We start from the raw sequence: 55,062 nt of genomic DNA, 5'->3' as shown, positions 1-55,062 counted from the left end.
AGTCGAGCGACCACTACACGGCGCTGCTCACGGGCCTGGCGTTTGGCACGCCCATCGGCGCCATGGCGGTGGACGTGACTCACGCACAGACCGAGCTGGCTGCCGGGACGGCCAAAGGGCAGAGCATGCGTGTGTCCTATAGCAAGAATGTACTCAGTACCGGCAGCAACTTCTCGGTGGCGGCTTACCGTTTTTCTACCGGTGACTACCTGGATTTCAGCAATGCCGTGCAACTGGTGGATGCCGAGAAAAATGGTTGGGACACCCGTATGTTCGGACGCCCGCGCAGCCGCCTGTCCATCACCGCAGACCAGACGTTGGGGCCTTGGGGCCAAGTGACTCTTAGCGGCTATGCGCAGAATTACTGGAACCAGCCGGGCAGTGATGTGCAGTACCAGTTCAGCTACAGCAAGCAATTCAATCGCGTGAGTTTCAGCGTGAACGCCAATCGCAGCCGCATGGGCCTGGGCGATATGGAGAACAGCTTCCTGCTGACCATGAGCATGCCCCTGGAGTTTGGTGGGTCTGGTTATGGCCCACAGGTGACGGCGCAGGTTGGCCGTGACACGCGCGGCAACTACAGCGAGCAGGCCGGCATCAGCGGCACCGCGGGCGACGATCGCCAGTACGGCTACGGCGCATCCTTCGGGCATGACGGTGGCAGCAATACCAAGAGTGTGGCGTTTAATGGGCAGTACACCGGCGCCCGGTCGATGCTCAGTGCCGCACTGGGGCGTGGCGACGGCTACACCAGTGCTTCCGTGGGGGCCAGCGGCACGCTGGTGGCCCATGCCAACGGTGTGACCATGACGCCTTATCGTGGCGAGACCATGGCGGTGATCAGCGCGCCGGGTGCGCAGGGTGCCAAGGTGTCGGGCTATCCAGGTCTGAGGCTTGATGCAAGCGGTAACGCCGTGGTGCCGTATTTGCGCCCCTATGAATTGAACGAGGTCGCCATCGACCCGATCGGCAGTTCCCTGGACGTTGAATTCAACGAAACCAGCCAGCAGGTCGCGCCGCGTGCCGGCGCCGTAGTGCACCTCAAATACACCACCAACCAGGGGCGGGCAGTACTGCTCAATGTGCGCCTGGACGATGGCAACAGTTTGCCGTTCGGTGCCGGCGTAACGGACGGCGAAGGCGCCACGGTGGGCGTGGTCGGGCAGGGCGGTCAGCTCTACGCACGCATCAAGCCTGATACCCGGCAGTTGCTGATCAATTGGGGCAGCAAAGCGCACCAGCAGTGTGCGTTGGTCATTCCACCGGGCCCGGGCGAGGGCCAGCAGTTGCAGCAGCTGGACGCCGTGTGTGCGGCAGGCAAACAGGTCGCTGACCGCGTGCGGCCCAACACTATGCAAAAGGTACCGTTATGAACATCAGGGCTTTGATCAACTCGGGATTGGCAGTCATCGCACTGTGGGTAGCGGCCGACACGGCCATGGCGGTCACGTGCACCTACATGAATGGCATCCAGCCAGCGAATGGCTCCATGCCGTTGCAAATATCGGCGATCACCGTCGGGCGCGATGTGCCGGTAGGCGCCGAAGTTTATCGACAGAAGTTCAGCATGGCAGCGGGCCAGGCGGTAAAGTTGGAGTGCCTGTATGCCCCATATGAACAGTCGACCGAGTTTACGGTTGATTCGGGCTATGGCCTGGCCAATGTGACCAGCGGGGTGTATGCCAACAAAGTCTACAGAACCAGCATTCAAGGACTAGGGGTCGCCTTCACTAGCACGGGCGGCCCTCTGCCAAGGGCAACGAGCAAAATTTGGACCTCGTGTACGCCGGGCTGGCGGTGCCTGGTCCCGTTTGACGGACCTTCCAATTTTGAATTGGTATTAATCAAACTGGGCGATGTGGAACCGGGCGTGTTGGTGGGCAATACGTTGCCGACCGTGAGCCTATTTGGCAATTTTGGCGACGCCAGAATGCTGGGCTTCAAAATGGGTATCTCCGGCACTATCCAGATTGTTTCGCGCACCTGCAGCACGCCGGATGTGAACGTCCCTATGGGTACACATCAGACCAAGACATTTACCGGAGTCAACACTGCCAGCGCCTGGGTCGATTTTGCCATTCGATTAAATGATTGCCCGGCGTTTACGGGGACCTTCAGGACCACAGGTCCCGGTTGGATTTCCCAGAGCGGCAATTCACCCTCCGGCAGCAGCACGCCTGGCACCGTGGTCAATAACACCCTGCAATATCGCGTCGACCCGGCGCGGACTGCGATCAACGGCGGCAATGGCGTGCTGAGCCTCGACCCTACAACGGGCGGCAGTGCACCTGCCGCCACAGGCGTAGGTGTGCAGGTCGCAACCCCTAACGGAATCGGCTTGCCTTTAACGATGAATCAAAACAGTGGCCTGGCCCTGCGAGCGACCGAGGGCAGCTATTCAATCCCGTTGCGCGCCCGTTATCTGCAAACCCAGTCCAAGGTCACGCCGGGGCCGGCCAACGCGTCGGCAACGTTTACGATTATTTATCAGTGATGGAGTACGTAAGACTAATCGCGAGGATGCGAAAGATGCCAAATAAAGCACTCAGGATTCTGATCGCAGATGACCAGCATTTCTCCCGGTTGAGGATCGAGCGTGCCCTGAACCATCTGGGTTACTACCGGATTGCGCCGATGCACCGGCTGGAGGAGGTATTAAGCGCGCTGGAGTATGACTGCGAACCCTTGGACCTGCTGATCATCAACGCTTCACTGGTGAAAGGCGTGAAATTTGATCTGTTTTCGTTCTGCATGGACAACCCGTACGTGCGTTACGCAATGATCTACGATGAAAGGCAATCGGGTATCCCCGCGTTTCTGGTGTGCCGTCAGGACAAGGTATTGATCAGTGCATTGCCGTTGCCGGACCTCGACACGCTCACCCAGCTCATGGCCAGGGTTGATCCCAGCCTTGTGGCCACTGCACGCAACAGAGAAGTGGGGGTGTAGCTTCACGGTGGCTCACCGGTTGTTGCGAATGCCATCGCCCATGCGCGATGATCTGGCACTGTCAGCGCCTGGAGTACAGTGATGCAATCGCTACCCATACCGCCCTCCATCAAGGGTGTGTTACTTGAGCTGCGCCCGCTGGAAACCGGGGATTTCGAGGCCCTGTATGGCGTCGCCTGCGACCCGTTGATCTGGGCCCAGCACCCCAGCCCCACGCGCTACCAGGAACCGGTGTTTCGCGAATGGTTCGAGCAGGCGCTGGCATCCCCCAGCGTACTGGTGGTAATCGACCTTGAGAGCAACAGGGTGGTGGGCAGCTCTCGTTACTACGACTTCAGTGAACCGCAACGTGAGGTGGCCATCGGTTACACGTTTCTGGCCCGTGAAAAATGGGGCGGCGGGGCCAATGGCGAGCTTAAGCAACTGATGCTCAAGCACGCCTTTCAGTGGGTCGATACCGTATGGTTCCACGTCGGCGCCGACAACATTCGCTCGCAACGGGCAATGGAGAAAATCGGCGGGCAGCTTTCGCATACTTCGGTAAAAACGTTCGCTGGGCGTTCGCAAGAGAATCGTTTTTATAAAGTTGAGCGTGCTGCATTTGAGCGAGCCGAAACAGGCAGCTGAAACCAAAACCTGACGCCAGCCTAAATGGCAGGGCCTTTGAGCTCGATCCGATTATCATCCGGGTCATTGAAATAGATCGACCAGCCTGTCCCGTCTGCGCCATAGCGCTTCTGCGCCTTTTCCGCAAACACACCCGCCTCAGCCAAGTGGTTGAGAATCGCGGATTCATCAAAAGGCTCAACCCTGAGGCAGACGTGATCGACATTATGCCTTTGCTTGCCCGCCGGCTCCCCACCCTCACGGCCGATCGACCCGTTCACATCGACCAGGTCAATCAGGGACGTCCCGGCACTCAGGTGGATCATGCCGAGGTCGTCACGGCGCTTTTTGACCTCACAGCCCAGTACCGAGGTGTAAAACGCCAGGCTGCGGGTGATGTCTTTCACGCGTAAAACAACATGATCTATATGTTGGATTGAAAAGGTGCGCATTGCGATCATTCCTGTTTGATCATTGGTTTTGGTGTCGCCAAAGTCTTCAACTTAGCTGATTCTGGAAAACGAGTGCTGCATTTAACCCGTGGCATCGGCCCAGGACAGTCAGCCAACCCGCTTGGTGCAACGCCAGGTTGGCTGCGTAGATCACTGATCTGACAAGGTTTTTCAGCTCAGGATGAGCACGATAAAGGTGCGCCTCGACCTTGCATCCAAGCGCCGGGGTCTATATATTCCCAACCCTGCAACACCGCGCTACCGCCCGAATGGCGAAACTGGTAGACGCATGGGACTTAAAATCCCCCGCTCGTAAGGGCGTCCCGGTTCGATTCCGGGTTCGGGCACCATAGATATCAAGGGCTTGCATGATTTTCATGCGAGCCCTTTTTCGTTTGTGCTCCCCAAAATTAGAAAACTCCACCGCTCGTTTTGTCGGCATGACCTGTTTGCCGATCCTTTTGCGTGTGTAGCCATCCTGACATTCCCCTGATCCTTCGCGACCTTTGCTTCTACTCAGAGCAAAGCGGCAACGCGTTGATTCTTTGTTCGGTTTTTGTAACAGATTGTTTGCGGCAGGCGCAGAAACCTATAAAGTTAACCTTTCGGTCAGCTTTGCACTGTCAACTCCAGCCTTTTGTTTCCAGCGAAAGCGCTCCTGCAAGGATCGAGACCCCCAGAACATAACTAAAAGGGCGGACCCATAACCGCCCAGAGGATGATCCATGTCCAACCGTGATATCTCCCGGCGCTCGTTCCTTCAGGGCGGGCTGGTGGCGGGTGTGAGCGTGACGCTTACGCCGCTCAGCACCCAGGCGCTGGCTGCCTTGATGGAAAACAGCGTGACCGTGCCGTCCGAGCAATGGCTGGGCAACAACGGCAAGGCGCGCTCGCGTAACGACGCCTTGTCCAAGGTCTGCGGCAGCAAAGTCTTTGCCCGCGACATCCGCGCCAAGGACATGCCGGGCTGGCCGCAGCAGCAGGGCCACGCCATGTTGCTGAAAACAACCAAGGCCGATCGCATCTACGCCGGCTACGATCTGTCGTGGCTCGGTGCCGACTTGCAGCCTGACCGCATTGTGACCGCCGCCGACCTGGACAAGGACGGTATCGTCTTCCCGGAAGAACACGCGCCGGATCCGCTGCTGCCGGAAGGCAAGGTGCCGATGTTCATTGGTCACCCTGTGGCGATCCTGATCTGGAACGACTTCGAGCGTTTCCGTCAGGCCAAGGCCAAACTCAAATTCAATGACAAAGCCATCCGTTACGGCGCCCAGGTGCCGTACTACGAACGTGACCCATACGGCAGCTTCCGCTACGTGCGCGTCGGCGGTGCGACCTCGGCGGACGAGGATGAATTCGCCAGCCTCAAGGATTCGATCCTGTTCCCGATGCTGAAAAACCGTCGCCCGGTGTGGAATTCCCAGCCGGACCTGCACGGCAACCTGACCGAGCGCGGGCTGTTTTACGCCGACCGGATGCAGCAGCAAATCGACGCGCCGCCCGACAACTGGCTGGTGTTCGACGAGCGCTACAAAACCCCGTCGATTGAACCGGCGGCGATGGAACCGGACAACGGCAACGGCTGGTACGACCCGGCCACCAAAACCTTGCACTTTGTCGTCGCGACCCAATGCCCGCTGGAAGCCGCCACCGAAACCGCAAAAATGATCGCGCCATCGCGCTTCGGCCTGGCGAACCTGAACATGCACCCGGGCTACACCGTTGGTTACGGTTCCAAGGATCACAACATTTTTGTCTACTACGCAGCCCTCGCCGCGTTGTATGGCGCCGGTGTCCCGGTGCGCCTGGCCAACGACCGCTATGAGCAGTTCCAGAGTGGCATCAAGCGTCACCCGTTCGACATCCGTTACCAATTGGCGGTGGACAAGAACGATCACAGTTTCCAGATTTTTCGCGCCGAGATGAACGTCGATGGCGGCGGGCGGATCAACTACAGCCCTTCGGTGGCGGCGGTTGGCGCCACGGCAGCGCAGTCGATCTACTACATGCCGCAGAACGATTTGCAGGTCACGGCCTACCATTCCCGCGCGGTTGAAGCGGGTTCGATGCGCGGTTACGGCACCCTGCAGAGCATGGCCTCGACCGAAATGATGGTCGACGAAATCGCCGGGCGTCTGGGCATCGACGCCATCGACCTGCGCAAGAAAAACGCCATGCTCTCGGGCATGAAAAACACCCAGGGCGCGGTGCCGGCCGGGGCATTGCGCTTACACGAGATTCTCGACAAAGCGGCTGCCCACGACGTCTGGAAAAACCGCGACCAAATCAAAAAGACGCGCGAAGCCGCTGACCCGGATAACTGGTATGGCGTGGGTTTTGCCATCTGCCAGAAAGACTTCGGCACCGGTTCCGAGGCGCCGATGGCCAGCATCGAATTCACCGCCGAAGGCCACGTGACGTTGCGCCATATCGGCATTGAAATCGGCACCGGCATGTCCACCTCGCAAGCGTTGGTGGTGGCGGATTTCATCGGCATTCCGGCCACGCAAGTGAAGACCGGCGAAACCGAATGGCAAGAGTTGCAACTGATCACGGGCGGCAACCCTTACGTCATGAGCCAGGCCGAGCAGGATGGTTTTTTGCGCAACCCACGTTGGGTCGGCAAACTGGCGTCGGCCTCGTCGGCGACCAATTCTGCGTATTACTTCAGCCACGCCACCCGTGAAGCCTCTCGGGTGCTGTTCAACCACGGCCTGTGGCCGGCGGCGTTGCAGATCTGGGGCCAAGGCCCTTACGGCGGCCAGGCCAACCCATACGTGGTGCGCCGCGAAGACGCACATTGGGTGGACGGCAAACTCACCGCCAACGGCATGCAGCCGCTGAGCTTTGAGCAATTGGCCAAACATGCCCATGAAAAAGGCCTGGTGACCGGCGCTACCGTGCACGGCTTCAACCGCTGGAGCTGGGCCGAGGCCGATTACAGCATCGACGGCGTGCGTGAACGCCTGCCGCTCGACGGTCTGGCCGTGAAGTACGGCGACGGCGCGCCGAAGGCGAAACTGGCGCAAATGACCAGCAACGGTTTCCACCTGCTGGATCGCCAGAACGTCCACTACCCGGACACCCAGTTGAACAACGCGGCGGTGACTTACTACAGCCCGGTCGCGACGCTGGTGGAATTGAAAGTGAACAAGGGCTCCGCCGACGTGCAAGTGCTCAACCATCACTCGTGGGTCGAGTGCGGTCGGGTGCTGGTGGAAGAGCTGGTCAAGGGTCAGCTCGAAGGCGGGATCGCCATGGGCATTGGCCATGCGTTGATGGAAGAGATGCCGCTGTACGAAGGCGGGCCGGGGGAGGGTGACTGGAATTTCAACCGTTACCGTTTGCCGATGGCCCGCCACGTTGCGGTGTGGAACCAGACGGCCGAAATCCTGCCGCCGCTGTCGCCGAGCGACCCGTCCAAGGGCATTGCCGAAGTGGTGATGATCCCGATTGTCGGCGCCATCGGTAACGCCGTGGCCCACGCCATCGGCAAACGTGTCCGCGACCTGCCCATCACTTCTGCGCGCATCAAGGAGGCCCTCAATGGCTAACCGTCCGTTTCAACTGACCCTCAACGGTCAATCCGTCGGCCCGGTGGACATCCCTGATGACCTGCCGATGATCGATTACCTGCACGAATACAAAAACCTCACCGGCTCGCGCCTCGGCTGCGGCCAGGGCATTTGCCACGCCTGTGTGGTGATCGTCGACAACCCGGACGGCACCAGCGAAGAAGTGCGCACCTGCATCACGGGGGCACACTATTTCGAAGGCAAAAAAGTCCGCACCATCGAAGGCCACGCAACCCGCGACGATCAGGGTAAAGTCACTGAGCTGAACCCGATCCAGCAGCGTTTTGTCGATGAATTCGCCTTCCAGTGCAGCTACTGCGCGCCGGGGTTCGTCAATGCCGCGACCGTGCTGGTCGAGAAGCTGCAGCGTCAGCCCATCGTCAAAAGCCAGCTGGAAAAAGTCATTGAGGACAGCCTCGGCCACCACATCTGCCGCTGCACCGGCTACGTGCGTTACTACAACGCGACCCGCAACGTGCTGACCGATCTCGGCCTGGTCAAGGAGGGTTAAGCATGAAACAACTACTTTCCCGTCTTGCGCTGGCGGTTGGCCTGGCCGCGCCGGTGGTGTTGGCGCACGCGGACGATCAAGTCAAACGCGGCGAATACCTCGCCCGCGCCGCTGACTGCATGGCCTGCCACACCGCACCGGGTGGCGCACCGTTTGCAGGCGGTCTGCCGATCATTTCGCCGTTCGGCACCATCTATGGCACCAACATCACCCCGAGCAAAGAGCACGGCATTGGCCTGTACACCGATGACGAATTCTTCGCCGCGCTCACCGAAGGCAAACGCCGGGACGGCGCGAATCTGTACCCGGCGATGCCGTACACCTCGTACCACTTGATGCCCCGTGCAGATTCGGACGCGATCCATGCGTACCTGAAAACCATCGAGCCTATCGAGCGTGCGGCGCCGGTTACGCGCCTGAGCTTTCCATTCAACGTTCGTCTGGGCCTGATGGGCTGGAACATGCTCTACGGCAAGGATGTGAAACTTGCCCCGACCGAGGGCAAAAGTGAAGCATTCCAGCGTGGCCAATACATGGTCGAGGTGCTCGGCCACTGCGGCGAATGCCACACGCCTCGGGGCTTGCCCGGCGCAATGCAGCAGGATAAACGCCTGACCGGCGGCCTGCTCAATGGCTATCTGGCACCCAGCCTGTTGGCCAATGACCTGGCCGCTCGCGGCTGGAATCATCAGGACCTGAGCACGTTCCTCAAGCACGGCATGAGTGCCCAGGGCACGATGTTCAATGAGATGTTCCCGGTGTTCCACAACAGCACCCAGGGCCTGAGCGATCCGGACCTGGCCGCCATGGCGACTTTCCTGCTGGGCGATCAACCGCCGGTGGCCAAGGTGCTGAGCGAGACGTCGCTGGACGCCATGAGCCCAAGCGCCCAACGCGGCCGCCAGGACTATCTGAACGTCTGCGCCGGTTGCCACGCGCCGAACGGCGAGGGCAAGCCGCACATCGCGGTGGCCATGCGCGGCAACACCACGCTGCGCCTGGAAGACCCGCGCAACCTGCTGCGGGTGATCGAGGACGGCATCGGCGAGCAGCAATTCACCGGGTTCGAGCGCATGCAACCGATGCCGGGCTTTGCCGACAAGCTCAATCACCAACAGCTGACCGACCTGCTCAACTATCTGCGCCAGGGTTGGGGTGGCCAGTCGAGTGAGCTGGCGGTCAGCGACGTGCAGAAGTTGCAGGCCGATGCACCGCCAGCCGAGCACAAGGCGCACTGACACCTAGCATCTGCTGCAGGATCCCGATGGGAACCGGGTTAATCTGTTTTCAACGCCTGAACAGCTCAGACAAATGGCTGCCCACTGAAACCGCGTGGCAGGCGCTGCAGCCCAGGCAAGTCGGTGAGGCGTTGCGTCCAGGCACTGCGCCAGTCAACGGCAGTATGGGTTTTGGCTTTGCGCGCGGAGCGGCGGGCAGCGTTGCGCTGGGTGCGGCGCGCTTCTTTGTAGGCGTCGGTATTGCGGCAGGTGCGGCATTTGACTCGGTTCAGCTCGGTGCTGGACGTGAGGTTGGTGCCGTGATGGCCGCAAGCCAGATGCCCGGCGACCTTGAAGTGAGTGACCATGTAAGCGTCTCCTTCTTATGGGGGTACGCGCGGCCATAAAGCAGCGGCGGCGCGTGGGCAGGGCGCGGGCAAACAACCCCGCACCCTCAGGGTTGTGACCTCACAGGCGGCGCGGCGTTCGGTTTTATTCCGGGGGCAGTTCACGCTACCCTGCGGTGCCAACAATCATGAAAAGGAGTGAGTGATGAGCGTTGAAACCTTGCCGTTGGAAGGCAGTTGTCGTTGTAACCGGGTGCGTTTCAGTGTGAGTTTGCCGCCGGTAATCACCATGGCGTGCCATTGCAACGGCTGCCAGAAGATGACCGCCAGTGCGTTTTCCCTTAGCGCGTTGATTCCGGCCGCAGGCTTCACCGTGACCCAGGGTTGCCCGGTGATAGGTGGCTTGCACGGCGTGGACCGCCATTATTGCTGCCCGCACTGCATGAGCTGGCTGTTTACGCGCCCCCATGGCATCGATGAGTTCGTCAATGTGCGCGCAACCTTGCTGGATAACGCCCGCGATTACGTGCCGTTCATGGAAACCTGGACCAGCGAAAAACTGCCTTGGGCCGCGACGCCGGCGCTCGAAAGCTTCGCGCAACTGCCCGAGCCGCAGGACTTCCCGCGCTTGATGCAGGCTTACGCCACCTTCAGTGCCGGCTGAGTTCAATCAATCAAGGCCAGCAAGTCGGTATCACCGACGTCCACGCCCGCCTGGGTCAGCAACGTGGTTGCCTGGCCTCGGTGGTGGGTCTGGTGGTTGAAAAAATGCACCAGCAGCGCGAAGAACGGCTTGTGGTTCGCCACGCCGCGCATGTTGTGGTACTGCAAGCGCTGGTCCAGATCGGGCTCGCGCAGGCTGTTGGCCCAGTCGATGATCAGTTGGTCAAGCCAGGTGCGGCGGGCCGCCAGCTCGCGCAGGTTGGCGAAAGCCAGTTGCTTCAAGTCAGAGGGCGTGGCAATCGACGTTAATGGCGCCAGCCGGGCAAAGCCTGCCGGATGCTCGGCGAATCGCTTGAGCCACACCGTGTCCCCCAGCGTCAGGTGATTGAGTGTGCCGAGGATCGAGCCGAAGAATGCCTGCCGGTCCGTGGTCAGCTCTGCGTCGGTAAGCTGGCTGGCGGCGGCATAGACTTTGCGGTTCATCCACTGGTTGTAGTCAGCCATCAACACTATGTGCTCAAGACGGTTCACAAGGTTTCTCCTTCAACGTGGTGAGGCCATCATAAGGCGTGCCCGCTCGGCGGTCTTGGTGTTCCTGCGCAGGCGGGCTATGGTTGTTGAACGCCAATATTACGCTGCGGGAGAGTGACACCATGAATACCGGCAATTTACTGGAACAACTGCTGCGTGCCAGCCAGCAAGGCGGCGGCTCAGGCGGTGCGCAGGGCGGTGGGCTCGGCGGCCTGGGTGGTTTACTGGGCGGCCTGTTGAACAGCTCCGGCAGCGGCAGCGCTTCGGCAGGCGGTGGGCTGGGTGGTTTATTAGGTGGCCTGGGCGGATTGTTGGGCGGTGCACCTGCAGGTGGCACCACCCAAACGCGCTCCGGTGGGATGAACTACGCAGCATTGGCCTCCTTGGGCATGGCGGCTTTCCAGGCGTACCAGGCCTGGCAACGCCAGCAGGCCAGCGCACCGCAGCAAGCCATCCAGACGGTTGACCAGCTTGATGGTCAGGAAGCTGAAGCTCATAGCCATGCGGTGTTACGCGCTCTGATCGCGGCAGCGAAGGCCGACGGCAGTATCGATGACAACGAGAAGCAAATGATCTCAGCCGAGATAGGCCGCCATACCGACGACCCTCAGTTGCAGCAGTGGCTCGACGAAGAAGTCGCCAAGCCGCTGAACGCCGCCGACTTTGCCGAATATGCCGCTGACCCGGCGCTGGCGACCGAGGTCTACCTGGCCAGCGTGATGCTGGTCAATGACCAGGCGCCGAAGGAGCGCAGCTATCTAGACGAACTGGCGGCGCAGTTGCGACTCGAACCAGAGTTGCAACTACACCTGGAGCAGCAAGCTAAAAAACCTTAAAAACGCACGGTCGCGCCGGTGGTCAACCATTGGTTGTGATCACCGGTGAGGCTCTGCCCGACCACTACATCCACATCCACCAGCTTGCCCACATGGAACCGCGGCCCGGCCTGCCAAGCCTGGTCACCGCCTTCCTGGCCGTAGCGCTCACCGATCAGCGTGAGCGCGTCTGCCAACTGGTACTCAAAGCCTGCGCCCCACGTCAGGCGGTGGTTTTGTTCTCCGCCGTTGTAGGCATGGGTCCAGCCGCCATTGAGGCTCAGGCGCAATGCCTGCACCGGTTGCCAGGTCAACGGTACATTAAAGTCCGCGCCGTCGAATGCATGCTGGCGGTCCAGGGCAAAGTGGCTGGTGGCAGACACCGCGATTTGCAGCCCCAACGCCTCCTGCGACCACACTTGGGCCTTTACCTGCGGGCTGATTTGCGTCTCGGCTTCCCCCGCATTGCTGGCGCGCGACAGTGCTGCACTCCATTCCACGGCAGGTAGCGCGCTGAAGGTACACGCCGGGTTAAGCGTCTGGTTATGAATGTTGCCTTGATGCCGGTTGGCGGTGTACCAGGCGTCGACGCTGCACTCGCCCGGATCGTTGATCCCGCCGTCGTCGACCACATAGGAGCCGCCGGCCGCCTGGGCTTTGGAAAACAGCGCGATCAGTAAAATAAGGCCCAGTGTGGTGCCGATAAAGATCAGGTTACGTTGCAGCGCGCGGCGCTTGGCCGGTGGCAGCAACAGCAGGGTGTGGCGAGCGCCGCGATAATGGCGCGCGCGATATTTGGCAAACCCGTCGTGACGTTCAGGGCTGTGTTTTTTGTGCATGATGCACCTCGCTTGAATTCAGCTTTCTACGGTCAGCACCGAAATGCCGCTGGCTTTGGCCTGGCAGACCAGCTCCGAGGTGTCGTCACCACCCGGCAGGGCGATGATCACGTCGGGGCGGCTGTCGGCGAGCATGAAATGGTTGCGCTGGCGTTCCGCCTGCTTGCCGTGGCGTTGCCAATTGGGCGGGTAGCGCACCACGTCGATGCTCATTTCCCGCGCCCATTCCTCGATGTCGCTGCCCAGGAACTGGTTGCCGCCGTGTATCAATACCTGCACCGGGCGCAAGCGGTGGTAGGCGTCCAGCACTTGGCGGGTCTTTTTGGTGTCGGCGTAATGACGACCTGCACAGATCAGGATGCGCATAGTCAGGGTCCTTGTGATGCACGGTGGCGATCGGGCGACCGCCACCGTTTAAACGGCGGGGGTGATCAGTACCACTGCTTGAAGCGGCGGATGTAGATCGTTTTCATCAGTTGGGCCACGCAGCAGTAGGCGAGCAGGGTACCGACCAGCCATGGGAAGTACGCCAGCGGTAGCGGCTCCAGGCCCACCAGGGTGCCCAGCGGCGAGAACGGCACGTAGATCCCCAGGCAGATGACGATGGTGGTCATCATCAACACCGGCCAGGCAGCTGTGCTCTGGAAGAACGGGATCTTGCGGGTGCGCAACATATGCACCACCAGGGTTTGCGAGAGCAGGCCCTCGATAAACCAGCCGGACTGGAAAAGCGTCTGCATTTCCACGCTGTTGGCGCTGAACACGTACCACATCAGCGCAAAGGTGGTGATGTCGAAGATCGACGAGGTTGGCCCGATCCAGATCATGAAGCGGCCGATGTTTTTCGCATCCCACTTGCGCGGTTTGGCCAGGTATTCCTTGTCCATCTTGTCCCATGGCAAGGCCAGCTGGGAGATGTCGTACATCAGGTTTTGCAGCAGCAGGTGAATCGCCAGCATCGGCATGAACGGGATGAACGCACTGGCCACCAGCACCGAGAACACGTTGCCGAAGTTGGAGCTGGCGGTCATGTTCAGGTACTTCATGATGTTGCCGAAGGTTTCGCGGCCCTTGAGCACGCCTTCTTCCAGCACCATCAGGCTCTTTTCCAGCAGGATGATATCGGCCGATTCCTTGGCGATATCGGTGCCGCTGTCCACCGAGATACCCACGTCGGCATCACGCAGCGCCGGGGCATCGTTGATGCCGTCGCCGAGGAAGCCCACGGTGTGGCCGTTGGCTTGCAAGGCTTTGAGTACGCGGGACTTCTGCAGTGGCGTGAGCTTGGCAAACACTGTGCGTTCTTCGACGCGACGCAGCAGCGTGGCATCGTCCATCGCTTCGATTTCCACACCCAGCAGCGGCTGGCCGGGCTCCAGGCCGACCTGGCGGCAGATCTTGCTGGTGACCACAGCGTTGTCACCGGTCAACACTTTTACCGCTACGCCGATTTGTTGCAGCGCGGCAATCGCCGGGCCTGCGGTTTCCTTCGGTGGATCAAGGAAGGTCAGGAAGCCCTGGATCACCAGGTTGCGCTCATCGGCCGTGGTGTACTGCTGGCGCGCCATGGATTTAGGGATATTGCGGGTCGCCACCACCAAGACGCGGAAGCCGTCTTCGTTGTAGTCGTTGGCCAATGCCAACAGTTCTTCACGGCGTTGATCATCCAGCGGCACGGCGGTGCCACCTTCGAGCATGTGCGTGGAGATGCTCAACATCTCTTCCACGGCGCCCTTGCACACCAGCAACTGGTCGCCGGCCGTGTCGCGCACCACAATCGACAAGCGACGGCGTACGAAGTCGAACGGCAGTTCATCGACCTTGCTGTAGGCCAGTGGTAGCTGGAACTTGGGGTTCTGCTCCGAGAACTGCACCACGGCCTGGTCCATCAGGTTCTTCATGCCGCTCTGGTGGAAGCTGTTGAGCCAGGCCAGGGACAGCACCGCGTCATCACGCTGGCCGAAGGCGTTGACGTGATGCTCGAGGATGATCTTGTCCTGGGTCAGCGTGCCGGTCTTGTCGGTGCACAACACGTCCATCGAACCGAAGTTCTGGATCGCATTGAGGCGCTTGACCACCACTTTGCGCTTGGCCATGGCGGTAGCCCCCTTGGCCAGGTTGGCGCTGACGATCATCGGCAGCATTTCCGGGGTCAGGCCCACGGCCACCGCCAGGGCAAACAGGAACGCATCGCCCCAGTCACCCTTGGAGAAGCCATTGAGGAAGAACACGATCGGCACCATCACCAGCATGAAGCGGATCAACAGCCAGCTGACGCTGTTCACCCCACGGTCGAAGGCGGTTTGCACGCGGGAGCCGACAATTGCCTTGGCCAGGGAGCCGAAGTAAGTGCGCGGCCCGGTAGCGACCACCACGGCCTTGGCGCGGCCGCTGACCACGTTGGTGCCCATGAAGCAGATGTTCGGCAGGTCCAGCAGGTTGCCTTGGTCGGCCGCCAGTGTAGAGGCGGATTTTTGCGTGACATCGCCCAGGGTGTCGTACTTCTCTACCGGCAAGGCTTCGCCGGTCAGCACGGCCTGGCTGATAAACAGGTCGCGGGATTCGATCAGGCGGATATCGGCCGGAATCATGTCGCCGGCAGACAGCTGCACGATGTCACCGGCGACCAGGTCGCGCATCGGCACTTCGCGCAGGATCGGCTGGCTGCCGACTTGCTCGCGGCGCAATACGGTGGCGGTGGTGCGCACCATGGCTTTGAGGGCTTCGGCGGATTTGGCCGAGCGGTGCTCCTGCCAGAAACGCAGCAGGCTGCTGAGCAGCACCATGGTCATGATGATGATGACCTTGGTCAAATCCACTTCTTCACCGGCCTGCAATGGTAACCAGTAGTCAGTGACAAAGCTGATCCCGGCGAGCGTCAGCAGTACATAGATGAACGGGTTGTTCAGTGCCTGCAGGAACTGGACGATGGCGTGAGGCGGCTTGTCGTGGGCCACTTCGTTGTAGCCTTCGCGTTGCAGACGTGCCGAGGCGTCCAGTTCGGTCAGGCCGTCCTGGGTGGCACGCACATTGGCGAGGGTGGCCGACAGGCCGTTCTGGGCTTCACGGGCGGCACGCATCGACAGTTTGGTGTCGGTGTCGGTGCCATTCTTTTTGTGCAGAGGCGTGTTTTTTACGGCGCTCATTGTCTGTACTCCTGTCGCCAATTCTCGACAAAACATACCCGGTACTTACCTGAATACAGGCGAGCGAAAGCATGCCGAGCCGCGGACTTCGCGATCGGTTTAAATAGGGTGTTCACATAACTTCTACAGCGCCCGCCAAGTGCGCGTTAGTTAACTGGCGCGCAGCGGGCTACTACTGGATGTGTTCATAACGAACTCCAGAATAATTATCAGGAAGTTGCTGTTTCCAGCTGGTTTAAGCGGCGCGATTGCTCAGGTAAAAACCGAGCAACAGGCTGGCTTGAGCCAGGGTGGAAACCTGAGGTCTCTGCGGGTCTTGAGGGTCAGCGTGGTCCCAGTGCTGCAGCAATTGGCCGCTGGCAGGGCAGACACGCCAGTGCGCCAGCGGGGGAGCTGGGCGCAGCTGATCTTTACTGGCTAGGGGAGAGGGTGCAGCAAAGGCCGAGCGGGTAGGTGAAAAGCCAGCGGGCTCGCGGCACAGCTTGGCGCGCAGGGCTGCGGCTAGCGTGCGAATGTCAAGCAAAACAATCAGTTGAAAGGTCATAACACACCTCGGGACCGGACGGGCGACCGGTGAGGCAGTTACGGTGGAGCATCAAGCTCTAGCGCAGCTTACCGGACCTGGAAGGCGAGTCCTGTCATATTCTGGGTTTGGCGCCCGATGCCCGCGTGAACGGTGCTCGGACAGCGACTAGATACTGTGTCCATTGGCTTCTTTTGTGAGGTTTAAAAAAGGCCCCAGTTGTGGGCAGGGGCAATCTACTTAGCTGGTTGCAAAATGTCAACGCAGGATGAGTTAAATTACCCTGTGTTCAGAGTTCATTCAGATAAGAGGCGCAGACAAGTTTCACCTTATATAACTTCATATGCCTTGCGCGGCCAGAACTGCCAGATAAATCAATACCACACCACAGGCGCCATAACTGATGCGTTGCCATAACGCTGAGGCGTTCTTGCGCAGCAGGTTGACCAACGCTGCAATCAGAAAGCAGGACAACACCGAGGCCAGCATAAAGCCTGCAAAAAACATCAGTGTTTGCCCATGGCTGGGCGCAGCCCCGACGATGCCGGACAAGGCGCTGCCCAGCGCGCCCCAATAGACGATGTTTTTCGGGTTAGCCAGTGAAATCGCCGCGCCCACCGCCAGCGCATTTTGCCCGGAGCTGGCGGGCGCGTCGCTCGCCTCGGGCAAGCGCCAGGCATCAATCAAGCTGCGGATACCCAGCCAGGCCAGGTACAGCGCGCAGACCACCGTCAGGGGTACACGCACCGCGTCATGCTGGATCAGCAAGGCGATGCCGGTAAGGCCGATCACCGCCCATACCGCATCGCCTACCAATGAGCCGATCTGCACCAGCAAGGCCGGGGTAAAACCGTGCAGCAAGCCACGGCGCAACGTTTCCGCCAGCACGGCACCGGGCGAGAGGCAAAACACAAAACCGAATACCAGCGCATAAAAGAAGATCGTCAACATGCCCGCGTTCCTTCAAGAAAGTCCAGGCAGTGTGGCGATGGGGAAAGCGTTCGTCTTGAACCAGATTGCGCTGTTCAGCGCTTCAACACGCTTTGATAGCGGCCGGGCGTGATGCCATAGGCGGCGCGAAAATGGCGGTTGAGGTGGCTTTGGTCAGCAAAGCCCAAGTCATGGGCGACTTCGCCGGCCGCCACCCCGTTGCGCAACAGGCCTTTGGCGCGGCGGGTGCGCAGTTGCATCGCCCACTGGCGCGGGCTGAGTCCGGTTTCCTTCTGGAAAGCGCGCAGCAGATGGAATTTGGACAATCCCAGCTCATCGCCGAGGTGGCCTAGAGGCAACCCTTGATGCAAGTGTGCAGCGAGCAATTCCTGGGCGCGGTTGATCATGCTTTTGCCCGTTGCCATGCTGCCAGGCACACGTACACCACTGACGCCGACCACTTCACCCAGTAGCAACACCAACGCCTCTTCATTGAGATCGCGGACCAATGCATCGGTACTCAAGGCGCCTTTCACCGCTACCGCCAGGCGCTGCGCCAGATCAGGTTGGAAGCACAACGAGCGATCGAACTCCAGCTGCGCCAACCCAAGGTCAGCCGCCAGCTGATCGGCTGTGGCATACAGGCTGACAAAGTGCCAAGGCGCGCCTTGCGCCGCGCCGCCGCCCTGAATCTGACCGGGGTTATACAGGGTAATGCTGCCCGGCCCGGCCTCGAATTCGCGGCGGTCCAGCCAGACCTTTTCCTCACCGACCAGGTTGACGCCGATTACACACTCATCATGGCTGTGTCTGGCAAAGGTCAGGCCCGTGCAGGCTGTACTGCTGACTTCGTAGTTGCCCAGCAAGGCGTGGTGCAGAGTGCTCATGATTCAGCTCAGGATGCGGTTGGCGCGAGCATACGCCAGCAGGGCTGCTCAAATCGACCGTTGGTTGACACGCTGCGACAGCTCATCGGCGCTTTCCTTACGCTCTGAATAGCGGTCCACCAGCTCCGGGCGATCACGCAGCAAAACGGTGAACTTCACCAACTCTTCCATCACATCCACCACGCGATCGTAAAGCGCCGATGGTTTCATGCGGTCCTGGTCATCGAACTCCATGAACGCCTTGGGCACCGAGGATTGGTTGGGGATCGTGAACATGCGCATCCAGCGCCCCAGCACGCGCAGTTGGTTGACGGTGTTGAACGATTGCGAGCCGCCGGACACCTGCATCACCGCCAGCGTTTTGCCCTGGGTCGGGCGAACGGCGCCGAGGGCCAGCGGCACCCAGTCGAGCTGGGCCTTGAACACTGCCGACATCGAACCGTGGCGCTCGGGCGAGCACCACACCTGGCCTTCGGACCATTGCATCAGGTCCAGCAGCTCCTGGACTTTAGGGTGATCGATGGGCGCATCGTCGGGCAACGGCAGGCCCGAAGGGTTGAAAATCCGCGTGTCGGCTCCGAAGTGGCGCAACAGCCGCGCGGCTTCTTCCACCAGCAAGCGGCTGAATGAGCGCGGGCGTGTGGAGCCGTAAAGCAGCAGGATGCGCGGCGGGTGGCCTGGCCCGACAGGCAGCGGGCCTGCGAGGGTGCTGTTGAGATTGGGCAGGGTGGTCATTGTGTTCTCCGGTTAAAGCGCTGCGATGCGGGCCAGTTCTGCCTTCAACTCGGCAGGGCTGAGTTGGGCGAAGGGCAAGGCCAGGAACGCCTTGCAACGCCTTTCGATGGTGCTGAGCGTGGCCTCGAAGGCGGCGTCTACACGGGCCTCGTCACCCTGAACATCCGACGGGTCTTCCAACCCCCAGTGCGCCTTCACCGCCGGCCCGAAATACACCGGGCACGCTTCGCCCGCAGCTTTGTCGCACACTGTAATCACCACATCCGGCGGGCTGCCCTCAAAGGCCTCATTGCCCTTGCTGTACAAACCTTCGGTACTGATGCCCGCTGCCTGCAACGTGCTGAGGCTGCGCGGCAGCACCTGGCCCTTGGGGAAACTGCCGGAGCTGATCGCCTCGAAACCTGCCGGCGCCAGGTGGTTGAACATCGCCTCGGACAAGATGCTGCGGCAGCTGTTGGCGGTACACATGAACAGGACTTTCATAGCGGTATTTCCTTCAGAGACTCAGGCGCAAGGCGAGGGCGGCGAGGGTGATCAACAGCACCGGCAAGGTCAGCACGATGCCGACCTTGAAGTAATAACCCCAAGTGATGGTGATGCCTTTGCGCGCCAGGATATGCAGCCACAGCAAGGTGGCCAGGCTGCCGATCGGAGTGATTTTGGGGCCCAGGTCGCTGCCGATCACGTTGGCGTAGATCATCGCGTCCTTGACCACGCCCACGGCATGGCTGGACTCGATCGACAGCGCGCCGATCAGCACCGTCGGCAGGTTGTTCATCGCCGACGACAACAGCGCCGTCAGCACGCCGGTGCCCATGGCCGCGCCCCACACGCCGTAGGTGGCAAAAGTGTCGAGCCAGGTCGCGAGGTAGGTGGTCAGGCCGGCGTTACGCAGGCCGTAGACCACCAGGTACATGCCCAGGGAAAAGATCACGATCTGCCACGGCGCTTCTCTCAATACTTTGCGCGTAGAGATCTTGTGGCCCTTGGCGGCGATCACCAGCAGCAATACGGCGCACACGGCAGAAATCGCACTGATGGGAATGCCCAGCGGCTCTAGCGCGAAACAGCCCACCAGCAAGATACCCAGCACCCACCAGCCCGCGCGGAAGGTCGCACGATCATGGATGGCGCTGGCGGGGTCTTCCAGGTCGGCCGGGTCGTAGGCTTGGGGAATGTCGCGGCGAAAGAACCACAGCAGCACCGCAAGGGTGGCGGCGACACTGACGAAGTTCACCGGCACCATTACTGCTGCGTACTCGTTGAAGCCGATCTTGAAGTAATCCGCCGAGACGATATTCACCAGGTTCGACACCACCAGCGGCAAGCTCGCGGTATCCGCGATAAACCCAGCGCCCATGACAAACGCCAGGGTGGCCGCCGGGGAAAAGCGCAAGGCCAGCAGCATCGACATGACGATGGGCGTGAGGATCAACGCGGCGCCGTCGTTGGCAAACAGCGCCGAGACCAGCGCGCCCAGCAACACCATATAGGCAAACAGCCGCCGGCCACGCCCACGGCCCCAGCGCGCCACGTGCAGGGCGGTCCAGGCAAAGAAGCCGGCTTCGTCGAGCAGCAGGCTGATGATGATCAGCGCAACAAAGGTGCCGGTGGCGTTCCAGATGATGTGCCACACCACCGGAATATCCGCCAGGCTGATCACCCCGCAGGCCAGGGCCAGAATGGCGCCCATGCTTGCACTCCAGCCGACCCCGAGGCCTTTGGGCTGCCAGATGACCAGAACGATGGTGAAGATAAAAATGCCAATTGCGACAAGCATGAATAAACGCTCCGATGGCTCAGCAGCAGGTGCTGGCCCGTTGTGGTCGGTCACCCATGGCATCAAGACGCTGCGCGTCGTGGTGCAACCAGGGTTGGTTGGCTTGCAAGGTAGTGTCCAGCACTTGCGTGACCCAGGCGGGCAGTGCCGGGTTGATGCGGTAGTAGATCCATTGGCCCTGACGACGATCCAGCAGCAGCCCGCAACTGCGCAGTTGCGCCAGGTGCCGCGAGATCTTTGGCTGGCTGTCGTCCAGAGCATGGATCAGTTCGCACACGCAAAGTTCGCCTTCGCGCAGGATCAATAACGTCAAGCGGGCGCGAGTCGCGTCAGCCAGGCATTTGAACAGGGTGGGCGGTGAGAAGGGGGCCGACATGATCAGGGTCTTCTTTGTATATGGTTATCCGAATATACGAATATCCATATGTGTAGGTCAATTCCTGAATTCGATTGATGTGGATCAAACCCCGCTCAATCCACCACAAGTGACTGAAATTAAAATGAAACACGAATGTCCTAAAGTGCCTGCCCATTGCTGATGAAGGATGAACCCGCGTGACCCGTGCCACTCGCAACCTGCGCAAGACCCTCGATTCCGTCGCGGACAATAACGAAACCGCGGCGTTTGACCTGATGCGCGCCGTCGAAAAGCTCGGCGATGAAGTGCTGCGCCAACGCCTGCTCAACACCATTCACCGGCTCAATCAGGACGCCCATGAATTGCGTGAGGCGCGCGACTCGGTGGAGCAGGTATCGGTCAAGCTCGCCTGAGTGAGCAAGATCGTTCAAGACAACCCGCTTTAAACGCTGGCATGCTTGTCGACTGTCTGTCGATGAGCCGTCTCCATGCCCACTGCCTTACCGCATTACGCCTTCGCCCGCGGCGCTATCGCCGTTATCCCGTTATCCCTGGCCTGTGCGCCGTGGGGGCTGCTCGCCGGCTCCATGGCCATTGATGCGCAATTTACCCCGCTGCAGGCCCAGGGCTTGTCCGCCATCGTGTTTGCCGGTGCCGCGCAGCTGGTGGCCATCGGCATGGTCAAGAGCGGCGCCAGCCTGATCTCGATCGTGCTGACCACGCTGCTGCTGACTTCCCAACATTTGCTCTACGGCATGCACATGCGCCCGACACTCTCGTCACTCAACGCCCGCTGGCGCATGAGCCTGGGCTTTCTGCTGACCGATGAGTTCTTCGCGCTGGTCAACCACTATGACCGCGAGACGTTCAATCGCTGGTATGCGCTGGGGGTGGGCCTGACGTTCTACATCGCCTGGAACCTCTTCACCCTGGCTGGCATCGTGCTTGGCAAAAGCATTCCCGGGCTTGACCAGTTGGGGTTGGAGTTTTCGATTGCCGCCACCTTTATCGCGTTGATCACACCCGTGGTGCGTGATGTGCCGACGGTTGTGTGCGTGGCGGTGTCGTTGCTGTTTTCGGTGTGGTTGAGCTTTTTGCACTGGGAGTCGGCGGTGGTGGTGTCCGGGGTGTTGGGCATGAGTGCGGGGTTTGCCTGCAAGCGGCTGGGGGTAGGGCAGAAGTGATCTACATCATGATTGTGGCCATGGGGCTGGTGGTTTTCCTTAACCGATACCTGTTTATCGAGCCGCGCCTGCCGGTACGGCTTAATCGGGGGGCGCGGGAGTTCCTGGGGTTTGCGGTGCCGGGCATGCTGACGGCGATCTGCGGGCCGATTATTTTTCTCGCTGATCACACGCTGAATTTGAGCCCGACGAATCCTTACTTGCTGGCGGGAGTCTGCGCGGTGGCCTTGATGTTTTGGACACGTAGCGTGTTGATTACGGTGCTGTTGAGCATGGGATTGTTTTATTTGTTTCGGTGGTGCTTTTGAGAGGGGCTATGGGTGTATATCCGTTGCTGCGGTGACGGATATGTACACCAAAAGACCGCCATCGCAGGCAGGCCCGCTCCCACAGGATGAGCCGGTTGCTACAGTGGAATCGGCGTTACACCACGCAGCACCAAGTCACTGATAAACCCCAGCCAATCCTGCTGATGCTCCTTATCCCCCAAGTCTTCACCCAGGAACGAACTGAGCGTGTGGCGGTTGGAGTTGTAGAAGTAGCAGAGCGAGGCAATCATCAAATACACGTGCTTGAGGTCGATGTCCTGGCGAAACACACCTTGGGCCTGGCCGGCTTCGATGATCGGGCGCAAGACGCCAACCGCTTCGCCCGACAACCTGCGCATCTCGCCGGACTGCTGGGCATGCTTGCCCTGGTGCAGATTCTCGATGCTCAGGATCGCTACGAACTCGGGGTGCTTGACGTAGTAGCTCCAGATAAATGCCACCCGTTCACGCAAGGCTTGCACGGGGTCTCCCAGGTCCAGCTTGAGTTTGCTTTCGGCCTTATTGAACTGTTCATAGACATGTTCCAGCACACAGACGAACAGGTGTTCCTTGCTGCCGAAATAGTAATAAAGCATGCGGTCGTTGGAGTCGGCGGCCTTGGAAATAGTGTCGACGCGCCCACCGGAATAGCCGTCGCGAGTGAACACCTTGACTGCCGCCTGCAAGATACGCGCACGTGTCTGGTCGGCCTGTTGCGCTCGAATTCCGGTCTTCTTGATCGCCATCACAAAGCGCCTTGCCGCCAGTCTGGGCGCGAAATATAGCATGGGCTTTTTCGTGCCCGTTCTATGACCGACAAGTTCTGTAATAAAAACGCCATTGCGCTGGGGATTGGATCCTAGTCGGGCTATTTTGGTGCACCTCAATAAATAGAGTAGCCATGGATGAAATACCAACCCTTCAGCCTTACCCTGATTGCCACTGCGCTGGTGTTGACGGTCAACGGCGTGCAAGCCGCCTCACAAGCCCCGGTGGCCGGTGAAAACGGCATGGTGGTGACCGCCCAGCATTTGGCCACTCATGTTGGCGTGGATGTACTCAAGGCCGGCGGCAACGCGGTGGATGCGGCGGTTGCCGTGGGCTATGCGCTGGCCGTGGTGTACCCGGCAGCGGGCAACCTCGGTGGCGGTGGCTTTATGACCGTGCAGCTGGCAGATGGGCGCAAGACCTTCCTGGACTTCCGTGAAAAAGCCCCGCTGGCGGCCACTGCCGACATGTACCTGGACAAAGACGGCAAGGTGATCGACGGCCTCAGCGCCAAGGGCCACTTGGCCGTCGGCGTACCCGGCACCGTGTCCGGCATGGAAACCGCGCTGAACAAATACGGCACCCTCAAGCGCGCCCAGGTGATTGCCCCGGCGATCAAACTGGCCGAAAACGGCTTTGAACTGGAGCAGGGCGATATCGACCTGCTGCACACCGCCACCGGCGAGTTCGAAAAAGACAAAGACCTGCGCGGGATCTTCCTGCACAACGGCCAACCGATGCAGGTCGGCCAGAAACTGGTGCAGAAAGACCTGGCCAAGACCCTCAAGGAAATCTCCGCCAAGGGCACCGACGGCTTTTATAAAGGCTGGGTGGCCAAGGCGCTGGTGGATTCCAGCCAGGCCGGCAAGGGCATCATCACCCAGGCCGACCTCGACAAATACAAGACCCGCGAACTGGCGCCCATCGAGTGCGATTACCGTGGCTACCACGTGGTCTCGGCACCGCCGCCAAGCTCCGGCGGTGTGGTGATCTGCCAGATCATGAACATCCTCGAAGGTTACCCGATGGCCGACCTCGGCTATCACTCGGCCCAAGGCCTGCACTACCAGATCGAAGCGATGCGTCACGCTTACGTGGACCGTAACAGCTACCTGGGTGACCCGGATTTCGTCAAGAACCCTATCGCGCACCTGTTGGACAAGGACTACGCCGCCAAGCTGCGTGCCGCCATTGAGCCGCAGAAGGCGGGTGATTCCCAGGCGATCAAGCCGGGTGTGTCGCCCCATGAAGGCAACAACACCACGCACTATTCGATCGTCGACAAGTGGGGTAACGCGGTGTCCGTGACCTACACCCTCAACGACTGGTTCGGTGCCGGCGTGATGGCGAGCAAGACCGGGGTGATCCTCAACGATGAAATGGACGACTTCACCGTCAAGGTCGGTGTGCCGAACATGTACGGGCTGGTGCAGGGCGAAGCCAACGCCATCGCACCGGGCAAGGCGCCGCTGTCGTCGATGAGCCCGACCATCGTCACCAAGGATGGCAAGGCGGTGATGGTGGTCGGTACACCGGGCGGCAGCCGGATCATCACCGCTACCTTGTTGACCATCCTCAATGTCATCGACTACAAGATGAACATCCAGGAAGCGGTAGACGCGCCGCGTTTCCACCAGCAGTGGATGCCGGAGACCACCAACCTGGAAACCTTCGCGGTCAGCCCGGACACCCAGAAGATTCTCGAAAGCTGGGGCCACAAGTTTGCCGGCCCCCAGGATGCCAACCACTTGGCGGCGATCCTGGTGGGTGCGCCTTCGCTGGGTGGCAAGCCGGTGGGCAACAACCGTTTCTACGGGGCTAACGACCCACGCCGCAATACCGGGTTGTCGCTCGGTTACTGAGGTGTGAGGTGTTGATTCAGGAAGGCCAGGGACAGCGCCAGGCTGTCGTGGGATAACTGGATGGCGGCGCCCTCGGCGCTGCCCTGGGCTGCCGGTATCACCCGTTCGAACATGTGGTTTTCATACGCCTGCACTGCGGCTGAGCAGTCAGGCGTGTGGAGCAACTGCTGGGCCAGTTCGGCCGCATCGAGCATCGCGGCATTCACGCCTTCGCCGCCAAACGGCGACATCAGGTGCGCCGCATCCCCAATCAACGTCAACCCCTGGCGGTGGACCCAGCGATGGCCCACCGGCAGGGCGTGGATGTGCCTGGCCAGGACGCTTTCATTTGCCGCTTCAAACAGCGCCAGAATGTCCGGGTGCCAGCCTGCAAACTGAGCCTTGAGTGCAGGCAGGCTGAGGTGGTCGGCTGCCCACTCGGTGGGCACGCGAAAAATCGCATACCCGCGCAGATGCGCATGGGCGTTGCGCTGCACGATGATCGCCTTGGCGCCGCCTTGCACTTGCAGGCTGCCGCGCCCCACCAGCGTGGCAATGTGCGGGTGTTGGCGGTCGACATCATCGATGCCGAATTCGATAAACGTCAGCCCGCTGTACTGCGGCAGGTAGGGCGAGAGCAATGGGCGCAGTTTGGACCAGGCGCCATCGGCACCGACCACCAGGTCGAAGGGGCCGTGGGTGATCTCGCCTTGATGCAGTGTCCAGCGTGCAACACCGGCCGGGCGGATGTCATTGATGCTCACACCCCATTGCACACAGCCTTCAGGCAGCGAATCCAGCAGGATCTGGCGCAACTGGGTGCGGTCGACTTCCGGGCGCTCGCCGTCATCGGGGTTGGGGGCTTCGAACAGCAGATGGCCGTGCTGATCCATCAGGCGCGCGCCTTGGTCTTCATAGCGCGCGATACGCCGGAAGGCGTCTTCCAGCCCGGCCTGCTGCAGCGCCAGTTGGCCGGATTCGACATGCAGATCCAGGGTGCCGCCCTGGGGGCGTTCCAGCGGCCCGCGTTCGCGTTCGAATACGCAGGCGGCCACGCCGTGGCGGTGGAGGATACGCGCCAAGGTCAAACCGCCGGGGCCGGCGCCGACAATGGCGATACGCAGTGAGGTATTCATATGGGTTGTCCTCGGCACGGCTAGGCAAGCAGTTGCTCCACCGCCTCAAAGGCTATGGCGCGGCGTGCTTCCCAGTCGCCACGAATCACCAGGGCGGGTTGCTGATGCTGTTCGATCCAGTCCAGGCTGCCCTGGAAAAACACCCGGCGATCCGCCAGTTCCGGCTGGCAGCGCTGGCCGTCGGCGCTCCATTCCACGTCCTCGGGGGACAGCAACAGGTGCAGGTCGTAATGGCGGGCCAGCAACTCATCATCCAGCCACGCCGGGTAATCACCGAACAGGGTCTGGCTCCAGAGTTTGTTGGTCAGCAGGTGGGTGTCGAGGATCAGCAGGCGAGGCTGCTCGGCGCGCGCAGCGTCTTCCCAGGCCAGTTGGCCACGGGCGATGGCCGGGATGTCCGCCAGGGTGGTGTCGCGCTGGTAATGGTCGATGAAGTAGCGCACGTATTCACCCACCATCAGCCCACCGAAACGGGCGTGCAGTTGCGCGGCCAGCCAGCTTTTGCCGCTGGATTCGGGGCCGGCCAATACCACCACTTTCATGCGTGCAACGCCGGGTCGGCGCGCCATTCACGCCAGCCCTGCACGGCGATCACGGTGAACAGTGCATACAGCGCGGCGGTGAGGTACAGGCCTTTGTAGAGGAACAGGCCGACGAAGATCACGTCCACGGCGATCCACAGCGGCCAGCATTGCACGCGTTTTTGCGCCATCCACATTTGCGCCACCAGGCTGAAACCGGTGAGTGCGGCGTCGAGCCAGGGTTGCGCGGCATCGGTCCAGTGGGCCATGGCGGCGCCGAGCAGGCCACTGAACACGGCACCGACGGTGAGGCTGACCATGATCGCGGACCAGCCCAGGCTGGTGACCTGGCGACCCTGCGCGACCTCACCGGCGCGGGTCCACTGCCACCAGCCGTAGAGTTGCAGGGCGGCGTAGACCACTTGCAGGAGCATGTCGGAATAGAGTTTTACGTCGAAGAACACCCAGGTGTAGAGCAGCACCATCACCAGGCCGATGGGCCAGCACCAGGGGTTTTGCTTGACCGTCAGCCAGACAGCGATCACCCCCAGGGCGGCGGCGAACAATTCAAGCCCGGACATGGCGGTTCCTTGGGAGAGTGGGTGAGGGCGGTGATTGTAACCAGAGGTGAGGCATCTTCACACTGTGGGAGCTGGCTTGTCGAATCGTCGCACCGCTGCGATAGCATCACCTCGGTGTGGCTGATTTACCGAGGTGATGCTATCGCAGGCAAGCCAGCTCCCACAGGGGCTCGCCTCAGATCTTGAACTGGCGCAACAACCCTCCAAGCTGCTCACTCAACCCACGCAAATGCGCGCTCGCCACACTGGACTGCTCCGCCGCCAGCGCCGTGCTGTGGGACAAACCCGCCGCCTGGGTGACGTTCTGGTTGATATCCTCCACCACGTGCGCCTGTTGCAAGGTCGCGCTGGCGATCGAGGCATTCAGCCCATTGAGGTTGCGCAACGCCTGGCCAATGGCGGTGAGGCTCGCACCTGCCTGGCCAGCTTGTTCAATGGTCAGTTGCGAGGCACTGTGGCTGTCGCTGATCACTTTGACCGCTGCTTCCGAATGCCCTTGCAGGCGCTCAATCATCACCTGGATTTCGGCGGTGGATTTCTGCGTGCGCTGGGCCAACAGCCGCACTTCATCGGCGACCACGGCAAACCCGCGACCCTGTTCACCGGCACGCGCCGCCTCGATGGCGGCGTTGAGGGCCAACAAGTTGGTCTGGTCGGCAATCGAACGGATCACTTCCAGCACACCACCAATCTGTGTACTTTCGCTGGACAGCGTGCGGATCACCTCCACGGCCTGGCTGATGGTGCTGGAGAGCTGGTCGATCTGTTGCAGGCTGCCGTCGATATTCACTTGGCCCTGCTGCGCCTGGGCCTGGGCGTCGCGCATTTCGCTGGCGGCATGCTCGGCATTTTTTGCCACGTCCTGCACGCCATAGGTCACTTCGTTGATCGCGGTAGCCACCAGCTCCATCTGCTGGGATTGTTGCTGGCTACGGTCGTGGGCCTGGCTGGCATTGGTGCCCAGTTCCGTGGAAGATTGGCCCAGCGCGTTGGCACACTCCTGTAATTGGCCGACCACCTGGCGCAGCTTGGCGGTAAAGCTATTGAAGTGCTGCGACAATTGAGTGACCTCGTCGCGCCCGTGGGTGTCGAGGGTGCGGGTCAGGTCGCTTTCGCCGCTGGCAATATTGCCCATGGCATTCACTGCCGTCTGCAATGGATGCACAATGCTGCGCGCGATCAGGATCACCAACAGCGCCATCAGCAGCGCAATGCCCAGGCCGATCAATGAGGCTTTCCACACCTGGCCGGTGAATTCGGCCTGCACATCGTCCACGTACACGCCCGAGCCGATAATCCAGCCCCACGGCTCGAACAGTTGGATATACGAGGTCTTCTCCACCGGCGCGTCGGCGCCCGGTTTGGGCCAGCGATAGTTGACGATGCCGGCGCCCTTGGCCTTGGCCAGGATCACAAATTCATTGAACACCGCAAAACCGTCCGGGTCGCGGATTGCCGAGAGGTTCTGGCCGTCGAGCTTGGGGTTGGCCGCGTGCATGATCATCACGGGCGTCAGGTCGTTGATCCAGAAGTAATCATCGTGGTCGTAGCGCAAGCCACGGACTGCGCTGAGGGCTTGCTGTTGCGCGGCCTCGCGGGTGAGAACGCCGGTTTTTTCAAGGTTCTGGTAGTAAGCCAGCACGCCGCTGGCGGTTTGCACCACGTGCTGGGTCTGCTGGCGTTTGGCCTGGTAGAGGTCGCCATGGATCTGCTTTAGCATCAACAGCCCCAAGGTTAGCAGCATCAACACGGCGACTATCAGGATCAGCCAAAGACGGCGGCTGATCGACATGCTGCGCAAACTGTTCATCGTCCTGTCACTCCGTGCTTTTTATAATTGTGTGCTGCATCGACAATTCCAGCTTGTCTGATAGGCTTTCGGCCTGTAATCGAAAAACCTGAGTACTCCCTGATTTTTCACGAAATTTTTGCGCACGGCTGGTGAAAATCCGCAGCGCATCACGATTGCACGTGGTCAGTGAACATTAAAAAGACAGACAAGGCATGCCGCAGCGCATGACCTTTGGGGGATACATGGATTTTTGGACCGCCATACAGGCATTGATTCTTGGCGTGGTGGAGGGGCTGACCGAGTTCCTGCCGATCTCCAGCACCGGGCACCAGATTATCGTCGCCGACTTGATCGGCTTCGGCGGAGAACGCTTTGAAGCGTTCAACATCATTATTCAACTGGGCGCGATCCTCGCGGTGGTCTGGGAGTTTCGGCGCAAGATCCTCGACGTGGTGATCGGCTTGCCGACCCAGCGCAACGCCCAGCGCTTTACCGTCAACCTGATCATCGCAGTGCTGCCGGCGGTGGTGTTGGGGGTGATTTTTGCCGACCTGATCAAGCATTACCTGTTTAACCCGATCACGGTGGCCACCGCGCTGGTGGTGGGCGGGGTGATCATGCTGTGGGCCGAGCGCCGCCAACATGCAGTGCACGCTGAAACGGTGGATGAGATCACCTGGAAAGACGCGCTCAAGGTCGGTGTGGCCCAGTGCCTGGCAATGATTCCAGGCACTTCGCGCTCCGGCGCGACCATTATCGGCGGCCTGTTGTTCGGCCTGTCGCGCAAGACCGCCACCGAGTTCTCGTTCTTCCTGGCCATGCCGACCATGGTCGGCGCTGCCGTGTATTCGGGCTACAAGTACCGTCACCTGTTCCAGCCCGATGACTTGCCGGTGTTTGCCATCGGCTTTGTCACCTCGTTCATCTTCGCGATGATTGCGGTCAAGGCGTTGCTCAAGTTTATCGCCAGCCACAGTTACGCGGCGTTTGCCTGGTATCGGATTGCGTTTGGCCTGGTGATCCTGGCGACCTGGCAGTTTGGCTGGATCGACTGGACGGCGGTCAAGCCATGAGCATTCAACACCCGCGCTTGAAGGTGTTCATCTTTGTTTTGTTGTGCGCCGCGCCGCTGACTGGCGCGGCACTGTTGTGGTATCGCGGCGAGACGCTGATCCCGCTGGCCGCCTATGGCGTGGTCAGCGTGGTGGCGTTTTTCCTGTACTGGGGCGACAAACGCAAGGCCCAAGCCGAAGGCCCGCGCGTGCGCGAAAATATCCTGCATGCCGTGGAGCTGGCGGGCGGTTGGCCGGGGGCGCTGATTGCCCAGCAGGTGTTTCGCCACAAGACGCGCAAGGTGTCGTATCAGGTGCTGTTCTGGGTGATTGTGTTGCTGCACCAAGTGTTCTGGCTGGACCAGCTGTTCCTGGGCGGCACGCTGCTCTCGGTTTTATAGTGTTGATGCGTCTGGGATATTTCCTACGCGATTGCGGGAGGCAGCTTACCCAGACGGCCCTGTAAACCAGCAACAGGCTCGCGTTATGCTTCGGGCACTTGAGCGCACGGGGCCCACACGAATGTCTTTTTCAGATTCATTGCTTCATCATTCGGCAACTGAGCTTGCAGCGCTGATTCAACAACGCAAGTTTACTTCCACCGCCATCGTCAGTTTTTACCTTGCGCGTATCGAGGCGCTCAACCCCTCGGTCAACGCGCTGGTGCAGGTCTGTGCCGATACGGCGTTGGCCGATGCCTGGGCGGTTGATCGTGCTATTGCCCAAGGCGAGTATGGCGGCGTGTTGCAGGGCGTTCCCTTCACGGTCAAAGATGTTTTCGATACCCGTGGGGTGGTGTCGGCAGCGGGTCTGGTTGATCGGGCTCATTATTGTCCTCAGCACGATGCTGTTGCAGTGACGCGCATGAAAGCGGCCGGCGCCATTCTTTTGGGTAAAAGCAACTGCCCGCCGGGCGGTGGCGGTGGAGTGACCGATAACCCGGTCTACGGCGCTACCCGTAACCCCCATGCGCTGTCCCATGGCCCCGGCGGCAGCAGCGGTGGCGAAGCTGCTGCGGTGGCTGCCGGCCTTTCGCCGCTGGGGCTGGGCAGCGATTCGGGTGGCAGCCTGCGCATACCGGCGCATTTTTGCGGAGTCAGTACCTTGAAGCCCACCACGGGCCGGGTGCCCAACACCGGGGTTTTCGATCACCCGGGTGGGTTGAGTGATAGCCGCAGCCAGATCGGCCCGATGGCCCGGCATGTCGAAGACCTGGACCTGGTGTTCCGGGTGATCGCCGGTGAGGATGGGCACGATTGTGGGGTGATTCCAATGCCGCTGCCGGATATGCCTCCACAGGCACTGAATGGTTTGCGCGTCGCCTGGTACAGCGAGGGCGGCATCGAACCGATAGACACGTGTACCCAGGTCACGCTGCAGGTGGCTGCCGACTTGCTGGCAGGTGCGGGCGTCGTGGTCCGTCAGGCGTTCCCTTCGGCATTGCGTAATGCTCGCGATATTACCGAGCGCTACTGGGCAATGGGCAAAGGCTCCGGGGCACAGGCGATACAGTTGCTCTCGGATTGGGATCAGTTTCGCAGTGCCATGCTGGGGTTCATGGCGGACTACGACATTATCCTGTGCCCGGTTGACGCGGCCCCGGCGCCGCTGCTGGGCACCGCCCGGCCAGGGTTGTTCAGCCATACGCTGCCATACAGCCTGGCCGGCTGGCCCTGTGTGGTGGTGCGCGCCGGTACTGCTGACTCGGGTTTGCCGGTGGGTGTACAGATCGTTGCACGGCCCTGGCACGAGCATTTGGCGCTGGCGGCGGCGAGGGCCATTGAGCGCGCACTGCCGTTTGCGCGTTGAACCATCAATCCAGCTTCAGTCCCACCTGCGCGCGCTTGGGCAATTTGCTTACCACCAACTGGTGCGAGCGCTGCAACAGGCCACGCAGTTCCTCGGCGCCCAGCGGGTAGGGCGTGTTCATGATCACCCACTGCGCCCGCGCCAGGTACGGCGCGGGGTGGATGCCAGGGCGGTCCACATGGCCGAGGAACAGCTCCTTGTCGACCTTGAACGCCAGCGAGTCACCGCGCAGGTTCTGCAGGGCGAACATCTTGTTGCCGGCAATCGAGAACACGCGCACGCCGCCCCACTTGTAGTCTTCCCGCGCGCCGGGCAGGCCCAGGCAGAATGCCGCGACTTGTGCTTCGCTCATCTTCATAGCAAACGGTCTCCGCAACCCTTGAAGGCTTCTTCCAGATAGTCGATCCAGGCCCGAATCGCCGGTAACACGCCACGGCGGTGCGGGTAGACCGCCTGCAACCAGCCGCCCGGCGAAGACCATTGCGGCAGCAACTGCACCAATTGGCCGCTGGCCAGCTCCTCTTCGCAATACATCATTGGCAGCAGGGTAAAGCCCAGGCCCTGCAAGGCGCAGGCTTTGCGCACGATAAAGTCGTCGATGCCCAGGCGCGCTTCCATGGATAGGTTTTCGGTATTGCCCTGCGGGTCGATCAACCGCAAGTGCACCAGGCGATCGGCCTCAAGCGCAGCGAGTACCGGCAATTGCTTGAGATCGTCCGGGGTGTTGATTTGGCGGCCTTGCAGGAACTGCGGGCTGGCCACCAAGACTGTCTGGGCCTGGCGCAGGCGCTTGGTCACCAGCAACGGGTCTTCATCGCCCAACTCGCGCACGCGCAGGGCCACATCGATACCTTCGGCCACCAGGTCGACGCGTCGGTTGACCAGGGTCATTTCCAGCTGCACCAGTGGGTGAGCGGCGAGAAAGCCGGCAACGATGCCTGGCAACATGTGCTGCGCCATGCCCACCGGACAACTCACGCGCAGGCGCCCGCGGGGTTCGCTGGACATGCTGGCCACGGCCTCGTCGGCCATTTCCGCTTCCAGCAGCATCGCCTGGCAATGGCGCAGGTAGCGCTCGCCGACGGCAGTGAGGGTCAATTGCCGCGTGGTGCGTTGCAACAGGCGGGCGCCAAGGCGTTCTTCCAGTTCGGCGATGCGCCGCGACAGCCGTGACTTGGGAATCCCCAGCAGCCGGCCGGCCGCCGCAAAGCCGCCGGCTTCGACGACTTTGGCGAAGTAGTAGAGGTCGTTGAGGTCTTGCATGGTCAACCTATTGTCCTGTCAGTGGGACGAACTATCCGCGTGTGGCGTGCGCAAATCCAGCCTAAAAAAAAGCCAGCACCTTGCAGGCACTGGCTTTTGGAGGGTGAGAGGGCTTAGAACTGCGCCCCCGCCATCAACACATACTTCACGTGCACGTACTCCTCGATCCCGTAATAGCTGCCTTCACGCCCATAGCCGGACTGCTTGATGCCACCAAACGGGACCGACGCCGTGCCCACAGAACCCGAGTTTAGGATCACCATGCCGGCCTCCAGTTGACGTGACAGGCGCAACGACCGGCCCAGCGCGCTGGTGTAGGCATAGGCCACCAGGCCGAACTCGGTCTGGTTGGCGCGGGCGATGACTTCTTCTTCGTCCTTGAACGAGTAGACGGCGAACACGGGGCCGAAGATCTCCTCGGTCGCCAGCGGTGAATCGTCCTGCAAGCCGGTCAATACGGTCGGTTCATAGAACAGCCCGCCCTTGGCGTGGGGTTTGCCGCCCATCAGCACGTTGGCGCCCGCCGCCTTGGCGTCCTCGACCAGACGCACGACTTTGTCAAAACCCAGTTGATTGACCAGCGGCCCGACCACAAAGCCTTCGCGCAGGCCCTGGTCCACTTCGATGGTGGCGACGGCAGCCTTCATGCGTTCGATAAAGCCTTCGAGAATGCTGTGCTGCACAAAGATCCGGTTCGGCGAGATGCACACCTGGCCCGAGTTGCGCAGTTTGGCGCCGACCAGTCCTTTTACCGCTTCATCCAGGTTGGCGTCCTCAAACACAATAAACGGCGCATTGCCGCCCAGCTCCAGGGTCATCTTCTTGATAGTCGCTGCGCACTGCGCTGCGAGCAATTTGCCCACACCGGTGGAGCCGGTGAACGAGATCTTGCGGATACGTGGGTCGCCAGTGAGGATCAGGCCGATCTCCTTGGGATCACCCACCACCACTTCAAGCACACCGGCTTCGATACCGGCCTTGCGTGCGTAGTCCAGCAGTTTGAGGGCGGTGAGCGGTGTGTCTTCGGCGGGCTTGATCACCATGGTGCAGCCAGCGGCCAGGGCCGTGGCGACTTTGCGGGTGATCATCATGAACGGGAAGTTCCACGGCGTAATGGCCGCTACCGGGCCGATGGCTTCCTTGGTCACCACCACAGTGGCGTTGCGGTCGTGGGTGGGGATGGTGTCGCCGTAGACGCGCTTGGCTTCTTCGGCGTACCACTCGATAAAGCCCAAACCGTAGTCGACTTCACCTCGGGCTTCGCTCAGGCACTTGCCGTTTTCACGGCACAGCAGTTCGGCGAAGGCCTCCTTGTCCGCCTTAACGCTGTCGTGCCAGCGGCGCAGAATGTCGCTGCGCTCCTTGGCGAGTTTGCCGGACCATTCGGGGAAGGCGGCGCAGGTGCGGTCAACGGCGGCCTTGACCTGGGCTGAGGTGTGCTTGGTCACACGGCCGATTTCTTCGCCGGTGGCAGGGTTGTAGACGATAAGCATGGGCAAACTCCGAAGGCTGAAAGTGCTGTTTCAGGCTACGGAACACTGCGGTTTGAGCGAATATCCATTCCAATGTGCTGATTGCCTATTCCTATGAGTGCATAGCCATATCGGTGTTTGCGCAGTACCGTGCTGTTTTCGCCAGGAGCCATGCGCCATGGGCCGCACCCACAAAATCATCGAGCTGATGGGGCGCTTGGCGCCTGTCGAAGGCTATAACCTGAGCGCTCTGGAGGATGTGCGTTTCCTGCGCTCAAATCGGCCGCTGCACCGGGTGTCGGTGCTGTACGACCCCGGCATCGTGATCGTCTGCCAGGGGCGCAAGCGCGGTTACCTGGGTGAAGAGATCTACCTGTACGACGCCCAGCATTACCTGGTGGTGTCGGTGCCGGTGCCGTTCACCATGGAAACCGAGGCCAGCGAAGCAGAGCCGATGCTGGCGGTGTACTTGCGCCTGGATTTCACCCTCGCCGCCGAATTGATGTTGGCGCTGGATGCGTTTCCCGAATTGCTCGAAGCCAAGCCGCGCGGCATGTATTCCTCGCCCATGGACGACAAACTCAGTGAGTCGCTGCTGCGGTTTCTCGAAGCCATGAGTGCGCCGATGGAGGCACAGGTTCTCGGCCCCGCGCTGATGCGCGAGATCTACTACCGCATCCTTACAGGCGAGCAGGGCGGTTCGATGCGCGCCGCGCTTAACCGCCAAGGCCAGTTCGGCAAGGTGGCACGCGCAATCCGCAAGATTCATGGGGACTACCACCAGCACCTGGACGTGGAAGCGTTGGCGCGCGAGGCGATGATGAGCGTGCCGAGTTTTCATGCGCACTTTCGCACGGTCACCGACACCTCACCGATGCAATACCTCAAGTCCACGCGCCTGCACCAGGCGCGTTTGCTGATGCTGCGCAACGACATCACTGCCGCCACGGCATGTGCCCAGGTGGGCTATGAGAGTGCCTCGCAGTTCAGCCGAGAGTTCAAGCGCTTGTTCGGGCGTACGCCCCAGGAGGAGATTCAGTGGATGAAACGCACCTATGCGTTGCCGGCGCCCTCGTCGGCGTCTATTTATGTGTCGTCGCACTGAGTTGGCGAGCTGATTGTCCTACTGGCAGGACGAACAATCACATTTGTGCCGTCTAATCGACTATTGGGTTCATGTGTAGGATTAACTTCATTCGATCGCCCAGCCGCGATCCTCACTTGGAGAACCCGCATGAAACTGTTGCATATCGATTCCAGCATCCTCGGCGACAACTCGGCTTCGCGTCAGCTCAGCGCTGGTGTGGTCAAGGCCTGGCAAGCGGCTGAGCCAGGTGTGGAAGTGACCTATCGTGACTTGGCTGCCGAAGGCATCAGCCACTTTTCCGGCCTGACCCTGGGCGCCCTGGGCACCGCTGCCGAATTGCGCGACGCCGTACAAAAACACGAGGCTGAACTGAGCGCCACGTCCCTGGCTGAATTCATCGCCGCCGACGCTGTAGTCATCGGTGCGCCGATGTACAACTTCTCGGTGCCGTCCCAGCTCAAGGCATGGATCGACCGTATTGCCGTGGCCGGCCAAACCTTCCGTTACACCGAAGCCGGCCCTGAAGGCCTGTGCGGTGGCAAGAAGCTGATCATTGTTTCCACCGCTGGCGGTCTGCATGCGGGCCAGGCAAGCAATGTGGGGCACGAGGATTACTTGAAACTGGTGTTTGGCTTCCTCGGCATCACTGATATCGAATTTGTCCGCGCCCAAGGCCTGGCGTACGGTGAAGAAGTTCGCAGCAAGGCCTTGAGCGACGCCAACGTAGTGATCAACGAACAATTGTTCGCCGCCGCGTAAGGCTTGTGTAAAGTTCGCCTCTGTTCGGTTCCAATCTGAACCGGGGCGCCTAAACTCTGTATTCTGATCGCCTGAACGCGACCGGAGTACGGAGTTTTTTCGTTTACCCGCTGTCATTACTTTGGCCCAGGTTATGCACGCATGGGTTTATCACCCGGAGCGAGTGCCTTGGCCCATGGACTTTTCAAACCGACATGCCGCGGGTGTTGAACGTGGTCGCGCAGCAAAGGTGGACATCCCCATGATGCGTCTTTGTGCTGTTTTGGTTCTTTCCCTGCTCGGTGGCCTGATTTCAGTGCACGCCGCCCCGGCGCCGCACCCGCATTGGAGTGTGGGCTTTCACCGCATGAGCTTTCTCGACCCGCTGGATCAGCAGCCGATGAACGCCATCGCGTTCTATCCGTCCACCGATGACGAGCATTCCACGCAGTTGGGTCCCTACCACGTGGCTGCCACCCAGGATTCCAAAGTGGCCATCGGGCGTTTCCCGATGCTGATGTTGTCCCACGGCAACACCGGTACACCGCTGGCGCTGCACGACCTGGCCACTTCGCTGGCGCGCAAAGGGTTTGTGGTGGTGGCCGTTTTGCATCCCGGCGACAACTACAAGGATCACAGCCGCCTGGGCACGGTGAGCAACCTGTACGGGCGGCCGATCCAGATTTCCGCAGCGATTACCGCCACGCTCGGGGATACGATGCTGTCGCCGTTCGTCAATATCGACCAGGTGGGCGTTATCGGTTACTCAGCCGGTGGCGAAACCGCGCTGATCCTGGCCGGGGCCAAGCCGGACTTCGACCGCCTGCGCCGTTATTGCCAGGAGCGCCCGGAAGACCGCGATGCCTGCACCACCAAAGGTGAGCTGGTGGTCGACCGTGAAGACCTGCAGCCGCAAGCCGACCCGCGTATTCACGCCTTGATGCTGATGGCGCCGTTGAGCCTGATGTTTGGCCGCCACACGTTGGCCGATGTGCACGTGCCGGTGCTGCTCTACAGTGGCGACGGCGACAAGCTGGTGGCCGTGGACAAGAACGCCGCTGCCCTGGCGCGCAAACTGCCGCAGCCGCCGGATTTCAAACTATTGGCCGGGGCCGGGCACTTTGTGTTCATGGCGCCGTGTGACAGCGACCAACTGCTGGCCATGCCGGCGATTTGCACGGACGCCGACGGTGTCGACCGCGAAGGCATCCACCGCGACCTGATCTCGGAGGCGGGGCGCTTCTTCGTGCATACCCTGGGTCAGTCGACCCGCGCCGGTTTGCAGACCGCTGATCAGTAAGCGCGGCGCTTGAGCTGCACGGTCAGGCACAGGGCCGTGACCGACAGCAGCGCGGCGCAGAAGAAGATCCAGCCATAGCCGAGGTTCAGTGCCACGGCGCCCATCAATGGCCCGGCAATCGCCAGGGCCAGATCAAAAAACACCGCATACGCACTCAGCCCCGCGCCCCGGCTGCTGTTGGGCACTTGCTTGATGGCCTCCACGCCGAGCGCCGGGTACACCAGCGACAAACCGAAGCCGGTCAGCCCGGCGCCGATCAGCGCCACACCGGTGGAGGGCGCCAGCCACAACAGGGTCAGGCCGACGGTCTCGATGGTCATGCAGGCAATCGCCGCGCTGAACCCGCCGAAGCGGCTGATGGCGGAGATAAACACCAGGCGCGACAAGATAAAACACACGCCAAACACCGTCAGGCAGTACGCCGCACCGACCCAGCCACGGTTGAGGTAATACAGGGTGATAAAGGTGGTCAGCGTGCCGTAGCCGATAGACGCCAGGCACAGGCTGGCGCCAAACGGCGCGATGCGCCCGAACACCGACCAGAATGGCAGCCGCTCGCCACGCACCACCGGCACCGACGGTTTATTGCGGATCAACACCAGGCCCAAGGCGGCCAACACGGACAGCGCGACGCCCAGGCTGGTGTAGCCATAGTCGGCCACCATCACCACGCCCAGCGGCGCGCCAATCGCGATGGCGCCGTAGGACGCGATGCCATTCCAGGAGATCGAGCGCGCCGTGTGTTCGGCACCGACCGCGCCCATGCACCAACTGATGGTGCCAACGCCGATCAGGCCTTGGGCCACGCCGAGCAACAGCCTGCCGACGATCAATACCCCAAGGCTCACGGCGGGCATGCTTTCAAGCAAGGTTGCGAAAAATGTCAGCACGCCACTGACCAGGATGCCGGCCAAACCCAACACAATGGCGCGTTTGGTGCCGACGTTATCCGACATGCGCCCAGCCATCGGGCGGCTGAGCAGGGTGGCCAGGTATTGCGAGCCGATGGTGACCCCGGCGACTACGGCGCTGAAGCCCAGTTGTTCATGCACATAGCCTGGGATCACCGCAATTGGCAGGCCGATGCAGATAAACGCGATGAAGGTGTAGAAGACAATGGAGACGATCTGCAGGGTGATCGACAGGGAGCTGGGGGCGGCGGCAGGCATGGTCACTCATTCGCGGGCGGGCGGTGAGGGCATGATGGCAAGGGCGTGGGGGAAAAGGAAGCTGGCTAACGGGTTTTGCTGAAGAGGCCCGTCATCATAAGCCGCTCTATTGTGGTGAACAGGCTCGATGTGGCGAGCAGGCTTGTTGTGGCGAGCAGGCTTGCCCTGCGTTGGGCTGCGTAGCGGCCCTAAAACCAAACACCGCGTTTTGCCTGGCAGAACGCGGTGTTTTTTATTGGGGCTGCTTCGCAGCCCAGCGCAGGGCAAGCCTGCTCGCCACAGCAAGCGGGTTCGCCAGGCTAGCCGCGGGTGCTTAGAACACCACGCCTTGGCTGCGCAGGTAGTCGTCATAGGTGCCGCTGAAGTCGATCACGCCGGTGGCGCTCAACTCGATGATGCGGGTGGCCAGGGACGATACGAACTCACGGTCGTGGCTGACGAAGATCAGCGTGCCCGGGTAGTTTTCCAGCGCCAGGTTCAGCGCTTCGATGGATTCCATGTCCAAGTGGTTGGTGGGTTCGTCCATGATCAGCACGTTCGGCTTTTGCAGGATCAGCTTGCCGAACAGCATGCGGCCTTGCTCACCACCGGAAATCACCTTCACCGACTTCTGGATCTCGTCGTTGGAGAACAGCATGCGGCCCAGGGTGCCACGGATCATTTGTTCGCCTTGGGTCCACTGGCCCATCCAGTCGAACAGGGTCACGTCGTCTTCGAAGTCATGGGCGTGGTCCTGGGCGTAGTAGCCCAGCTCTGCGGCGTCGGTCCACTTGATGCTGCCGGCGTCCGGGGTCAGTTCGTTGACCAGGGTGCGCAGCAGGGTGGTCTTGCCGATACCGTTCGGGCCGATGATCGCCACGCGCTCGCCAGCTTCAACCTGGAAGCTGAAGTCCTTGAACAGTGGCTTGCCGTCGAAGCCCTTGGCCATTTTTTCGACCATGACAGCCTGGCGGTGCAGCTTCTTGTTCTGCTCGAAACGGATGAACGGGCTCACACGGCTCGATGGCTTGACCTCGGCCAGCTGGATCTTGTCGATCGCCTTGGCGCGGGACGTGGCTTGCTTGGCTTTCGAGGCGTTGGCCGAGAAGCGGCTGACGAAGGATTGCAGTTCGGAGATCTGCGCCTTCTTCTTGGCGTTGTCCGACAGCAGCTGCTCGCGGGACTGGGTCGCCACGGTCATGTACTCGTCGTAGTTGCCCGGGAACAGGCGCAGCTCGCCGTAGTCCAGGTCAGCCATGTGGGTGCACACGCTGTTCAGGAAGTGACGGTCGTGAGAGATGATGATCATCAGGCTGGAACGCTGGGTCAGGATGTTTTCCAGCCAGCGGATGGTGTTGATGTCCAAGTGGTTGGTCGGTTCGTCGAGCAACAGCACTTCAGGGTCGGAGAACAGCGCCTGGGCCAGCAATACGCGCAGTTTCCAGCCTGGCGAGACTTCGCTCATCGGGCCAAAGTGCTGCTCCAGCGGAATACCCAGGCCCAGCAGCAGTTCACCGGCGCGGGATTCGGCGGTGTAGCCGTCCATTTCGGCGAATTCGGTTTCGAGCTCGGCAACGGCCATGCCGTCTTCTTCGCTCATTTCCGGCAGCGAGTAGATGCGGTCACGCTCAGCCTTGACCCGCCACAGCTCTTCGTGGCCCATGATCACGGTGTCGAGTACGGTGAATTCTTCGTAGGCGAACTGGTCCTGGCGCAGTTTACCCAGGCGCACGTTTGGCTCCAGCATGACCTGGCCGCCGGACGGCTCGAGGTCACCGCCAAGGATTTTCATGAAGGTCGACTTGCCGCAACCGTTGGCACCGATCAAACCATAACGGTTGCCGGCGCCGAATTTGACCGAGACGTTCTCGAAGAGCGGCTTGGCGCCGAACTGCATGGTGATGTTAGCTGTGGAGATCAATTACTTTACCTATCAATGAGTTGCGAGCGTGGCGGCAGGAGCCTTCAGGCATGCGTCAACAGCGACATCAAGGCGCGAAACCCGGTCGCTGAGCAGAAAATTTTGGCTGTGTGTTGGAATTTGGCGCGCATTGTCGCATATGTCAGGCGACAGTTGTATGGCAGGCGAACGATGGTTTCTCCAGAGTCTCCGGCATCGCCAGCCATAACAGCGCCAAGGCCACGGCCGCCACGCCTGCCAGGGTCAGGAATGCCGCGTTGTAGCCGGCCTGTTGCACCACGAAACCGGCCAGGCTGCTACTCAACGCCGCACCCAGGCCAAACACCGTGGACAGCGCGCCAAGGCTCACATTAAAACGCCCGGTGCCCTGGGTCAGGTCCTTGACGATCACCGGGAACAGCGCGCCAAAGATCCCCGCGCCGATGCCGTCGAGCATCTGTACCGCCACCAGCCAGTAAGGATCACTGGACAAGGTGTAGAGCACGCCGCGCAGTGGCAGGATCAGGAAACCTGCGAGCAGCAGCGGTTTGCGACCCCACACATCGGCCTTGAACCCCACCAGCCAGGCCATCGGCACCATCACCAACTGCGCGGCGACGATGCACGCCGAGGTCAGCGGCGTAGCCATTTGCAAGTTGATCTGCGCAAGCTTCTGGCTGACCAACGGCAGCATCGCCGCATTGGCCAAGTGGAAGAGGGCGCAGCAGATGGCGAATACCAGCAGCGGCCGGTTGGCCAGCAGGACTTTCACACCGGACGGTTGTTCGTGATCGCTGTGATGGGCCGGGTCAAAGCCCCTGGCGACTTCATGGTCAATCGCCTTGGCCGACACACAGCTCACGGCCACGATACTGGCCAGCGCCATAAAGGCCATCAAGTAAAACACCACCACCGGGCCGTACAGGTACGCCAGGCCGCCGGCCAGCAGCGCTGCCACAGCATTGCCGGCGTGGTTGAAGGTTTCGTTGCGCCCCGTTCGGCGGGTGAAGGCGCGTGGCCCGGTAATTCCGAGGGAAATGGCCGATATGGCCGGTGCAAACACCGAGGCGGCCACGGCACTGGCGGCCTGGGTCAAGGCCACCCAACTGAAGGCGCTGACAAATGGCAGCATCAGGCAACTGATGGTCACCAGGATGGCAGCCGCCGCAATCACCGCGCGCTTGCTGCGTGTGCGGTCGATCAGCGCACCCGCCGGGCCTTGGGTGACCAGTGCGGCGATGCCCGCCAGGGTCATGACCACGCCGATGCTGGCCGGGTCCCATTTGTGCACGGCCAGCAGGTAAATCGCCAGGTAAGGCCCGAGGCCGTCGCGCACATCGGCCAGGAAAAAATTGAGGCTGTCCAGGGACAAGGTATTCCGCAAGTCAGAGTGATTGGCCACGGCGTTGTCTTCGCAAAGGGTGTTCAGGGGCTGGACACTCATTGGGCTAGTGACCCGTGGGCCTGAACAGAAGTTTCGCTGCCGCTGAGGGTTTCATCTGACGGGCGTTTGGATTATTTTCCGTAGCCCGCTGAAATGACTCCCTGGAGACGCAATGGACATGCCCTCAGCCCAACAGGCAATCGCCGATAATAAGGCCGCCTGGGACGCCTCTGCCGCGCTGCACAAAGATACTGCGACCTGGAATACCTTGCTGCAATCAGTCGTTGAGCCGGCTTTTTCCTGCCTCGACCCCACCATCACCGCGTTGTTGCAAACCGTCGGCGTTGCCGGCAAGTCGGTGGTGCAAGTCGGCTGTAACAACGGGCGTGAAAGCCTGTCGCTGTTTGGCCTGGGCGCGCGTGAGGTGGTGGGTGTCGATCAATCGACAGCCTTTCTGGCGCAAGCTCGGGAGTTGGCTGATATTTCCCCGCATAACCCGCAATTCATCGAAGCCGATATCCATCACCTGCCTGAGCGTTTGCTTGGCCGGTTCGATATTGCCTTGGTGACGATTGGCGTACTCGGCTGGATGCCGGATGTGGCGCTGTTCATGCAACATGTGGCCAGTACCCTCAAGCCCGGCGGCACCCTGGTGATCTACGAGACTCACCCTTTCCTGGAAGTCTTCGACCCTCAGGCCAGCAACCCGTTTTTGCCCGACAGCTCGTATTTTCAACGCGATCCGTTCGTGTTGCAGGCGTCAATTGTGTATGAAGGGCTGACAGAGGTGCCTGGGCCGACGTCCTACTGGTACGTGCACACCCTGGGTAGCGTCGTCACCGCGGCGATTGCGGCGCACTTGCAGATCGAGCATCTGCAGGAGTATCCGCACTCCAACCGCGAGGAGCTGTATGACCAGTACGAGCACCAGTCGGCCCAATTGCCGTTGTGTTTCACCCTGACGGCCATCAAGCGCGCCGTTTGAGCGGGTTTTTCGCGCTCAAAAAAAGGCCCGCGACAGAAGAGGCGGGCCAAGTGATTCACTGGAGTAGGTGGCCTTACGCTAAAGGCCAGGAAGTAAACACCGTGTGAAAAGCATGTCGGCGTTTCGAATGGCATGCGGTTTTCAGGCGCGGCGCACGAAGGTGCGCATGGTTTGCCCTGGCCCGGTGCTGAAGACCGTTGGGCGGGGCATGCCTTCATCCGCTGCAATAAACACAAAATTATCGCCCTCGAGGCGATAACTGGCGGGTAACGCTTTGCCGGCGTCATCGCCCATGGAATCTACCCAGGTAATACGTTTGGGCGTGGTGCTGCTGTCCAGGGAAAACCGGCCAGCCAGCAATACGTTGCCAGCGACGGTTCGGACTTCGAACTGATCACCCTCAATCGTGGTAATGGCGCCTGGCGCGCTGTGTGCGTCCGCAGGGTTGAGTACGCCGCTGTCTTCCAGGGAAGTCTGCTCCCAGGCGCCCTGAAGCGCGGTGAAGTCCGGGTCTGGTTGAAGTTTCATGCAAGTTCCTTTTGCTGGAGATTGATTGATTGGCGCGATGGTAACTGAAAGGGGATTGAACCTGGTTGGATGCCGAGCTTTTTGTGGGTTGCCAGCGCAACCGCCTGCGCTGTAAATAGCCTCACTCTGGGCTTGCGTCCAGGCAGGCGCACGTGAGTCCTACGCGTTGCGTAGACAGCTTTTCACAATTCTTAGTTAACCTTTGGTTACAAACTGTGGCTAAATAAAGGTCTAAGGCGTGGTTTAGGAAGTGACTCGTCCGGCCAGCCGCCACTATGTAATCGTGATTTCAGGTGCTGCTTATTTATCCTCGGCCGTTGTGGGCATGCAGGAGCAGCCTGTTCTCTTCTAACTTGTGACGAATCCCTTGAAACTCATCATTGTTGTTCTCTACGTTGCCTCCATTGCGTATGTTCACCTGCGTGGCAGAGTGCGACACAAGCTGGGCCGCCAGCTTAGCGATCACTCGACGTTCCTGGCGCCGATCAACTGCTTCCTCTACTTGTTTTCCAAGCAGCCAAGCCGTCCGTTTCTGTCGCCCAGCGACTTTCCGGACCTGAGCCCGCTGCAGGAGCACTGGGAGGAAATCCGCCAGGAAGGCCAGAACCTGATGCGCGCGGGCGAGATCAAGCGCTCGGACCAATACAATGACGTGGGTTTCAACTCGTTCTTCAAGTCGGGTTGGAAGCGCTTTTACCTGAAGTGGTACGGCGATAGTCATCCGTCGGCGATGAAGTTGTGCCCGCGCACCACTGAGCTGGTGCAAGGTATTGGCTCGATCAAGGCGGCGATGTTTGCCGAGTTGCCGCCGGGTTCCAAGCTGGTGCGCCACCGTGATCCTTATGCAGGCTCCTATCGTTACCATTTGGGGCTGGATACGCCGAACGATCCGGGTTGCTATATCAATGTGGATGGCGAGAGTTACTACTGGCGTGACGGTGAGCCGGTGATGTTTGACGAGACTTACATTCACTACGCGGAAAACACTACGCAGCAGAACCGCATCATTCTGTTCTGTGACATTGAGCGCCCGATGAAGTACCGCTGGGCGGCGGCGTTTAACCGTTGGTTCAGCCGTAATGTAATGGCGGCTGCGGGTTCGCCTAATGATGAGGGGGATAAGACCGGTGGTTTGAACCGCGCGTTTACGCGGTTGTACAAGATTCGTTTGCGTGGCAAGGAACTGAAAAAGCGTAATCGTGCGCGGTATTACCTGGAAAAATGGGCGATTTTCGCTGGGTTGGCGCTGATTTTTATCCTTATCTGATCAGCCTGCTGCTCCAAGTGTGGGAGCTGGCTCGACAAGCCAGCCCCCACATTTGATCGCGTGCAGCTCTGCTGTTGCCAAGGTGAACCGCCGTCAGGGCGCAACCCCTTAGCCGCCGTTACCCCGATAGCGGATATGCACTCATCCGCCACACTCAAACTCCCCCGCAAATGTTATTCACGACCTGTTCACTCGATAAACGACACCCCCTCAAACATACCCATTGAACGACTGTTCAGTTTGCACTATGTTGACCGCATCCACCCGTTTGCACACAACCGGGTTCGCGCTTTTTCTTCTTGAACGAGAGGCTCTGGCATGCGGTTTTCCCCCTTCGTCGAACGAATTGCAGGGCAGGGCGTCGCCGCCTGGGACATCCACCACGCCGCGTTCCAGGCTGCCAGCCAGGGCGAAGACATCATCATCCTCAGCGTCGGCGACCCCGATTTCGCCACGCCGGCCTTCATCACCGAAGCCGCAGTCAGCGCGTTGCACAGCGGTGACACGCACTACACCGAAATCCCCGGCCGCGCCGCCCTGCGCGAGGCTGTGGCGGCGCGCTACAGCAAGACCCTGGCATGCTCACTAAACGCCGACAACGTGATCATCGTGCCCGGCGCACAGAATGCGTTGTTCATCAGTTCCCTGTGCCTGCTGCAAGCCGGTGATGAAGTGCTGGTGCTCGACCCGATGTACGTCACCTACGAAGCCACGCTCAAAGCCAGTGGCGCCACCCTGGTGCGCGTACCGTGCTCGCCCGAGTCCGGGTTTCGCCTGGATGCACAACGCCTGGCTGCCGCCATCACCCCGCGCAGCCGCGCCATCTTCTTCTCCAACCCCAATAACCCCACCGGCGTGGTGCTCAACCCGCAGGAACTGCAAGCGATAGCCGACCTGGCCACCGCCCACGACCTGTGGGTGGTGGTGGATGAGGTCTACGAAAGCCTGGTGTTTGACGGCCAATACCACAGCCTCGCCGCGTTACCCGGCATGGCCGAGCGCTGCATCGTGATTGGCAGCCTGTCCAAATCCCACGCCATGACCGGCTGGCGAACCGGCTGGTTGATCGCCTCGCCGGAAATGATCGCCCACGCCGAAACCCTGGTGCTGAGCATGCTCTATGGCTTGCCGGGTTTTGTGATGGAAGCCGCCACAGCAGCCGTGCTGGCCCATGATGACGTGACGGTGGGCATGCGCGACATCTACCGGCGCCGCCGTGACTTGGTCGTGGCCGGCCTGAGTGCGTGCCCCGGCATCAAGGTACAAGCGCCGCAAGCCGGGATGTTTGTGCTGGTGGACGTGCGCGGCACGGGTTTGGGCTCATTGGATTTTGCCTGGCGCCTGTTCCGCGAGGCGGGTGTTTCGGTGCTGGATGCCGCGGCGTTTGGCGAGCCGGCGCAAGGGTTTGTGCGGCTGTCGTTCACCTTGGGCGAAGCACGCCTGGCCGAAGCCTGCCAGCGTATCGCCGGATTTGTCGCAAAGCTGGCCGGTGAGCCGCGTGTGGCGCCGACGCCTGAGATCGACGTGCTGCCGCCTGTCGAAGCGCGCAAGATGATTGAGGTGATCGACCTGCACAAGCGCTTCGGCAATATCGAAGTGCTCAAAGGCATCTCGCTCACGGCCAACGAAGGTGAGGTGATTTCGCTGATCGGCGCCAGCGGCTCAGGCAAAAGCACCTTGCTGCGCTGCATCAACATGCTTGAAGTGCCCGACCAGGGCAGCATCCATGTCGACGGTGAAAGCATCAAGCTCAACTACGGCATGCCCGGCGCGCCGCTGGTGGCCGATGCCAAGCAATTGGTACGCATCCGCTCGACCCTGGGCATGGTGTTCCAGAACTTCAACCTGTGGCCGCACCGCACCGTCCTCGAAAACCTTATCGAAGCGCCCACCCAGGTGCTGCGCGAAAGCCGTGCCGAGGCCATCGAGCGCGCCGAAGCCTTGCTCGACCGCGTTGGCCTGGCCGCCAAACGCAATGAATTCCCGGCGTTCCTGTCCGGCGGCCAACAGCAGCGTGTGGCGATTGCCCGCGCGTTGGCCATGCGCCCCAAAGTCATGCTGTTCGACGAACCCACCTCAGCCCTCGACCCCGAACTGGTGGGCGAAGTGCTGCGTGTGATCCGCTCCCTGGCCGAAGAAGGCCGCACCATGATCCTGGTCACCCATGAAATGGCCTTCGCCCGGGATGTGTCCTCCAAAGTGGCTTTTCTGCACCAAGGCTTGATCGAAGAAACCGGCACGCCGGACGCGGTGTTCCTCGACCCACGCAGTGAGCGTTGCCGACAGTTCGTCAACGCGCATCAAACTCGCTAACTCCAGAAAAAGACGGGGCAAATCATGAAATGCAAACGCATGGCAACGTGGTTGGGCAGTGCAGTGTTGATGTTGACCGCAGGTTTTACCCTGGCGGCAGAAAAACCCATCGTGTTCGCGGTGGCGGCCGAACCCTATCCGCCGTTCACCGTAAAAGGCGGTAACGGCCAGTGGTCGGGCTTTGAAGTGGACCTGATCCACAAGCTGTGTGAAGGCATGAAAGCCGAATGTCAGATCAAGGAAGTGGCGTGGGACGGCATCATTCCGTCGTTGCTGGCGAAGAAAATCGACGTGATTTTCTCCTCGATGTCGGTCACCGATGAACGTGAAAAACAAATCGCCTTCAGCCGCGCCTATTACGATTCACTGCTGGGCGTGGCAGGCCCCAAAGGCGCTACGGTGGACATCACCCCCGAAGGCCTCAAGGGCAAGTTGATCGGCGTGCAGATCTCCACGGTCAGCGCCAACTACCTGAAGAAGTACTACGAGAACATTGCTGACCTCAAGTACTACGACACCCAGGAATCGGCGAATGCCGACCTGATCGCCGGGCGTATCGACTACATGATGGCCGACGACACCGCCATCGCCATGATGGTCAAGACCCCGGAAGCCAGCGGCCTGGCGCATATCGCCAGCGTGCCCTACGACCCGATCATCGGGCGTGGCGTCGGCGCTGGTTTGCGCAAGGAAGACACCGCGCTCAAGGCACGCCTGGACAAAGCCATCGGCGAACTGCTGGTGAGCAAGGACTATGACGACTTATCCCAGCACTATTTCGGCCTGTCGGTCAGCCCGTGCAAGCGCGGTGACACGCCGGCCTTTGTGAGCAAGACCTGTGACAGCCCCTATCAGCAAATCGCCCAGAAGACCGAATAATGCTCGATCTCCTCAGCTTTGGTGACCAAGGATGGGGCAACGCACTGCTCAAAGGGTTATGGATGACCCTGCAAATCTCCGTTGGCGCGTTTGCCGTGGGCTTGCTGATCGGCCTGGTGGTGGCCTGCGCCAAGCTCAGTGCGCCGCGCCCGATTGCGCTGTTGATGCGTGGTTACACCACGGTGTTTCGCGCGGTGCCGGAACTGCTGCTGATCCTGCTGCTGTATTACGCAGGCTCCATGGGCCTCAACGCGTTGATGCTGTGGCTGGGTTTTGCCCAGGTCAACATCAGCGGGCCGTTGGTGGCGATCCTGGTATTAGGGCTGGTACAGGGCGCCTATGCGTCAGAGATTTTCCGCGCGGCAATCCTGGCCATTCCCCACGGCCAGATCGAAGCGGCGCGGGCCTTCGGCTTGAGCGGCTTTGGCCTGTTTCGCCGGGTGACCTTGCCGATCATGGCGCCGTATGCGCTGGCGGGGATGTCCAACCTGTGGATCAACTTGATCAAGGACAGTGCCTTGATCAGCGTGGTCGGTACCAATGAGCTGCTGTACACCGCCAAGCAGGCGGCGGGGTCCACCCGTCATTACTTGCTGTTCTACCTCACGGCCGCCGCCTTGTATTACCTGGTGACGCTGGCTTCCAACTACCTGTCCGGACGCCTGGAACGACGTATTCGTCGCTGGATGCCGGTTGTCGAGTGAGGCGCGCATGCCTGAGTGGATAAGTTACTACGCCGGGCTGATCGCCAAGGGCTTGCAGACCACCTTGTCATTGCTGTTGATCAGCGCCGTGCTCGGTTTTGCCCTCGCGGTGCTGGTGGCTCTGGCGCGGTTATCACGGCGCAAATGGCTGGCGCGCGGTGCGCTGGCCTACACCAGTGTGCTGCGCGGTACGCCGCTGCTGATCCAGATCTACATTTTCTACTACGGCCTGGGCAGCCTGTTTGCCCAGTTCCCGATGATCCGCGGCAGTTTTTTGTGGCCGTTCCTGCGTGACGGCTACTGGTACATCGTGTTCGCCCTGGTGCTGTCGGTGGGCGCCTACGTCGGTGAAGTGATTCGCGGTGGCTTGCTGGCGGTGCCCAAGGGCGAGATGGAAGCCGCTTCGGCATTTGGTATGACCCCGCGTCAGGCCCTGCTGCGGGTGCGCTTGCCACGGGCGATGCGTCTGCTGTTGCCGACCTTGGCCGGTGAGACGGTGATGCTGCTCAAATCCACCGCGCTGGCATCGACCATTGCCGTGGTCGACCTGCTGGGCGCGGCTAACGTCGTACGTGCGCAGACCTTGCAGATCTATCAACCCTTATTGTTGGTGGCCGGTGTTTACCTGTGCCTGACCTTCCTCATCGAGGGCGTCTACGCCATCGCCGAACGGCGCGGCACGCCGCTGCGCAGGTCGGCGGGATGAAACAGGACCGCGCGCTGCAGGGCATTGCCCTGTGCTCATTGGCCTACGCGTTTCTGGCGTTGCAGGACGCGGTGATCAAATGGCTGGTGGCCGATTATTCGGTGTTCAGCATTCTGTTCTGGCGCAGCCTGGTGGTGGTCGGTGCGTGCGTGATCGCCGGGCGCATGGGCTTGTTGCGTCGGGCGTGGAGCTCGGTGAGCCGCAAGCTGCTGATCATTCGTGGGCTGCTCTCGCTGCTGGCGTGGTTGCTGTATTACACCGCCGCCAAGGACCTGACCCTGGCGGAAATGACCACCTTGTATTTCTCTGCGCCGGTCATGGTCACGCTGCTGGCCGCGCTGATCCTCAAGGAGCGTGCCAGCCGTGGGCAATGGGTGGCGCTGATCATCGGGTTTGTGGGTGTGGTGATCGCCTGTCGCCCCAGCAACATGCTCGATCCAGTGCCTATCGCGCTGACCCTGGCGGCCGCGTTGTGCTGGGCGTTCACCTATATCCAGCTGCGCCAGGTCGACCCGGCAACCTCGGTGCTGGAGCAGATGCTGATCACCAATGTGGTGTTCGTGGTTTGTATGGCGCTGACCTTGCCCTGGACCCACACGCCAGCGCCGACCCCAGCCTGGTTGGGGATGCTGGCCGCAGGTCTGGTCGGCGGCATAGGTCAGTTCCTGTTGTTTGCGAGTTTCCGCCGGGCCACGGCGACCTTGCTGGCGCCGTTCGAATACACCGGGTTGATCTGGGCGTTTTTGCTCTCGAGCCTGATCTGGGGCACGTCAATGGATGTGTCGCTGATCATCGGCGCCGTGTTGATCGCGGTCAGCGGCACCCTGGCCATGCTCAGTGCCCGCCACTCGGAATCACAAGATGTGGTCGGCGCCGAATGCTCCGTAACGCAACCCCTGTACCCAGCAACGACAGATGTGCAGCCCGTTGGCGGGGCTGAAAGTACCGGGGTTCAGACACCCCTCGAGCCAGAGCCCGTCGAGCATCGCCGATAGGCCAATGGCGGCCAGGTGGCTGTCGTGGATCAGCAGGTTTTCGCTGCGGGCCAGGTCGTCCAGCAGCTGTTGGATCAGCGCCAGGTAGGCGCGGTAGCTGTTTTCGTGGGACTGGTTTACGTGGGGCGAGTGGCGGATCAGGCTCCAGAACACCACCCACACGCCGAGCAGGTCGGGGTCCATCACCCGTGGCGAAAACGACGCGCTAAGAAACGCGTCCAGGCGCGCAGCGGCGCCTTCGGCCAGCTCGACTTGCGCCCATAACGCGCTGGTCAGCTCATTCGCGAGCTTGTGGTAAGTCTCGGCGATCAACGCGTCGATGCTGCCGAAATGGTGGTTGAGCAAACCCACCGAAACGCCGGCTTCGGCGGCAATGCGGCGCACGGAAATCCCGGCGTGGCCGTCACGGGCCAGGCAGGTAAGGGTCGCGGCAACCAATAAGTCGCGGCGTTCATCGGGGTCGGCGCGGCGCAGTTTGGGAGGGTCGATGGTCACGGGCATGCCTTTGATAAAAGACCAGGGTGCTCAGGTTAATTGAACGTGTGTTCAATCTCTAGCGATTAAATGATCAGAGGAGGGCAAGGCATGGCAAAAGACCTTTCGTGGCAGGTGCCAGGCGATGCCGGCAACACACTGCACATCGGCGCCTGGCGCTTTGAAGGCGACGGTAGTGGCCCCAAGGTGCACCTGCAAGCGGGTGTACACGCCGATGAAATCGCCGGAATGCTGGTGCTGCACCAACTGCTGCCGCGCTTGCAGGCGTGTCAGGCCCAGGGCCGCTTGCGCGGCAGTGTGACCGTGGTGCCCCAGGCCAACCCCTTTGGCATTGGCCAGTTTCGCCAGGGCAAATTGCTCGGGCGTTTTCATGAGGCCACCGGGCAAAACTTCAACCGTGCGTTCGATCATTCCCTGGCCATGGAACGCCCGGCGAGCAACCTGGCGCACTGGCAAAAAAGTTTAGTGCAGTTGGCGTCCGACGCCGACCTGGTGCTGGACCTGCATACCGACGATGAGGCCTTGCCGTACCTTTATATTCATCGCAGTTTCTGGCCTGAACAAGGCCTGGCACTGGCGGCCGCGTTGCAGGTCGAGGTGGTGATTGTCTGGGATGAAGGCGGTGACGGCTCTTTTGAAGAAACCATCATCAACCATGGCGCGCCGCGCTTGGCCGCGACTGTCGAATTGCGCGGGCAGGCCGATGTCAGCGATGCGCTCGCGCAACAAGACGCCGACGGGCTGTGGGCGTGGCTGTGCATCAATGGCGTGATTGATGAAATCGCCACGATCAGCGAATGGCAGGGCGAAGTGGTGGACATGGGTTGCATGGAAACCGTCCTCGCGCCCTGCGCCGGCGTGCTGGTGTTTGAAAAAAGCCTGGGTGACCTGGTTGAAGAGGGCGAGCGTTTCGCGCGCATTATAGGCTGCCCTGGCGACCCGTCTTCGGAAGTGTTTTTGCAGGCAGCGCAAACCGGCCGCATGGTGACACGCCACCGTGAGCGCCGGGTGGCCCAGGGGGCGGTGGTGGCCAAATTCACCGGCACACGGTTGTCGGACAGCTACAGCGGCGGTGTGCTGGACCCTTAGATCTCCAGACCTACACATAACCCTTGTGGGCGCGGACTTGCTCGCGAAAGCGGAGTATCTAGAGAAGGACGTGTAGACTGACCCACCGCATTCGCGAGCAAGCCCGCTCCCACAATTTACCCTCGTAATCGGCAATCAGGTCGCCTTCGATCAATGGATAAGTGGGCTATACCTACAGTTCAGGGCTATCGACGATGACTGCCAGGGAGTTCAATGATGAAATCAAGGCTAATGATCAGCACGCTGTGCGTTGCAATTGCAATGGTCGGCTGTGCCAGCAAGGTAACGCAACCGGACGAATATTCAGGCTTTCTCTCGGACTACAGCCACCTCAAAGAGGCGAAGTCGCCTTCAGGGGCCGAGGTGATGCGCTGGGTTGATCCCGAGCTGAGTCTGAATAACTTCACGGCGGTGTTCATCGAACCGACGCAGTTTTACCCCAAGCCCCAAGCTACTGCGAAAATTCCCGACAGCACCCTCAACGGCATCAACACCTATTACAACCAGGCGCTCAAGCGTGAGCTGGCCAAATCGCTGCCGCTGGCCAACGCGCCAGGCCCAGGTGTGATCGTGGTGCGCGCGGCCATTACCGCCGTCAGCAGCAAGACCGAAAGTCTCAAGCCCTACGAGTATGTCCCTGTGGCGCTGGTGGCTGCTGCAGTGAGCACCGGCACCGGCATTCGTGACCAGGAAACCACCCTGGGCACTGAGGCGCAGTTCCTCGACGGTGGCAGCGGCAAAGTAATTGCCCAGGTGGTGCGCAAAGGCACCGGCAAGCCGTTGTCCAACGACTCGCAGGTGATGAAGGCCGATGACGTAAAAAGCGTGATTGACGGCTGGGCGTCGGACTTGCATCAGTCCTTTGTGAAGCTCAAAAAGCCCTGACTACTAACTGTGGCAAGGGCGCAAGCACCCTTGTCGGCCTGATGTCTTCAGGCGCGTGCCCGCCCTTGCGCACGGGCACGCTGCTTTCACCCGAGCGTTATTTAAGCGGGGTCAGTGGCGGCAGCTTCCATTGGCCATTCCCCACCTCAGGCTTGGGCAGGTAAATCCGTAGTACGGCGTAAAACGGACCGGGCGGGGCCGGCAACCAGTTGCTCTGTTCGGCCTTTGGCGGCTCGTGATGCTGCAAGGCCAAGGTCAGGCCACCGTCGGCGTCCAGCTTGAGGTTGGGCAGCATCGCTGAGTTGATCAGGTAGCGCTTCTTGAGGTTGGGCGCCAGCAGCTTGGTTTTGGCGTCGTACATGGTCAGCGACCAGAACGCTTCGGCCGGTGGCAGTTGGTCCTTGGCAAAGTGCACGGTGTAGCTGTGGCGTGCGCCGTTGGCCGGTTTGCCTTCGCTGTCGACGAAGTAGCTCATGTAGATGGCTTCGTCGGTGGAGTTGCCGAAAATCCCCATGTTTGCGCCGGCATAGCGGTACAGGTAGTTGTTTTTCAGGCGGTCACGGCTGCCGAACAGGTCGCTGCTGGTGACTTGGTGAGTGTCGATTTTGTCTTTCTTGAACGCGGCGAACTCAGCGCGGCCATCGGCAATCCCGTCTTCCAGGGCTTTGCGCTGTTCAGCGGTCAGGTCCTTGACCTTGAAGGGCGCGCCGGGGGCGATACCGATCCTGGCAAAGCGCGTCATCAGGTCTTTCTCGCTGTCCTGAGGCGCGGCAAAGGCCAGCATGAAGTTGAGGTAGCGAAACAGCTGCGGGCCTTCGGTCATGGTTGCCATGGGTTTAGGCCATTCGATCTTCGCTACTTTGGCCGGCGCAGGCTGTTTCACGTAGGCACTCAGCGGCTGCACTTTGTAGCCATTCTGGATCTGCTTGACCTTGTTCAAGTCCTTTTCATCAAACAGCTGCGTGCGGTACAGCGCATAGGCAATGTTGCTTTCGCTGTAGATCACGCGATCGACGTCGACAGGTTGCTGACCTTTCCAGTCCGGCCCGGCGATCATGTAGTGGCCACCATTGTTGCCGGTGCTGCGGGTGCCCAGGTAGGCGATGTTCTGGGTGTATAGATCGATCAACTGCACCGAGTAGTAACGGTTGTCTTCAATCTTGGGCAGCGTCAGCACCAACGGCTCTTTGCGCAGGTCCATCCACACGAAAGAGTAGGGTGTGTCCGAGTTCGGAGTGACGAATGCGGTGTCCCTGGGTGTGAACACCTGGGCGGTGTTGCCGATATGATTGAACGGCGCCTTGTAGTTGGCACCGCCTTTATCAACGGCCTGGGTGTAGAGCGTCTTGTACATCTCCACTACCGGGTAGCCATACAGGTAGGCTTCCTTGGCAATGGCCCGGGCTTCAGTCGGGGTCGCCGTGAAATCGGCCCAGGCGCCGGTGCTCATGAGTATCGAGAGGCTCGCCAACAGCAGGCGCGTCGGTTTTCCAATCATGTTGTTGCGTCCTTCCTGAGTGCTTTTTAGAGGGCGTGGGATCAAAGCCCAGAGTTTCCTGTTTTATTGGCCGAACGTCACGTTAATCCCTGCAAACAACGTGAACTGAGTTACTCCGTCGGCCTTGCGTGCCACTGTCCATGGCGGTTCGACAAAAGCGCCAAGGATATGACTGCCGGCTTTCCAGGCCCTGCCCGTGCCCAGTCGATGGGAATGTAGTGGATGTGGGGGTGTTCACGGTTTTGAGTGCCGCAGTTGTGGGCATTGCCTGTGAGGCAGTGCCCTCAAGCGCCAGGCAACATCGATTTGACTTTGTCACGCAGTTGATCAATGGAGAACGGCTTGGCAATTACCTGCATACCTGCGGGTACGTCGATGTTTTCGGCATAGCCGCTGGCGAACAGGATCGGCAGGCTAGGGCGAAGCACGCGTACTTGGGTGGCCAGATCCTTGCCGCTCATGCCTGGCAGGCCCATATCGGTCATCATCAGGTCGATATGCTGATCGGCATCTTCAGCCAACTTGAGGGCCTCTTCGGCGTCTGCAGCCTCAAACACCGAGAACTCC

55 protein-coding genes, 1 tRNA gene and 1 pseudogene (2 of these 57 running past the window's edge) are annotated in these 55,062 nt (G+C 60.7%); 29 read left to right on the top strand and 28 right to left on the bottom strand.

What is annotated here, in order from left to right; translation table 11 throughout:
• From ACQY47_RS00560 to ACQY47_RS00545, 4 genes are all read left to right on the top strand, one after another.
• Window positions 1-1,373 carry the 3' portion of a fimbria/pilus outer membrane usher protein gene (locus ACQY47_RS00560; RefSeq protein WP_428554612.1) on the top strand. Its footprint begins 1,213 nt before the window's first position, so 1,373 of the gene's 2,586 nt are visible here — the last part of the coding sequence; its start codon lies beyond the left edge, outside the window; its stop codon occupies window positions 1,371-1,373.
• Entirely contained in the window at window positions 1,370-2,494 is a 1,125-nt protein-coding gene (locus ACQY47_RS00555) for a fimbrial protein (protein WP_428554609.1), read from the top strand. Before ACQY47_RS00560 ends, ACQY47_RS00555 begins: the two co-directional genes overlap by 4 nt.
• A gap of 35 nt (window positions 2,495-2,529) precedes the next feature.
• Window positions 2,530-2,949 carry a hypothetical protein gene (locus tag ACQY47_RS00550; protein ID WP_017138852.1) on the top strand — a complete coding sequence of 140 codons (420 nt, stop codon included), beginning with the start codon at window positions 2,530-2,532 and terminating at the stop codon, window positions 2,947-2,949.
• Between the two features lie 81 nt (window positions 2,950-3,030).
• On the top strand, window positions 3,031-3,576 hold the full coding sequence (locus tag ACQY47_RS00545) for a GNAT family N-acetyltransferase (RefSeq protein ID WP_428554605.1): 546 nt from the start codon (window positions 3,031-3,033) through the stop codon (window positions 3,574-3,576).
• A 20-nt stretch (window positions 3,577-3,596) separates the two neighbouring features.
• Here the strand turns inward: ACQY47_RS00545 and ACQY47_RS00540 are convergent, their stop codons facing one another.
• Window positions 3,597-4,007: a VOC family protein gene (locus ACQY47_RS00540; protein WP_017138850.1), complete on the bottom strand. Its 411-nt coding sequence runs from the start codon at window positions 4,005-4,007 to the stop codon at window positions 3,597-3,599.
• 263 nt (window positions 4,008-4,270) lie between these two features.
• Between ACQY47_RS00540 and ACQY47_RS00535 the strand changes: the two genes are divergently transcribed.
• From ACQY47_RS00535 to ACQY47_RS00520, 4 genes are all read left to right on the top strand, one after another.
• A tRNA-Leu gene (locus tag ACQY47_RS00535) sits at window positions 4,271-4,357 on the top strand.
• A 375-nt stretch (window positions 4,358-4,732) separates the two neighbouring features.
• Window positions 4,733-7,564: a xanthine dehydrogenase family protein molybdopterin-binding subunit gene (locus ACQY47_RS00530; protein ID WP_428554600.1), complete on the top strand. Its 2,832-nt coding sequence runs from the start codon at window positions 4,733-4,735 to the stop codon at window positions 7,562-7,564.
• On the top strand, window positions 7,557-8,096 hold the full coding sequence (locus tag ACQY47_RS00525; protein WP_017138848.1) for a (2Fe-2S)-binding protein: 540 nt from the start codon (window positions 7,557-7,559) through the stop codon (window positions 8,094-8,096). The genes ACQY47_RS00530 and ACQY47_RS00525 overlap by 8 nt, the downstream gene beginning before the upstream one ends.
• A 2-nt stretch (window positions 8,097-8,098) precedes the next feature.
• Window positions 8,099-9,334, top strand: a complete 1,236-nt coding sequence (locus tag ACQY47_RS00520) for a c-type cytochrome (RefSeq protein WP_017138847.1) — start codon at window positions 8,099-8,101, stop codon at window positions 9,332-9,334.
• Between the two features lie 65 nt (window positions 9,335-9,399).
• Here ACQY47_RS00520 and ACQY47_RS00515 read toward each other — a convergent pair whose 3' ends face one another.
• Window positions 9,400-9,681 carry a hypothetical protein gene (locus tag ACQY47_RS00515; protein WP_017138846.1) on the bottom strand — a complete coding sequence of 94 codons (282 nt, stop codon included), beginning with the start codon at window positions 9,679-9,681 and terminating at the stop codon, window positions 9,400-9,402.
• Between the two features lie 184 nt (window positions 9,682-9,865).
• Here ACQY47_RS00515 and ACQY47_RS00510 point away from each other — a divergent pair, with 184 nt between their 5' ends.
• Window positions 9,866-10,324, top strand: coding sequence for a GFA family protein (locus tag ACQY47_RS00510; protein WP_428554595.1), 459 nt, complete (start codon window positions 9,866-9,868; stop codon window positions 10,322-10,324).
• A gap of 2 nt (window positions 10,325-10,326) precedes the next feature.
• On the opposite strand, the gene ACQY47_RS00505 is transcribed toward ACQY47_RS00510, so the two are convergent.
• Window positions 10,327-10,854: a DinB family protein gene (locus ACQY47_RS00505; protein WP_099549714.1), complete on the bottom strand. Its 528-nt coding sequence runs from the start codon at window positions 10,852-10,854 to the stop codon at window positions 10,327-10,329.
• 122 nt (window positions 10,855-10,976) lie between these two features.
• On the opposite strand from ACQY47_RS00505, the gene ACQY47_RS00500 reads away from it, so the two are divergent.
• On the top strand, window positions 10,977-11,690 hold the full coding sequence (locus tag ACQY47_RS00500; protein WP_428554590.1) for a tellurite resistance TerB family protein: 714 nt from the start codon (window positions 10,977-10,979) through the stop codon (window positions 11,688-11,690).
• Here the strand turns inward: ACQY47_RS00500 and ACQY47_RS00495 are convergent.
• The 10 genes from ACQY47_RS00495 to ACQY47_RS00450 form a co-directional block, all read right to left on the bottom strand.
• Window positions 11,687-12,508 carry a hypothetical protein gene (locus tag ACQY47_RS00495; RefSeq protein ID WP_428554587.1) on the bottom strand — a complete coding sequence of 274 codons (822 nt, stop codon included), beginning with the start codon at window positions 12,506-12,508 and terminating at the stop codon, window positions 11,687-11,689. The two genes, ACQY47_RS00500 and ACQY47_RS00495, sit on opposite strands and share 4 nt — an antisense overlap.
• Before the next feature lie 18 nt (window positions 12,509-12,526).
• Complete coding sequence (locus ACQY47_RS00490; RefSeq protein WP_026013827.1) at window positions 12,527-12,874, bottom strand: DUF2493 domain-containing protein; 348 nt, start codon at window positions 12,872-12,874, stop codon at window positions 12,527-12,529.
• Window positions 12,875-12,939: 65 nt separating this feature from the next.
• On the bottom strand, window positions 12,940-15,654 hold the full coding sequence (gene mgtA / locus ACQY47_RS00485) for a magnesium-translocating P-type ATPase (protein WP_170037503.1): 2,715 nt from the start codon (window positions 15,652-15,654) through the stop codon (window positions 12,940-12,942).
• A gap of 235 nt (window positions 15,655-15,889) precedes the next feature.
• Entirely contained in the window at window positions 15,890-16,198 is a 309-nt protein-coding gene (locus ACQY47_RS00480) for a hypothetical protein (RefSeq protein WP_428554582.1), read from the bottom strand.
• 318 nt (window positions 16,199-16,516) lie between these two features.
• Window positions 16,517-17,128 carry a LysE family transporter gene (locus ACQY47_RS00475; protein WP_428554579.1) on the bottom strand — a complete coding sequence of 204 codons (612 nt, stop codon included), beginning with the start codon at window positions 17,126-17,128 and terminating at the stop codon, window positions 16,517-16,519.
• Between the two features lie 74 nt (window positions 17,129-17,202).
• Window positions 17,203-17,994, bottom strand: coding sequence for an AraC family transcriptional regulator (locus ACQY47_RS00470; protein WP_428554576.1), 792 nt, complete (start codon window positions 17,992-17,994; stop codon window positions 17,203-17,205).
• 48 nt (window positions 17,995-18,042) lie between these two features.
• A complete protein-coding gene (gene arsH / locus ACQY47_RS00465) occupies window positions 18,043-18,729 on the bottom strand; it encodes an arsenical resistance protein ArsH (RefSeq protein WP_170037494.1) in 687 nt (228 codons plus the stop codon).
• Window positions 18,730-18,741: 12 nt separating this feature from the next.
• A complete protein-coding gene (locus ACQY47_RS00460; protein ID WP_428554571.1) occupies window positions 18,742-19,212 on the bottom strand; it encodes an arsenate reductase ArsC in 471 nt (156 codons plus the stop codon).
• Window positions 19,213-19,225: 13 nt separating this feature from the next.
• Complete coding sequence (locus ACQY47_RS00455; protein WP_428554568.1) at window positions 19,226-20,509, bottom strand: arsenic transporter; 1,284 nt, start codon at window positions 20,507-20,509, stop codon at window positions 19,226-19,228.
• A gap of 19 nt (window positions 20,510-20,528) precedes the next feature.
• The gene (locus tag ACQY47_RS00450) at window positions 20,529-20,885 is read right to left on the bottom strand and encodes a metalloregulator ArsR/SmtB family transcription factor (RefSeq protein WP_138454111.1); all 357 of its coding nucleotides are present in this window, start codon (window positions 20,883-20,885) and stop codon (window positions 20,529-20,531) included.
• 179 nt (window positions 20,886-21,064) lie between these two features.
• Between ACQY47_RS00450 and ACQY47_RS00445 the strand changes: the two genes are divergently transcribed.
• From ACQY47_RS00445 to ACQY47_RS00435, 3 genes are all read left to right on the top strand, one after another.
• Window positions 21,065-21,280, top strand: a complete 216-nt coding sequence (locus ACQY47_RS00445) for a hypothetical protein (RefSeq protein WP_017138831.1) — start codon at window positions 21,065-21,067, stop codon at window positions 21,278-21,280.
• 75 nt (window positions 21,281-21,355) lie between these two features.
• Entirely contained in the window at window positions 21,356-22,051 is a 696-nt protein-coding gene (locus ACQY47_RS00440; protein ID WP_017138830.1) for an AzlC family ABC transporter permease, read from the top strand.
• A complete protein-coding gene (locus ACQY47_RS00435; protein ID WP_017138829.1) occupies window positions 22,048-22,359 on the top strand; it encodes an AzlD domain-containing protein in 312 nt (103 codons plus the stop codon). The genes ACQY47_RS00440 and ACQY47_RS00435 overlap by 4 nt, the downstream gene beginning before the upstream one ends.
• Before the next feature lie 98 nt (window positions 22,360-22,457).
• On the opposite strand, the gene ACQY47_RS00430 is transcribed toward ACQY47_RS00435, so the two are convergent.
• Complete coding sequence (locus ACQY47_RS00430) at window positions 22,458-23,105, bottom strand: TetR/AcrR family transcriptional regulator (RefSeq protein ID WP_176992183.1); 648 nt, start codon at window positions 23,103-23,105, stop codon at window positions 22,458-22,460.
• Window positions 23,106-23,264: 159 nt separating this feature from the next.
• Between ACQY47_RS00430 and ggt the strand changes: the two genes are divergently transcribed.
• Window positions 23,265-24,989 carry a gamma-glutamyltransferase gene (ggt, locus tag ACQY47_RS00425; RefSeq protein ID WP_428554561.1) on the top strand — a complete coding sequence of 575 codons (1,725 nt, stop codon included), beginning with the start codon at window positions 23,265-23,267 and terminating at the stop codon, window positions 24,987-24,989.
• Here the strand turns inward: ggt and ACQY47_RS00420 are convergent.
• The 4 genes from ACQY47_RS00420 to ACQY47_RS00405 all read right to left on the bottom strand — a co-directional run bounded on the left by ACQY47_RS00420 (window position 24,983) and on the right by ACQY47_RS00405 (window position 29,016).
• Complete coding sequence (locus ACQY47_RS00420) at window positions 24,983-26,104, bottom strand: FAD-dependent oxidoreductase (RefSeq protein WP_428554558.1); 1,122 nt, start codon at window positions 26,102-26,104, stop codon at window positions 24,983-24,985. The genes ggt and ACQY47_RS00420 overlap by 7 nt on opposite strands.
• A gap of 20 nt (window positions 26,105-26,124) precedes the next feature.
• Window positions 26,125-26,646, bottom strand: coding sequence for an AAA family ATPase (locus ACQY47_RS00415; RefSeq protein WP_017138826.1), 522 nt, complete (start codon window positions 26,644-26,646; stop codon window positions 26,125-26,127).
• The gene (pnuC, locus tag ACQY47_RS00410; protein ID WP_428554555.1) at window positions 26,643-27,206 is read right to left on the bottom strand and encodes a nicotinamide riboside transporter PnuC; all 564 of its coding nucleotides are present in this window, start codon (window positions 27,204-27,206) and stop codon (window positions 26,643-26,645) included. Before pnuC ends, ACQY47_RS00415 begins: the two co-directional genes overlap by 4 nt.
• 175 nt (window positions 27,207-27,381) lie before the next feature.
• Window positions 27,382-29,016 (bottom strand): methyl-accepting chemotaxis protein, encoded by a 1,635-nt coding sequence (locus ACQY47_RS00405; protein ID WP_428554552.1) that lies wholly within the window; start codon window positions 29,014-29,016, stop codon window positions 27,382-27,384.
• A gap of 224 nt (window positions 29,017-29,240) precedes the next feature.
• Between ACQY47_RS00405 and ACQY47_RS00400 the strand changes: the two genes are divergently transcribed.
• From ACQY47_RS00400 to ACQY47_RS00390, 3 genes are all read left to right on the top strand, one after another.
• Window positions 29,241-30,071: an undecaprenyl-diphosphate phosphatase gene (locus ACQY47_RS00400; protein ID WP_064454929.1), complete on the top strand. Its 831-nt coding sequence runs from the start codon at window positions 29,241-29,243 to the stop codon at window positions 30,069-30,071.
• A complete protein-coding gene (locus ACQY47_RS00395) occupies window positions 30,068-30,451 on the top strand; it encodes a DUF1294 domain-containing protein (RefSeq protein ID WP_428554549.1) in 384 nt (127 codons plus the stop codon). Before ACQY47_RS00400 ends, ACQY47_RS00395 begins: the two co-directional genes overlap by 4 nt.
• 121 nt (window positions 30,452-30,572) lie before the next feature.
• Window positions 30,573-31,859, top strand: a complete 1,287-nt coding sequence (locus ACQY47_RS00390; RefSeq protein ID WP_428554546.1) for an amidase — start codon at window positions 30,573-30,575, stop codon at window positions 31,857-31,859.
• A 4-nt stretch (window positions 31,860-31,863) separates the two neighbouring features.
• Here the strand turns inward: ACQY47_RS00390 and ACQY47_RS00385 are convergent, their stop codons facing one another.
• The 3 genes from ACQY47_RS00385 to ACQY47_RS00375 all read right to left on the bottom strand — a co-directional run bounded on the left by ACQY47_RS00385 (window position 31,864) and on the right by ACQY47_RS00375 (window position 34,615).
• Complete coding sequence (locus ACQY47_RS00385; protein WP_017138820.1) at window positions 31,864-32,217, bottom strand: MmcQ/YjbR family DNA-binding protein; 354 nt, start codon at window positions 32,215-32,217, stop codon at window positions 31,864-31,866.
• Window positions 32,214-33,122, bottom strand: coding sequence for a LysR substrate-binding domain-containing protein (locus tag ACQY47_RS00380; RefSeq protein ID WP_017138819.1), 909 nt, complete (start codon window positions 33,120-33,122; stop codon window positions 32,214-32,216). Before ACQY47_RS00380 ends, ACQY47_RS00385 begins: the two co-directional genes overlap by 4 nt.
• Window positions 33,123-33,235: 113 nt before the next feature.
• Entirely contained in the window at window positions 33,236-34,615 is a 1,380-nt protein-coding gene (locus ACQY47_RS00375; protein ID WP_428554543.1) for an NAD-dependent succinate-semialdehyde dehydrogenase, read from the bottom strand.
• 157 nt (window positions 34,616-34,772) lie between these two features.
• On the opposite strand from ACQY47_RS00375, the gene ACQY47_RS00370 reads away from it, so the two are divergent.
• The 3 genes from ACQY47_RS00370 (at window position 34,773) to ACQY47_RS00360 (ending at window position 37,719) form a co-directional block, all read left to right on the top strand.
• Complete coding sequence (locus ACQY47_RS00370) at window positions 34,773-35,699, top strand: AraC family transcriptional regulator N-terminal domain-containing protein (RefSeq protein ID WP_428554540.1); 927 nt, start codon at window positions 34,773-34,775, stop codon at window positions 35,697-35,699.
• A gap of 129 nt (window positions 35,700-35,828) precedes the next feature.
• Window positions 35,829-36,440, top strand: coding sequence for an FMN-dependent NADH-azoreductase (locus tag ACQY47_RS00365; RefSeq protein ID WP_017138816.1), 612 nt, complete (start codon window positions 35,829-35,831; stop codon window positions 36,438-36,440).
• Between the two features lie 241 nt (window positions 36,441-36,681).
• Window positions 36,682-37,719 (top strand): alpha/beta hydrolase family protein, encoded by a 1,038-nt coding sequence (locus ACQY47_RS00360; RefSeq protein ID WP_138817555.1) that lies wholly within the window; start codon window positions 36,682-36,684, stop codon window positions 37,717-37,719.
• Here the strand turns inward: ACQY47_RS00360 and ACQY47_RS00355 are convergent.
• From ACQY47_RS00355 to ACQY47_RS00345, 3 genes are all read right to left on the bottom strand, one after another.
• On the bottom strand, window positions 37,713-38,888 hold the full coding sequence (locus tag ACQY47_RS00355; protein WP_428554535.1) for an MFS transporter: 1,176 nt from the start codon (window positions 38,886-38,888) through the stop codon (window positions 37,713-37,715). The two genes, ACQY47_RS00360 and ACQY47_RS00355, sit on opposite strands and share 7 nt — an antisense overlap.
• 313 nt (window positions 38,889-39,201) lie before the next feature.
• Window positions 39,202-40,788 carry an ABC-F family ATPase gene (locus ACQY47_RS00350; protein ID WP_074854431.1) on the bottom strand — a complete coding sequence of 529 codons (1,587 nt, stop codon included), beginning with the start codon at window positions 40,786-40,788 and terminating at the stop codon, window positions 39,202-39,204.
• Between the two features lie 142 nt (window positions 40,789-40,930).
• Window positions 40,931-42,169 (bottom strand): MFS transporter, encoded by a 1,239-nt coding sequence (locus tag ACQY47_RS00345; protein ID WP_099549900.1) that lies wholly within the window; start codon window positions 42,167-42,169, stop codon window positions 40,931-40,933.
• 154 nt (window positions 42,170-42,323) lie between these two features.
• On the opposite strand from ACQY47_RS00345, the gene ACQY47_RS00340 reads away from it, so the two are divergent.
• On the top strand, window positions 42,324-43,136 hold the full coding sequence (locus ACQY47_RS00340) for a class I SAM-dependent methyltransferase (RefSeq protein ID WP_017138811.1): 813 nt from the start codon (window positions 42,324-42,326) through the stop codon (window positions 43,134-43,136).
• Window positions 43,137-43,277: 141 nt separating this feature from the next.
• Here ACQY47_RS00340 and ACQY47_RS00335 read toward each other — a convergent pair whose 3' ends face one another.
• The gene (locus tag ACQY47_RS00335) at window positions 43,278-43,664 is read right to left on the bottom strand and encodes a TIGR03067 domain-containing protein (RefSeq protein WP_428554530.1); all 387 of its coding nucleotides are present in this window, start codon (window positions 43,662-43,664) and stop codon (window positions 43,278-43,280) included.
• Between the two features lie 367 nt (window positions 43,665-44,031).
• On the opposite strand from ACQY47_RS00335, the gene lpxO reads away from it, so the two are divergent.
• From lpxO to ACQY47_RS00305, 6 genes are all read left to right on the top strand, one after another.
• Complete coding sequence (gene lpxO / locus ACQY47_RS00330; protein ID WP_395599798.1) at window positions 44,032-44,931, top strand: lipid A hydroxylase LpxO; 900 nt, start codon at window positions 44,032-44,034, stop codon at window positions 44,929-44,931.
• Window positions 44,932-45,249: 318 nt separating this feature from the next.
• Window positions 45,250-47,244, top strand: coding sequence for an aminotransferase class I/II-fold pyridoxal phosphate-dependent enzyme (locus tag ACQY47_RS00325; protein WP_428554525.1), 1,995 nt, complete (start codon window positions 45,250-45,252; stop codon window positions 47,242-47,244).
• A gap of 24 nt (window positions 47,245-47,268) precedes the next feature.
• Window positions 47,269-48,123: a transporter substrate-binding domain-containing protein gene (locus ACQY47_RS00320; protein ID WP_026013821.1), complete on the top strand. Its 855-nt coding sequence runs from the start codon at window positions 47,269-47,271 to the stop codon at window positions 48,121-48,123.
• Window positions 48,123-48,827 (top strand): ABC transporter permease, encoded by a 705-nt coding sequence (locus ACQY47_RS00315; RefSeq protein ID WP_099549733.1) that lies wholly within the window; start codon window positions 48,123-48,125, stop codon window positions 48,825-48,827. Before ACQY47_RS00320 ends, ACQY47_RS00315 begins: the two co-directional genes overlap by 1 nt.
• 7 nt (window positions 48,828-48,834) lie before the next feature.
• Window positions 48,835-49,533, top strand: a complete 699-nt coding sequence (locus ACQY47_RS00310) for an ABC transporter permease (RefSeq protein WP_017138806.1) — start codon at window positions 48,835-48,837, stop codon at window positions 49,531-49,533.
• Window positions 49,530-50,528 (top strand): DMT family transporter, encoded by a 999-nt coding sequence (locus ACQY47_RS00305; protein WP_428554519.1) that lies wholly within the window; start codon window positions 49,530-49,532, stop codon window positions 50,526-50,528. The genes ACQY47_RS00310 and ACQY47_RS00305 overlap by 4 nt, the downstream gene beginning before the upstream one ends.
• On the opposite strand, the pseudogene ACQY47_RS00300 reads toward ACQY47_RS00305, so the two are convergent.
• Window positions 50,484-51,029: pseudogene (locus ACQY47_RS00300) on the bottom strand (TetR/AcrR family transcriptional regulator); the annotation flags it as partial. The gene ACQY47_RS00305 and the pseudogene ACQY47_RS00300 sit on opposite strands and share 45 nt — an antisense overlap.
• Before the next feature lie 84 nt (window positions 51,030-51,113).
• Here ACQY47_RS00300 and ACQY47_RS00295 point away from each other — a divergent pair.
• Both ACQY47_RS00295 and ACQY47_RS00290 read left to right on the top strand, forming a co-directional pair.
• Window positions 51,114-52,112, top strand: a complete 999-nt coding sequence (locus ACQY47_RS00295) for a succinylglutamate desuccinylase (RefSeq protein WP_428554517.1) — start codon at window positions 51,114-51,116, stop codon at window positions 52,110-52,112.
• 216 nt (window positions 52,113-52,328) lie between these two features.
• Window positions 52,329-52,997, top strand: a complete 669-nt coding sequence (locus tag ACQY47_RS00290; protein WP_395599800.1) for a DUF3313 domain-containing protein — start codon at window positions 52,329-52,331, stop codon at window positions 52,995-52,997.
• Between the two features lie 97 nt (window positions 52,998-53,094).
• Here the strand turns inward: ACQY47_RS00290 and ACQY47_RS00285 are convergent, their stop codons facing one another.
• Both ACQY47_RS00285 and ACQY47_RS00280 read right to left on the bottom strand, forming a co-directional pair.
• Window positions 53,095-54,495 carry a DUF1254 domain-containing protein gene (locus ACQY47_RS00285; protein WP_099549738.1) on the bottom strand — a complete coding sequence of 467 codons (1,401 nt, stop codon included), beginning with the start codon at window positions 54,493-54,495 and terminating at the stop codon, window positions 53,095-53,097.
• A gap of 284 nt (window positions 54,496-54,779) precedes the next feature.
• Window positions 54,780-55,062 carry the 3' portion of a response regulator gene (locus tag ACQY47_RS00280; RefSeq protein WP_428554512.1) on the bottom strand. The gene runs 83 nt beyond the window's last position, so the window shows 283 of its 366 coding nt (coding positions 84-366); the start codon falls outside the window, past its right edge — the gene reads right to left on this strand; it ends in the stop codon at window positions 54,780-54,782.

The organism is Pseudomonas edaphica (assembly GCF_965277385.1).
Classification (GTDB): Bacteria; Pseudomonadota; Gammaproteobacteria; order Pseudomonadales; family Pseudomonadaceae; genus Aquipseudomonas; species Aquipseudomonas edaphica.
This window is presented reverse-complemented; position numbering and strand designations above follow the sequence as displayed.

Excerpts from the sequence above, each read along its gene's own strand:
- ACQY47_RS00555 (WP_428554609.1), top strand. The coding sequence starts at position 1,370 with ATGAACATCAGGGCTTTGATCAACTCGGGATTGGCAGTCATCGCACTG.
- ACQY47_RS00550 (WP_017138852.1), top strand. The coding sequence starts at position 2,530 with ATGCCAAATAAAGCACTCAGGATTCTGATCGCAGATGACCAGCATTTC.
- ACQY47_RS00545 (WP_428554605.1), top strand. The coding sequence starts at position 3,031 with ATGCAATCGCTACCCATACCGCCCTCCATCAAGGGTGTGTTACTTGAG.
- ACQY47_RS00540 (WP_017138850.1), bottom strand. The coding sequence starts at position 4,007 with ATGCGCACCTTTTCAATCCAACATATAGATCATGTTGTTTTACGCGTG.
- ACQY47_RS00530 (WP_428554600.1), top strand. The coding sequence starts at position 4,733 with ATGTCCAACCGTGATATCTCCCGGCGCTCGTTCCTTCAGGGCGGGCTG.
- ACQY47_RS00525 (WP_017138848.1), top strand. The coding sequence starts at position 7,557 with ATGGCTAACCGTCCGTTTCAACTGACCCTCAACGGTCAATCCGTCGGC.
- ACQY47_RS00520 (WP_017138847.1), top strand. The coding sequence starts at position 8,099 with ATGAAACAACTACTTTCCCGTCTTGCGCTGGCGGTTGGCCTGGCCGCG.
- ACQY47_RS00515 (WP_017138846.1), bottom strand. The coding sequence starts at position 9,681 with ATGGTCACTCACTTCAAGGTCGCCGGGCATCTGGCTTGCGGCCATCAC.
- ACQY47_RS00510 (WP_428554595.1), top strand. The coding sequence starts at position 9,866 with ATGAGCGTTGAAACCTTGCCGTTGGAAGGCAGTTGTCGTTGTAACCGG.
- ACQY47_RS00500 (WP_428554590.1), top strand. The coding sequence starts at position 10,977 with ATGAATACCGGCAATTTACTGGAACAACTGCTGCGTGCCAGCCAGCAA.
- ACQY47_RS00495 (WP_428554587.1), bottom strand. The coding sequence starts at position 12,508 with ATGCACAAAAAACACAGCCCTGAACGTCACGACGGGTTTGCCAAATAT.
- ACQY47_RS00490 (WP_026013827.1), bottom strand. The coding sequence starts at position 12,874 with ATGCGCATCCTGATCTGTGCAGGTCGTCATTACGCCGACACCAAAAAG.
- mgtA (WP_170037503.1), bottom strand. The coding sequence starts at position 15,654 with ATGAGCGCCGTAAAAAACACGCCTCTGCACAAAAAGAATGGCACCGAC.
- ACQY47_RS00480 (WP_428554582.1), bottom strand. The coding sequence starts at position 16,198 with ATGACCTTTCAACTGATTGTTTTGCTTGACATTCGCACGCTAGCCGCA.
- ACQY47_RS00475 (WP_428554579.1), bottom strand. The coding sequence starts at position 17,128 with ATGTTGACGATCTTCTTTTATGCGCTGGTATTCGGTTTTGTGTTTTGC.
- ACQY47_RS00470 (WP_428554576.1), bottom strand. The coding sequence starts at position 17,994 with ATGAGCACTCTGCACCACGCCTTGCTGGGCAACTACGAAGTCAGCAGT.
- arsH (WP_170037494.1), bottom strand. The coding sequence starts at position 18,729 with ATGACCACCCTGCCCAATCTCAACAGCACCCTCGCAGGCCCGCTGCCT.
- ACQY47_RS00460 (WP_428554571.1), bottom strand. The coding sequence starts at position 19,212 with ATGAAAGTCCTGTTCATGTGTACCGCCAACAGCTGCCGCAGCATCTTG.
- ACQY47_RS00455 (WP_428554568.1), bottom strand. The coding sequence starts at position 20,509 with ATGCTTGTCGCAATTGGCATTTTTATCTTCACCATCGTTCTGGTCATC.
- ACQY47_RS00450 (WP_138454111.1), bottom strand. The coding sequence starts at position 20,885 with ATGTCGGCCCCCTTCTCACCGCCCACCCTGTTCAAATGCCTGGCTGAC.
- ACQY47_RS00440 (WP_017138830.1), top strand. The coding sequence starts at position 21,356 with ATGCCCACTGCCTTACCGCATTACGCCTTCGCCCGCGGCGCTATCGCC.
- ACQY47_RS00430 (WP_176992183.1), bottom strand. The coding sequence starts at position 23,105 with ATGGCGATCAAGAAGACCGGAATTCGAGCGCAACAGGCCGACCAGACA.
- ggt (WP_428554561.1), top strand. The coding sequence starts at position 23,265 with ATGAAATACCAACCCTTCAGCCTTACCCTGATTGCCACTGCGCTGGTG.
- ACQY47_RS00420 (WP_428554558.1), bottom strand. The coding sequence starts at position 26,104 with ATGAATACCTCACTGCGTATCGCCATTGTCGGCGCCGGCCCCGGCGGT.
- ACQY47_RS00415 (WP_017138826.1), bottom strand. The coding sequence starts at position 26,646 with ATGAAAGTGGTGGTATTGGCCGGCCCCGAATCCAGCGGCAAAAGCTGG.
- pnuC (WP_428554555.1), bottom strand. The coding sequence starts at position 27,206 with ATGTCCGGGCTTGAATTGTTCGCCGCCGCCCTGGGGGTGATCGCTGTC.
- ACQY47_RS00405 (WP_428554552.1), bottom strand. The coding sequence starts at position 29,016 with ATGAACAGTTTGCGCAGCATGTCGATCAGCCGCCGTCTTTGGCTGATC.
- ACQY47_RS00400 (WP_064454929.1), top strand. The coding sequence starts at position 29,241 with ATGGATTTTTGGACCGCCATACAGGCATTGATTCTTGGCGTGGTGGAG.
- ACQY47_RS00395 (WP_428554549.1), top strand. The coding sequence starts at position 30,068 with ATGAGCATTCAACACCCGCGCTTGAAGGTGTTCATCTTTGTTTTGTTG.
- ACQY47_RS00390 (WP_428554546.1), top strand. The coding sequence starts at position 30,573 with ATGTCTTTTTCAGATTCATTGCTTCATCATTCGGCAACTGAGCTTGCA.
- ACQY47_RS00385 (WP_017138820.1), bottom strand. The coding sequence starts at position 32,217 with ATGAAGATGAGCGAAGCACAAGTCGCGGCATTCTGCCTGGGCCTGCCC.
- ACQY47_RS00380 (WP_017138819.1), bottom strand. The coding sequence starts at position 33,122 with ATGCAAGACCTCAACGACCTCTACTACTTCGCCAAAGTCGTCGAAGCC.
- ACQY47_RS00375 (WP_428554543.1), bottom strand. The coding sequence starts at position 34,615 with ATGCTTATCGTCTACAACCCTGCCACCGGCGAAGAAATCGGCCGTGTG.
- ACQY47_RS00370 (WP_428554540.1), top strand. The coding sequence starts at position 34,773 with ATGGGCCGCACCCACAAAATCATCGAGCTGATGGGGCGCTTGGCGCCT.
- ACQY47_RS00365 (WP_017138816.1), top strand. The coding sequence starts at position 35,829 with ATGAAACTGTTGCATATCGATTCCAGCATCCTCGGCGACAACTCGGCT.
- ACQY47_RS00360 (WP_138817555.1), top strand. The coding sequence starts at position 36,682 with ATGATGCGTCTTTGTGCTGTTTTGGTTCTTTCCCTGCTCGGTGGCCTG.
- ACQY47_RS00355 (WP_428554535.1), bottom strand. The coding sequence starts at position 38,888 with ATGCCTGCCGCCGCCCCCAGCTCCCTGTCGATCACCCTGCAGATCGTC.
- ACQY47_RS00340 (WP_017138811.1), top strand. The coding sequence starts at position 42,324 with ATGGACATGCCCTCAGCCCAACAGGCAATCGCCGATAATAAGGCCGCC.
- ACQY47_RS00335 (WP_428554530.1), bottom strand. The coding sequence starts at position 43,664 with ATGAAACTTCAACCAGACCCGGACTTCACCGCGCTTCAGGGCGCCTGG.
- ACQY47_RS00325 (WP_428554525.1), top strand. The coding sequence starts at position 45,250 with ATGCGGTTTTCCCCCTTCGTCGAACGAATTGCAGGGCAGGGCGTCGCC.
- ACQY47_RS00320 (WP_026013821.1), top strand. The coding sequence starts at position 47,269 with ATGAAATGCAAACGCATGGCAACGTGGTTGGGCAGTGCAGTGTTGATG.
- ACQY47_RS00315 (WP_099549733.1), top strand. The coding sequence starts at position 48,123 with ATGCTCGATCTCCTCAGCTTTGGTGACCAAGGATGGGGCAACGCACTG.
- ACQY47_RS00310 (WP_017138806.1), top strand. The coding sequence starts at position 48,835 with ATGCCTGAGTGGATAAGTTACTACGCCGGGCTGATCGCCAAGGGCTTG.
- ACQY47_RS00305 (WP_428554519.1), top strand. The coding sequence starts at position 49,530 with ATGAAACAGGACCGCGCGCTGCAGGGCATTGCCCTGTGCTCATTGGCC.
- ACQY47_RS00295 (WP_428554517.1), top strand. The coding sequence starts at position 51,114 with ATGGCAAAAGACCTTTCGTGGCAGGTGCCAGGCGATGCCGGCAACACA.
- ACQY47_RS00290 (WP_395599800.1), top strand. The coding sequence starts at position 52,329 with ATGAAATCAAGGCTAATGATCAGCACGCTGTGCGTTGCAATTGCAATG.
- ACQY47_RS00285 (WP_099549738.1), bottom strand. The coding sequence starts at position 54,495 with ATGATTGGAAAACCGACGCGCCTGCTGTTGGCGAGCCTCTCGATACTC.